We start from the raw sequence: 41,011 nt of genomic DNA on the forward strand, positions 1-41,011 counted from the left end.
TGCCGAACCGCCTGTTCAGGTGTCCTGACCGGCGCTGGACGTCCCGACGCCTCGGGTTGCCGGGCCCCGCCCGGCGGCCGCTCCCGGGTGGCATGTGGGAGAAGCGCCGCAAAGGGCCGAAGAACCGGCCCCCGCTGCGTTGCATGGCGTCTGCCGAGGCTATCGTGCTAGCCTCGTTTCCGATGGCCGGCGACGAAACCCGCGTCACCAAGATCTCAACGCTCAACGTGCATGCCCACCGCAGCACGGAGTGTTGTCTCGTGCAGATTCATGGCCCCGAGCTCGGCAAGAAGTACCTCATCGAGGATGCCGAACTCACCATCGGGCGGGATCAGCACAACCACATCGTCGTGGACCTGGACAACGTGTCCCGCCGCCACGCCCGGATTCTGGGGCGTGGGGGGAAGATGCTCGTTGAAGACCTGGGCTCCACCAACGGTACCTTCCTCAATGACCAGGAAGTGCTTCAGGCCTCTCCGCTGCGCAGCGGAGACCTGGTCAAGGTCGGAGGCTCCATCTTCAAGTTCCTCGATGGCGACAACATCGAGACCCAGTACCACGAGACCATCTACACGCTGACCATCGCGGACGGCCTCACCGGCATCAACAACAAGAGGTACTTCCTGGAGTACCTCGAGAAGGAGATGGGCCGGTCGACCCGCTATCAGCGCACCCTCACGCTGATGATGTTCGACATCGACCACTTCAAGCAGATCAACGACGTCCACGGCCACCTCGCCGGGGACTACGTGCTGCGGGAGTTGGCCCAGTCCATCAAGCGCCTGGTGCGCCGCGAGCAGTGCTTCGCCCGCTATGGCGGCGAGGAGTTCGCCGTCGTCCTCCCGGAGGACGGCCCGGACAAGGCGCGCCTGTTCGCGGAGAAGATTCGCCGGCTCATCGAGGGCAAGTCCTTCGTCTACGACGACAAGGAAATCCCCGTCACCATCTCCATTGGCGTGGCCGAGCAGACGTCGGACATGCTGGAGCCCACGCACTTCATCAAGGTGGCGGACGCCAACCTGTACAAGGCGAAGAAGTCGGGCCGTAACCGCGTGGTGGGCTAGACCGTGGCCGCCAGCGCAAGCGAAGCGGGTCCGTCCTTCCTCGCGCGATTGGTGCTCGTGCTCCTGGGCTGCGCCTTCCTCGGCGCGGCCTGGGTGTGGAGCCACCGCGCGGAGCCCTGGGCCGCGCGCCTCGTGGACAACGCCCTGCGCACGGTGGGTGTGTCGCAGCGCTAGGGGGGAGGTGACGCACCTGGCGCGGTGCGGCCGGGCGGCGTCGCCCGGGCGGCTCCGGTAGCGGCGCGACGCCGGGCTGCGGTGCGCTCCCCGCGGCCAGGCCAGGGGCGGGAGTCCGGTGCCCGGAAGCTCCCGCCGTGAGCTTCGCTCAGGTGTTCTCGCGCAGCTCCGCCAGCCGGCCCTTGGTGCCCGGCAGGCTCTGCGGCGGCATCTTCCCGTAGATGTGCTGCACCGTCTCGGAGAGCGTCTCCTGGATGTCGCGCGCGCGGAAGCCGAGCTCGGCCTCCGCCTTGGATGCGTCCAGCCAGAACCAGTGCTCGCCGATGTCGATTTCCTGCGGGTCCAGCGTCGGCGTGGTGCCGCGCACCTTGGCCCAGCGCTCCAGCAGCTTCCCGCCGAGCACGTTGACCTTGGAGGGGAGCTTCAGCTTCGGCGCGGGCACGCCGGACAGGCGCTCCAGCCGCTGGAAGAAGTCCTTCATGGACAGATTCACCCCCATGAGGTGACGGCCGTACACCTCGCCCCGGGTGAGCGCCTGGACGAAGGCGTCCGCCGCGTCGCGCGCGTCCACGAAGGAGATGCCGCCGCCCGGCATGGCCGGAATCTCGCGGTTGAGGAACTTCACCACCGTCCATGTGGAGGACAGCCGGTCATCCCCGGGCCCCATCAGCAGGCTGGGGTTGAGCACCACCAGGGGAATCTCGTGCTTGCGGCAGTACGCGAGCGCCAGCTTCTCCTCGTAGATTTTCGACAGGTAGTAGGGCCACTGGCCCACCACCGTAATCGGGTAGTCGGCGCTCTCGTCGCGGACGTGCGCCTCCTTCGACACCGCGATGGTGCCGGAGGTGGAGGCCAGCACCACGCGCTTCACGCCGGCCTCGCGCACGTCCCCCAGCAGCTCGCGCGTGCTGTCCACGTGCAGCTCGAACATCTTCCGCGCGTCCTTCGGCTGGAAGGAGACGAGCCCCGCCAGGTGGTAGACGGCGTCCACGCCCTCCAGCGCGCGGCGCACCGCGTCCCGGTTCTTCAAGTCACCGGGGACGTACTCCGTGCCCGCGTAGGGGGCGCCCGAAGGTTGCGAGCGGCCGATGAGCCGCACCTCGTGGCCCGCCGCCACCAGCCTGGGCACCAGGTGCGTGCCCAGAAAGCCCGTGCCTCCCGTCACCAGCAGCTTCACGAGTCCTTCCCTTCCGTGGACGTGGACGCGCGGGGACTGGCCCCGGCCGGAGGCAGGTCCACGCGCTCCAGGCTCAGCACCCGGCCGTCGCGCAGCGCCCGCATCGAGTCCTCGGCGATGCGGGTGACGTAACGGTAGCCCTCCGAGCGCGCCATGCCCTGCACCCGCGTGCGTAGGTCCGCGTGGCCCAGCGCCGGCCCGATGTTCACCCGCAGGGGCGTCTTCGTCTTGGGCAGCACGCTGCCCTTGGGCAGCGCGTCGAAGGCGCCGCCGATGTACAGCGGCAGCACGTCCATGTTGAAGGTGAGCGCCAGGTAGCCCAGCGTGGACTTGAACTCCATCAGCTCACCGGTGGTGGAGCGCGTGCCCTCCGGGAAGATGAGGACGTTGAAGCCCTGACGCAGCGCCTCGCCCGCCATCCGCAGCGACTCGCGCAGCGAGCCCTGCCGTTCAATGGGGACCAGGTTGGTGAAGTTCTCGAACCAGGCGCGCTTGAGCGGCGTGTTGAAGAAGTAGTCACGCGCCGCCAGGGACACCAGCCGCTCGCCCTGGTCACCCAGCGCCACGCGGACCAGGCCCGCGTCCAGGTGGCTGGAGTGGTTGGCGATGACGAGGAAGTTGCGGTTCTGCGGGATGAAGGACTTACCCGTCACCTTCACGTCGAACACGCCGCCGTAGAGCACCTTCTGCCCGAAGGACAGGAGCTGACGGCCCACGTCCGCCACCACGTCGGGCACCGGAATCTCCACCTCTTCCGCGCGCTCGTTCTCCTTGGAGATTTCCTTCGCGCGCGTCTCCACCGCGGGGCGCTTGCCGGAGGACGCCACCACCTTGCGCAGGTCCTCCACCGTCTGCACCTGCGTCAGGTCCTCCACCGCGGGCAGCGGCACGCCGGCGGCCTCCAGCGCGGAGGACAGCTCGGTGAGCATCAGCGAGTCGAAGCCGAGGTCCCCGCTGAGCAGCGCGTCCGGACGCACGTCGGACACCGGCCGGTGGCTGACGTCCGCGATGAGCGGGAAGAGCCAGTCCGCGATGCCACCCGTGGTGGGGTTGGCCGCCTTCTCGCGCGCCTTGCTGGCGCTGGCCGCCATGCGCTCCTGGCGCTTGAGCTCCTCCACCACCTGCTTGCGCTTCACGCTGCGCTTGGCGGTGCGGGGCAGCTCGCCGTCCCACAGGCGCAGCACCTTCACGCGCCGGTAGAAGGGCATGCCCGCGCTCACCTTGCGGAAGTGCTCCTCCAACTCGCGGCGCACTTCCTCGCGTGGGCGGTCCGCGTAGTCGGGCACGCACAGGCACGCCACCTTCTCACCGCCCGCGTCGTCGGGCAGGCCGACGATGGACAGCTCCTTGATGTGCGTGTGGTCCTGGTACAGCTCCTCCAGCTCGTCCGGGTAGATGTTCTTCCCGTTGTGGTCGATGATGACGTCCTTCGCGCGGCCCACCAGGTACAGGTGGCCCTCCGCGTCCAGACGTCCCAAGTCGCCCGTGTGGAGCCAGCCGTCCTTGAGCACCGCCTCGGTGGCCTCGCGGTCGCCGAAGTAGCCGGGCATGACGTTGGGGCCCTTGGCCAGCACTTCACCCAACCCGTCATTGTCCGGATTGAGGATGCGCAGCTCGATGCCGGGCAGCGCGCGGCCCACCGTACCGGGCTGGCGCTTGTTGCCGGGCTTCGTCACCGCCAGCACTGGCGCGGCCTCCGTCAGGCCGTAGCCCTCCGTGATGTTGAAGCCCAGCTCGTGGAAGGCCTTGTGCACGTCGTCCGGCAGCGCCGAGCCACCCGACACGATGACCTTGATGCGCCCGCCGAACTTGCGGTGCACCGGCCAGAACAGCAGCTTGCCCAGGTTGATGTTGTTGCGGTTGCGCAGCTCGCCGTGGGTGGCCATCAGCGCCTTGAGCGCCTGTTCGATGAACGGCGGGCGGCTGGCGAACTCCTGCGTAATCTTGCGGTGCAAGAGCTGCCACAGCGCCGGCACGCCCACCATGGCGGTGATGCGGCCCGTCTCGAACACCTCGCCCAGCCGGTCCGACGTCAGCTCGTCGATGTAGGTGATTTCCGCCCCGCGCCAGAACGGGGTGAGGAAGCCGGCGGCGAACTCGAAGGTGTGGTGCAGCGGCAGGACGGACAGCACGCCGTCGCCCACGCCGATGTCGAAGGTCCCCGCCAGCTTCGCCACCAGCGCGGCGAAGTTCCGGTGGGTGAGCATGACGCCCTTGGGCGTGCCCGTGGTGCCGGAGGTGAAGATGATGCTGGCCAGGTCATCCGCCGCGGCGGACCTGCGCACCGGCCCGATGCGGTCCGGGTGCGCCGGGTCGCCCGTCATCGCCTCCGCGAGGCTGGCCACGGTGACGCCGTCACCCAGCGCGGCGAAGAGGCCGGGGAAGTCCCGGGCCGCGTCCTCGGAGACGAGGCACGCGCGCGCGTCCGCCCGGCGGGCGATGTTGACGAGCTCCGCTTCGCTCAAGCCCGGGTCCACCGGAACGACGGTGGCGCCCGCGCGCAGGATGCCGAAGTAGCTGATGCCCCACTCCGGCCGGTTCTCCGACACCAGCAGCACGCGGTCACCGTGCTTGATGCCCGCGGCCAGCAGGAAGCTGCCCACGCGCGCGGCATAGCGGTGCACCTCGCCGTAGGTGAAGCGCTCCTCCTTCTCGCCCGCCACCATGCGGAAGGCCACGCGGTGCCGGTACGCGTGCACCGTGGCTTCCATCAGCTCCAGCAGGTCGCGGTGCGCGGGGATGACGGTGCGCTTCTCGCGCTCCGACTCCATGCCCGGGAACACCCACTTCTCCAGGCCGGGGAGGTGTGTCCCCAGGAAGTAGTCGCGCCAGTCGATGTGCTCCGGGTCCCAGGGCACCTTCAACCGGTCCGCGTGCGCCATGCGCGCATACACGGAGCGGGTGTTGTCGCAGCGGAAGACGTAGCGGTTCTCGTAGAGGAAGGGGAGGAACAGCTCCGTCAGGGCGATGATGCCCTGGGCGTTGTCGTCCACCTCGTCCAGCGACACCTTCGCCTTGTCCAGCATGGCCTGGACGGCCGGAGCGCCCCACGCGGGACGCACCTCGTCGATGGCCTTCTTCAGGAAGCGCGCGCCGCGCGACAGCATGGGCGCGCTGAACAGCTCGAACTCCTTCTTGCTGACCGGCTGCGGCTCGACGCGCGAGCGCAGCTTGTTCATCAGCGCGTTGCCGGACTCGCGGTTGCGGTAGTAGCGCCGCCGGTACAGGCCCACCAGCTCCACGGAGCGGCCGGCGTAGAAGGGATTCACATCGCCGGAGGCGAGCTGGTAGGTGCGCCGCTCCTCCACGTCCATGGCATGCGCGGTGATGCCGATGGTGGCGCCCGCCACCTGGTCCACCGGGATGATGTCCAGGATGGTGTTCTCGCCCGCGGGGATGCCGCCGGGGCCCTTGATGCCCGCGAAGGCCAGGGGCGCGGAGGTGGTGAAGCCCTCGTTCCAGCCGGGGAAGGGGAAGTGCCGCGCGCTCTCCACGATGGAGGGCCGGACGATGGAGTAGCGCAAGCCCGGCGTGGCCGCGAGCACCTGCTCGCCCAGGGACTTGGTGTACGTGTACGTGTTGGGCCAGCCCCAGTGGGCGGCGCGCTCCATGCCGGCGCGCACCAGCTCGCCGCTGAGCCACAGCTTGCGCTCACGGCCCACCGCCAGCCGCAGCGTCTTCTCGTCGTTGGGGTCGCGGCCTTCTTCCTCCAGCCGGTCCAACGCCTTCTTGCGGAAGGTGGACGTGAGGGCCCGGTCCTCGGCCTGCTCGCGCAGCCGCGCGACGATGCGCGCCGCGTCCTGCAGCTCCTGCTCCAGGCTGAAGTCGCGGCCGTCCATCTCCTCCCGCTTGGGGAAGTAGCCGCGAACCTCCTCGTCCTCGAAGACAAGCCCGCTGCGGTTGCCGGCCACGAAGGCCGTGGACATGTGAATCAGCGGGACGGACCAGCGCACCGCCAACGCCGCGGCGAACTTCAGGCCGTGGGTGTTGACGTTGAGGCCCACCTCCAGCGACGGGTTGAAGGACACCAGACCGGCGCAGTTGATGAACGCGTGCACCTTGCCGGTGAGCGCCTCCACCTGGGGCTCTTCCAGGCCCATCCACGGGTCGGTGATGTCGCCGTCCAGCACCTCCACCTTCTGGCGGATGAAGGCCAGCGCGCCTTCATCCCCCAGGCTGTCTCGCAGCGGCTGGAAGGGCTCACTGGTGGCGACCTTGTCGAAGAAGCGGCGCTCGGCGGACGCGGCGCTGCCCTTGCGGACCAGCACGTACACCTTGTCCAGGTCCTGCCCGTATCGGGTCAGGAGCATGGACAGCGTCACCTTGCCCACGAAGCCGGTGGCGCCCGCGAAGAGCAGGCGCTTGCCGGTGAAGGTCTGGGTGACGTTCAGCTCGGGAAGGGCGGCCATGGGCGTCCTCACTTCACATCCACCATCACCGTGGGCGCGATGCGCAGCAGGCTGATGGTGGCCGAGCGGCCCATGAACCCGCGGGCCTCTTCAATGGCCTCGGTGAGCGTGTCAGTGCGGTCCCAGCCCATCAGGGCGGGGACGTGGTTGTTCTCCGCGCCCGCGACAATGACCTTGCCTACGTGCTGGCGGCCATTCTCGCCCCAGTACCACATGTAGAAGGGGTGCACGCCGTGGTAGGCGTTGCCCTTGCGGTACAGGTGCACGTAGCTGGGGTTCTCCGCGAACTCGCGCTCGTACTTGTGCTCCAGCTTCATGGAGTCGCGCGTCTCCGGCAGCAGCCGGTGGAAGAACTCGATGTAGCTGGGGTGGTGCTCCGGGTCGAACTCGTCGTAGGCCGGGTGCAGGAGGATGAGCACGCCGCCCTTCTTCACCAGCGGCACGCCGCGGTTCAGGTTGTAGAAGTAGCCCAGCCCCATCACCTGCACCAGCAGCGGGTTGAGGATGGAGTTGACGCTGTACGGGGAGATGAACGGGATGGGGAAGATGACGATGTCGCTCTGCCCCTCCACCGGCACCACGTACTGCTTGTAGCTCGTCTCCAGCGTCTTCGCGTGCGTGGGCTCCGTGGCGCCGGCGTAGACGCCCGTGACGTCATAGGGCGCGGGGACGGAGTTGAGCACCTTGCGCGCCGCCGCGCGCGGCAGCTTGGACAGCGCGAAGCGCATGGCCTGGAACTTCAGCCGGTCCGCCTCCGTGTAGTCCTCTTCCTTCTTCGCCAGGAAGTCGGTGGGGCCGCCGAACATGCGGTTGTTCAGCGCCGTTTCGATGTGGAAGACCTTCAGGTGCTTGTCGATGTTGCGCCCGATGCGCTCGTTGCTCTTGTAGAGCGCGCTCGTCTTCGGCTCCATGTAGCTGTCGGAGGCGCGGATGGTCTTCGGGTTGTGGTGGTGGCGCAGCGACGCGTAGTTGGACACGCCGGTGCCCATGGACTTGTGCCCGCCGTTCATGGGCACGAAGTTCACATTCACGTAGACGATGAGGTCGCTCTCCGCCACGCGGCGGTTCACCGACACCTCTTCACCGTGGGACGTGCGCTCCAGCGCGACCATCCCGTCCGGGTCCTCGGCGTCGTGGTTGTAGTAGCGGTCCGGGTAGTAGGCGTCGAAGATCTTCTCGCCCACCATGCGCTTCATCTCGCCTTCCGTCATCCGGCGGTGCAGGGCGTTGGCGATGATGAGGTGCACGTCGTCCACGCCGCTGTCGGCGGCCAGCTCCAGGACGATTTCCAGGATGGTCTGCCGCACGTCCGGCGTGACCATGGGCGGCAGCGGCACGCTGATGTCGTCGATGACGCACGTCAGGCGCATGCCCGGCTTGAGGAGCGCGTGCAGCGGCTCCATGCCCTCCGGGTTGTTGATGGCGTAGCGGATGGCGGCCTTGACGTTGGGCACGCCGGCCAGGGGCGGGCGCGGGAAGATGACGCGCGTGCCGACCGGAAGGTCTTCCTGCAGGAAGTTCTCACCGTGGAACAGCACGCGCGGGGGGCTGCCCTTCTCGGTGATGACGACCTGGCTTTCCTCGTCGTACAGCTTCTGGAGCGTCTTGAACGGGCGCATGGCGTGGGGGCTCTTACTTGAGGTCGAGGATGGGCCAGTTGTAGGCGCGCGCGATGGAGCGCAGCCGCAGGTCCGGGTTCACCGCGGTGGGACGGCCCACCACCGCGAGCATCGCGTAGTCAGAGGCGCTGTCGGAGTAGCCGTGGCACTTGTCCAGCGACAGGCCTTCCTTGGTGCAGTAGGCGCGGATGGCGTTCGCCTTGTTCGCGCCTTCGATGATGGGCGGAATCACCTTGCCGGTCGCCTTGCCGCCCACGAACTGCATCTTGTTGGCGATCATGTCGTCGGCGCCCAGGTGGCGCGCCAGCGGGCGCATGGTGAAGTCCAGCGCGCCGGTAACGAGGACAATCTTGCAGCCGCTGCGGCGGGCCTGGTCGATGAGGTCCTGCGTCTGCTCGAAGAGGGCGGGCTGCAGCACGTCCTCGAACATGTCCTCGGCGATGGTGACCAAGCGGTCTTCGCTCAGGCCCGCGTAGTAGCGGTAGAAGAACTCGTTGAACGTCTTGCGGTCCACCGCGTCCATGACACCGAAGAGCGGCACGCTGAGGGCGGTGCTCAGGGTCCGCCCCGCGATGCCCAGGACGGAGCCGCGGTTCATCGCGTAGTACGCGTAGACGTGGACGACGTTCGTCTTCACGAGCGTCCCGTCGACATCGAAGAAGGCAGCTTTCGAGGACATGGGGCTGCGGGCTTCCTGACACTTCGAGGGGGGGGAGGTCAATGATGCCGGGAGTTTGGCGTGCCTCCCGGCGGCTCGGGGGGAGAAGGGGCTACAGCCAGCCCTGCTCCCGGTACCACTGCACGCTGCGACGGATGGAGTCCGCCAGGTCGCGCTGGGGGTGAAAGCCGAGCAGCCGCTCGGCCTTGGCCCCGGAGCACGTCCAGGCAGGCGCCAACAACTGCTTCGCCATCTTCCGGCTCAGGGGCAGCTTGCGGCCCGTCAACTGGGACACGCCGTCCGCCGCCGTGGCCATGGCCCGCAGCAGGGCGGGGGACACGCGCACGGTGCGGGGCGTCAGTCCCAGGGCCTGTGCGCCCAGGTCCTGCACCTTCTCCAAGGACAGGGGCTCTCCGGGGCCCGCGCAGAAGAAGGCCTCACCAATGGCCGCCGGGTGGGTGGCCTGCAACAAGAGGATGTCCACCACGTCCTCCACATCCACCATGGTCAACGGGCGAGGGCCGCCGGACAGCTCCAGCCGGATGCCGCGCTGAGCCATCTTGAAGAAGGGAAGGTTCTCCCGGTCCCCGGGCCCCAGGATGCGCGGCGGCCGGGACACCGTGACGGGCAGCCGGTCTCCATAGGAGAAGGCGATGCGCTCCGCCTCCGCCTTGCTCTCTCCATACCATTCGTGGGGATGGAAGGCGTCTTCCTCCACGTGCGGCCGGGTGGGCGTGGACGGACCGCAGGCGGCCAGCGAGCCCGTGAGCACCAGCCGGGGGCGGTGGCCCGCGGCCACCATGGCCTCGCACAGGTGGCGGGTGCCCTCCGCGTTGACGCGCATGAAGTCGTCGCGTGTCGCGCCGCGGCGAGCGCCCGCCAGGTGGAAGACGACGTCCTGGCCCGCCACCGCGGCTGAGAGCGTGGAGGGCACCGTCACGTCGCCCTCCACCCGCGTGTAGGTCAACCCCGCGAGCCCCGAGGTATCTCCTCCCGGGCGCAACAGGCATGTGACGCTGTCTCCCCGCGCGGCCAGGGCCTTGGCCAACCACATTCCCAGGAAGCCGCCTGCACCGGTGATGAGGGCTCTCATGTTGGGGTTTCATCCAAAAAAACACACCACGACCGCAAGGAGAATCCGGCGCCCGCTTCCGGGAGTGATCCACGCCGATAAGGGGTTCCCCGAGGGAAGATAGCGTTCCGGAGGCTGATTTTCGGGCTCCGGACGCGTTCCGAAGAGAAGGCGCGCGAGGGTGCCGAGCGCTCCGGAGGCTGATTCTCGGGCTCCAGCCGCGTTCGTAGAGGAGCGCTCAGAGGGAAAAACGCAGGAGAGGGCTGTTTTTCGGGCTTGGGCGTGCTACTTCTACGCCGCAACGGCTCTCGCTTCACATAAGCAAAGCCGTACAACGTCCCCTTCGGAGGGGAGGAGACTCAAGACGAATGGCCGCCAAGAAAGCTGCTGCGAAGAAGGCTCCCGCCGCGAAGAAGGCTCCCGCTGCGAAGAAGCGCACGCCGAACGCGTCGTTCATGAAGGAGATGACGCCGTCTGCCGCGCTCGCTGAGATCGTCGGCGCGAAGCCGCTGCCGCGCACCGAGGTTGTCAAGAAGCTCTGGGCCTACATCAAGAAGCAGGGCCTGCAGGACGCGAAGAACAAGCGGCAGATCAACGCCGACGACAAGCTCAAGCCCATCTTTGGTGGCAAGAAGAGCGTCACCATGTTCGAGATGACGGCGCTGGTGAACAAGCAGCTGAGCTGAGCATTGGCCGGGGCCTCCCGGTGGCCGTACTCGGGGCTCGCCGCGACAAGCGGCGGGCCCTTTGCATTTCCAGGGGTTGGCGTGTCGGCGCGGAGCGTTGGATAGAGGGCGGACGCGTTTCTGCGTGCTGGCGGTCGGCGGGCGGGCGGCCTACCTCTGCGCCACATGTTGCTCGACGCCTTGGAAGAAGAGGGGTCCGCCTCGAATGGGGCGGGTGGCGCCACGATGACGGCGGAGGCCCTGGCCGAAGGGCTCTACGCACGCGTCCAGGCGGAGCTGGATGCGCGTCCGCACACGCCCCTGTCCACGTACCGGGTGCAGTTCCACCAGGGCTTCACCTTCGAGGACGCGCGGCAGGTGGTGCCGTACCTGGCCCGCCTGGGGGTGAGTGACCTCTATGCCTCGCCCTATCTGAAGGCCACCCCCGGAAGCACGCACGGCTACGACTGCGTGGACCACCAACAGTTGAATCCCGAAGTCGGGACGCCCGAATCGCACGCGGCGCTCTGCGCGGCCCTGCGCGAGCAGGGCATGGGGCAGGTGCTGGACGTGGTGCCCAACCACATGGGCATCGAGCGGGACAACCGTCTGTGGTTCGACGTGCTGGAGAACGGCCCGTCCTCCGTCTACGCGAAGTTCTTCGACATCGACTGGTCGCCGGTGAAGGAGGAGCTGCGGGACAGGGTGTTGCTGCCGATTCTGGGGGACCAGTACGGCATCGTCCTGGAGCGAGGCGAGCTGAAGCTGTCCTTCCGCGACGGCGCCTTCTTCCTCCATTACTACGACCACCTGCTGCCGGTGGCGCCGCGTCAGTACTCCCGCATCCTCCGCCATGGCCTGGAGCGGCTGGAGTCGCGGCTGGGGGTGGAGCATCCGGGCATGCTGGAGTTCCTGTCCATCCTCACCGCCATCGACTACCTGCCCTCGCGCACGGAGGTGGAGCGGCCGAAGGTGGTGGAGCGCCACCGGGAGAAGGAGGTCATCAAGCGCCGGCTCGCCGCGGTGACGGCGGAGTTCCCGGAGATGCTGGCCTACATCGAGGACAACGTCCGCGTCTTCAATGGCGAGCCGGGCAACCCGCGCTCCTATGACCTGCTGGACTCGGTGCTGGCGGCGTGCAGCTACCGGCTGGCGCACTGGCGGGTGGCGGGCGAGGAAATCAATTACCGGCGCTTCTTCGACATCAACGGCCTGGCCGCGCTGCGCGAGGAGGACCCGGACGTCTTCCAGGAGGCGCACGCGCTCATCTTCCGCTGGCTGCGCGAGGGGCTCGTCACGGGGCTGCGCATCGACCACCCGGACGGCCTCTTCGACCCGACCGCCTACTTCCTGGACCTGCAGGAGGCGTACTTCGTGGAGCGGGCCCACGCGCTATTTCTCCAGACGCATGCGGAGGATGACACGCGCTGGCCGGCGGTGGAGTCCACGCTGCGCGAGCGCTGGCGCGCAGAGGTGACGCAGCAGCCGGACAGTCGGCTGCGCAAGGCGCTGTACGTGGTGGTGGAGAAGATTCAGGGCGGCCGCGAGCGCATGCCCGAATCCTGGGCCGTGCACGGCACCACGGGCTACCGCTACGCCAACGCGGTGAGCGGCGTGTTCGTCCAGCCGGACGCGGAGAAGGCGCTGACGGAGACGTACGAGCGCTTCGTGGGAGGGCAGGCGGACTTCGCCGAGCTCGTCTACCAGAAGAAGCTGCTCATCATGCGCGTGTCCATGGCCAGCGAAATCAACGTGCTGGCGCACGCGCTCAACGGCATCTCGGAGATGAACCGGCGCACGCGCGACTTCACGCTCAACTCGCTGCGGCGGGCGCTGGTGGAGTTCATCGCCCTGTTCCCCGTCTACCGCACCTACGTGGACGGCTGGCGCCCGGAGCTGGACGGGCGCGACGTGCAGTACATCGAGTGGACCATCCAGCGCGCCAAGGAGCGCAACGCCACCACCAACGCGTCCATCTTCGACTTCCTGCGCGACATCCTCCTGCGCCGCTACCCGGAGCACTCGGATGCGCGCGAGCGGGCGGAGATGCTGCGCTTCGCCATGAAGCTGCAACAGGTGACGGGACCTGTCATGGCCAAGGGCCTGGAGGACACCGTCTTCTACATCTACAACCGGCTGGTGAGCCTCAACGAGGTGGGCGGCGAGCCGGAGCGCTTCGGCGTCCACGCCAACACCTTCCACCTGCGCAACCAGGAGCGCGCGGAGCGGTGGCCGTCCAGCCAGCTCACCTCCAGCACCCATGACACCAAGCGCAGCGAGGACGTGCGCGCGCGCATCAACGTGCTGACGGAGGTGCCGGAGGAGTGGCGCAAGCGGGTGAAGAAGTGGGCCCGCCAGACGGAGAAGGCGGTGTCCCAGCTGCCGTCCGGTCCGGCGCCCACGGCCAATGACATGTACCTCTTCTTCCAGACGGTGGTGGGGGCGTGGCCCATGGGCGACGCCCACTCCGCGGAGGAGCTGGCGGACTTCCAGCGCCGGGTGCGCGAGTACATGGGCAAGGCCATCAAGGAGGCCAAGGTCCGCACCTCGTGGACCAACCCCGACAGCGCCTATGACGACGCGGTGGCGCGCTACGTGGACGCCTGCTTCGACTCGAAGGTGACGGGCTCCTTCCTGGTGGACGTGCGGGACTTCAAGCGCTCCATCGAGCGCGCGGGTCAGTACAACGCGCTGGGGCAGCTCGTGCTGAAGATGGCCTCGCCCGGCGTGGTGGACACCTACCAGGGCTGCGAGCTGTGGGACTTGTCGCTGGTGGATCCGGACAACCGGCGGCCGGTGGACTTCGCGCTGCGCGCGCGGTTGCTGGAGACGCTGGACGCCGAGGCGGAGAAGGACCGGGCCGCGCTGAGCGCACGGCTGGCGGCGAACCTCGATGACGGCCAGGTGAAGCTCTACGTCCTGACGGAGTCCCTGCGACTGCGCCAGCGGCAGGCGGCCCTCTTCCGGAAGGGCGGCTACCGGGCGCTCGAGCTGACCGGCGCCCGGGCGAAAGCGGCGGTGGCCTTCGCCCGCGAGCACGGCGACACGGTGTTGGTGGCCTGCGCGCCGCGTTACACCCTGTCCGCCCTGCAGTCCCCCGAAGGGCTGGCGGGCGCTTACGGCAGCACGTTCCTGGACCTTCCGGAGGCATATGCGGGCATGATGTTCCGCAATGTGTTCACCGGCCGTCAGGTGCGGCCCGAGCGTGGACCGGGTGGTGCGGTGTTGCCCCTGGGGCCGCTCCTGGCGGAGTTTCCGGTGATTCTGCTGGAGAGGAGCGCCGGATGAGGAGGGCCGAGGTGCTTCCAGGGAAGCCGTATCCCCTGGGCGCCACGTTCGATGGGCACGGTGTCAACTTCGCCGTTTTCAGCGAGCACGCGAAGAAGGTCGAGGTCTGTCTCTTCGACCCGGAGGACCCCGCGAAGGAGACGCGCCGCTTTCCCTTGCTGGAGACGACGCACCAGGTGTGGCACGGCTACGTGCCGGGCCTGGCCGCGGGCGCTCTCTACGGATTGCGCGTGCACGGGCCCTACGAGCCGAAGAAGGGGCTGCGCTTCAACCCCCACAAGCTGCTGGTGGACCCGTATGCCCGGGCCATCCACGGTCAGGTGGACTACCAAGCCCCCATCTACGCCTATACGCCGGGCACCAAGGAGGACGACCTCGCGTTCGACACGCGCGATGACGCGGCCGCCGTGCCCAAGGGCGTGGTGATGGGCGCGGACACCTTCGACTGGGAGGGAGATACCCCGCCTGGCGTGCCGTGGCACGACACGCTCATCTATGAAGTCCACGTGAAGGGCTTCACCAAGCTGCACCCGCGCGTCCCGGAGGCGCTGCGGGGCACCTACGCGGGGCTGGCGCACCCGGCCAGCATCGAGCACCTGAAGAAGGTGGGCGTCACCGCGGTGGAGCTGCTGCCCATCCAGCACATCGTCGACGAGCCCTTCCTCATCCAGCGTGAGAAGGTCAATTACTGGGGCTACAACACGCTGGGGTTCTTCGCGCCGGACGCGCGCTACAGCGGCTCGGGTTCGCTGGGCGGGCAGGTGGACGAGTTCAAGCGCATGGTGAAGCAGTTGCACCGCGCTGGCATCGAGGTGCTGCTCGACGTCGTCTACAACCACACCTGCGAAGGCAACCAGTTGGGCCCCACGCTGTCCTTCAAGGGCGTGGACAACGCGGCGTACTACCGGCTCACGGAGAAGGACCCGCGCTACTACCTGGACGTCACCGGGTGTGGGAACTCGTGGAACGCCACGCACCCGTACGCGCTGAAGCTCGTCGCCGACTCCCTGCGCTATTGGGTGGAGGAGATGCACGTGGACGGGTTCCGCTTCGACCTGGCCACCACGCTGGGAAGAGACAGGCACGGCTACGACACCCGCGCCGCCTTCTTCCAAATCATCCACCAGGACCCGGTGCTCAGCCGGGTGAAGCTCATCAGCGAGCCCTGGGATGTGGGCGACTTCGGCTACCAGGTGGGCAACTTCCCGGTGCTGTGGAGCGAGTGGAACGGCAAGTACCGCGACACCATCCGCCGCTACTGGAAGGGCGATGACCGGCAGGCGGCGGAGATTGGCTACCGCCTCACCGGCAGCTCGGACCTGTTCTCACTGTCCGGCCGCAAGCCCGCCGCGAGCGTGAACTTCGTCACCGCGCACGACGGCTTCACGCTGCACGACCTCGTCACGTACAACGACAAGCACAACGAGGCGAACGGTGAGGAGAACCGCGACGGCGCCAACGACAACCACTCCTGGAACTGCGGGGTGGAGGGCGAGACGACCGACGCCGACATCAACGCCCTGCGCGAACAGCAGAAGCGCAACTTCCTGGCCACGCTCTTCCTGTCCCAGGGCGTGCCCATGCTGGTGGCCGGCGACGAGATGGGCCGCACGCAGAAGGGCAACAACAACGCCTACTGCCAGGACAACGAGCTGTCGTGGGTGGACTGGGAGCTGAACGACACGCAGCGCGCGCTGCTGGACTTCACCTGCGCCCTGACCAAGTTGCGGCGTGAGCAGCCGGTGCTGCACAAGCGGCGCTTCTTCCGCGGCGCCCATATGTGGGACAGCGAGCTGAAGGACCTGGCGTGGTTCCGGCCCGACGGCCAGGAGATGCGCAAGGACGACTGGGAGAAGCCCTACGTGCGCTCCCTGGGATTCCTGCTGGGCGGTGACGCCATCACCGCGCCGGACGATGAAGGGAACCGGATTGTGGGGGACACCATCCTGGTGCTGATGAATGCCCACCACGAGCCCATCACCTTCAGGCTGCCCGCTGTCGAATGGGGCGCGGACTGGGAGTTGGTGGTGGACACGGCGTTGGCGGGGGAGTCGCCTCGCACGCATACGCCGGCGGGGGGCACCGTGCAGGTGGTGGGCCGCTCCCTGGCGGTGCTGCGCCGCCCGGCGACGGAGTAGCCCCCGCGGGGCCGGAAGGGGCCCGCTGGACGAAAGCAGGAGGTCCAGCGGGTTTCACGCGAGGGGTCGACGCCCAGTCAGCCCGCCGGTAGGGTGCGCCCCGTCATACCCTGCAACAGGATTGCTACGTGAACACGCAAGTCGCGCTCTGGGTGGGTTTCAACGTCTTCGTCCTCGCGATGCTCGCGCTGGACCTCGGGCTGTTCCATCGCAAGGACCATGCGGTGACGCCGAAGGAGGCGGGCCTCTGGACGCTGGTGTGGATTACCCTCAGCCTGATTTTCTGCGCGGGCATCTGGCACTACCAGGGGCCCACCGTGGGGCTCCAGTGGTTGACGGCGTACGTGGTGGAGTACGCGCTCTCCGTCGACAACCTCTTCGTCTTCCTGATGGTGTTCAGCTACTTCCGGGTGGCGCCCGAGCACCAGCACCGGGTGCTCTTCTGGGGCATCCTGGGCGCGTTCGTCATGCGCGCTGGCCTCATCATCGCCGGCACGGCGCTGGTGAAGCAGTTCCACTGGCTCATCTACCTGTTCGGCGCGTTCCTCGTCTTCACCGCGGTGAAGATGCTGGTGTCCAAGGACGAGGAGATGGACCCGGAGCAGAAGGGCATCGTGAAGTTCGCGCGCCGGGTGCTGCCGGTGGCCCGACTGGGTGAAGGCAGCCGCTTCATGGTGCAGGAGGACGGCCGCAGCAAGTTCACGCCGCTGTTCATCGTGCTGCTGGTGGTGGAAGCCACGGACCTGCTCTTCGCGCTGGACTCCATCCCCGCGGTGCTGGGCATCAGCCAGGACGCCTTCATCATCTACACGTCCAACGTGTGCGCCATCCTGGGCCTGCGCTCGCTGTTCTTCGTCGTGGCCAGCCTGATGGAGAAGTTCCACTTCCTGAAGGTGGGCCTGAGCGCGATTCTGGGCTTCGTGGGCGTGAAGATGCTCATCACCTTCTTCGACATCCACGTCCCCATCGGAATCTCCCTGGGCGTGATTGCCGGCGTGCTGGTGGCGGCCATCGTCGCCTCGCTGGTGTGGCCGAAGCAGCCGGAGCCGGGACAGGACCGGGAAAGCGCGAAGACGTAGGCAGGGCGCTGGGGCTTCCAACCCAGCGTTTTCCTTGCAAGTGGCCGCCGTTGCCGCCAAATCTGGGGGCATGTCCTCCAGCGCCATCACCGACGGCATCCGCATCACCGTGAAGCCCGCCTACTGGCCGGAGCGCAGCGCTCCGGAGTCCGGGCAGTTCGCCTTCATGTACACGGTGGAGATTGCCAACGAGGGCGACGCGCCGGCGCAGCTCAAGGCGCGCCATTGGGTCATCACCGACGCCACGGGCAAGGTGGAGGAGGTGAGGGGCGAGGGCGTGGTGGGCCGCCAGCCCCACCTGGGGCCCGGAGAGCGGTTCGAGTACACGAGTTGGGCCATGCTGCGCACGCCCTTCGGTACCATGCGCGGCACCTATGACATGGTGCGGCCGGACGGCACGCACTTCGAAGCGCGCATCGCCGAGTTCGCGCTCACCCTTCCCAACTCCCTGCACTGATGCCAACGCCCACTTCGAAGCGAGGGCTGCTGCTCGTCAACCTGGGGACGCCGGATGCTCCGCAGACGGGACCCGTGCGCCGCTACCTGCGCGAGTTCCTCAATGACCCGCGCGTCATCGACATCCACCCGCTGGGTCGCTGGGCGCTGCTCAACTTCATCATCCTCCCGACGCGTCCGGCGAAGAGCGCGGAGGCGTACCGAAAAATCTGGATGAAGGAGGGCTCGCCGCTGCTCGTGTACAGCCAGGCCCTGGCGGCCCAGGTGGCCGAGCGACTGGCGGGGGAGTACGAGGTGGTGCTGGCCATGCGGTATGGCTCGCCCTCCATTCCCGACGGCATCGCGGCGCTCAAGGCGCGCGGCGTGTCGGAGTTCACCGTGCTGCCGCTGTACCCGCAGGAGGCCGCGTCCTCCACCGCGTCCTCGCTGGCGCGCACCTACGAGGTGCTGGCCCAGTCGTGGGACGTGCCTTTCGTGCGCGCGGTGCCGGCCTTCTTCGAGCACCCAGGCTTCCTGGATGCCTTCACCGCCGTGGCGCGGCCGGTGATTGACGACGCGCGCGCCGACTACGTCCTCTTCAGCTTCCATGGCCTGCCGGAGCGGCACATGCGCAAGAGCGACCCCACGGGGACGCACTGCCTGTCCACCGCCTCATGCTGTGACGCCATGACGGACGCCAACCGCCACTGCTACCGCGCGCAGAGCTACGCGACGGCGCGGGGGCTGGCCCAGCGGCTGGGCCTGCCGGCGGATGGGTGGAGCGTGTCCTTCCAGTCCCGGTTGGGCCGCACGCCGTGGGTGAAGCCGTACACGGACGTGGTGTTGCCGGAGCTGGCGAAGAAGGGCGTGAAGCGCCTGGCGGTGATGTGCCCGGCCTTCGTGGCGGACTGCCTGGAGACGCTGGAGGAGATTGGCCTCCGCGCGCGGGAGCAGTTCCTGGAGGCGGGAGGGGAGTCGCTGACGCTGGTCCCCTCCCTCAACGCCCACCCGGCCTGGGTGGACGCCGTGGTACGCATGGTGCGCGAGTCGGACGGGCCGCCTACTGCTGTGGCTGGGCCGTCGGCGCCGGCGCGGGAGCCGATTCCACCGCGGTGAGGCGCAGCTTCAGGGCGCCGGTGGGCACCTGGAGCGCGGCGGCGGGGAAGCCGCCCTTCGTCACCGACGTGATGGTGCCTTCCCAGGAGCGCCACCGCCCGGCCTTCACCAGGAACTCGCCGCGGCCGGTGATGCTCACCTCGGCGCTGGCGCTGGATTCGGGCGTGGTCCGGGGCCGGGGGCGTCCCGCCTCGTCCGCCTCCGCGTCTTCCTCCGCGGCGCGCGCGGGCGAGGTGGCGGGCTCATCCTTCGCGCGGACCTTGCCGGCCAGCTTCTCGGAGATGTCGTACTCCAGCGTGGCCACCTGCTCGCCCCCGTCGGCGGGCGTCAGGCTGGCGAGCTTCACGCGGTTGCTCCGCTCGGGCTGGCCGGCCTGGAACTGGGGCCCCAGCGCCTCCATGAGAATCAGCTCGGTGCCGAGCGACCACGCGTCACCGGTGCCCACCGGATCTCTCGGGAGCTCCAGGACCAGGGTGGCGGTGTTGCGGGTGGCGCCCTGCAGGCCGTCGAGCACGAAGCCGCGCTCGCTCAGCGTGGCCGTGTCCGCGTCGACGTTGCTGCCCACGGGGACGACGCGGAGACGGTAGTCACCCGAGTCGGTCCGCTCCATGAAGTAGGTGACGGGCCCGGGCAGGGCCGCGGGGGCCGCGGCGACGGGGGCGGGCTTCTCCTTGCCCTTGCCCTTGGCGCTCTTGGGGGGCGCGGCTTCCTCGGTGCTGGCGGGCGCGCCGCCGGTGCGCTCGATGTCGAGCCGGTACGACGTGGGGGCGCCCTGGGCAAGCTTCCACCGGAGGACCACCTTCGAGGGGTCCACGGGGGGCTCCGCGGCAGCCGCGGGAGCGGCTTCCGCGGGAGGCGGAGCGTCCTTCATCCCCGGCGGGCGGGGAATGGGCTCCATCTTCCCACGGGGCTCTTCCTTGCAGGCGGTCAGTGACAGGGCGACGACCAGACCAAACACGCTTTGCTTCACGCGGGGACGCTCCTTGGCAGCCCTCGCGGGATATCGAAGCAGGCGAGGTCATTCAAGTACGTCACCCGGCCGCTTCGAGGATGAATGGGCGAGATACACGTCGACCTGCGTCTTGACGCGTCCGGCGAAGTCTGGGTCGAGCCGCTCCATGATGGCCCATTCGAGATCGAGGTCCCTGCGGAGGTTGGGCCTGGCGGAGCGCACCAGCACGGGCTCGGTGGAGAGCAGGACCGTGGGCATGATGTTCTGCTTCTCCTCGGGGGCCGTCATGGTCGTCGTCTCCGGTGTCGGCAGCGACTGCGTCCGGGCGGGCATGTTGGCGGCCATATGGTATGCGCGCACGGTGAACCGGCCGTCGGGACGCTTGTGCCCCTCGACGTAGACGCGGGACCAGTGGGTGAAGACGTCGTAGTTGCCGGAGACCTTCCACGGCGTGATGAGGAACATCGGGTCCGTGCTGGGTAGCAGGGCATAGCCGCGCTCACTCAGGATCGCCTCGGCGGCCTTCATGACCTGTCGTGCGGGCATGTCGTACACCACATAGCTGCTCGTGCGCTCCAGCAGCGTCTGGCGGTGGTTCGTGCAACCCACCAGTGCGAGCAGCGTGAGGATGCTCACGAACGCGGGGGGCATCGTCATCGGCGGGCCTCCGTAAGGGGACGCGGGACGTGTGTCGTAGGGTGACAACGCCACGGCCAGGGCGGCCATATCGGCAGGGACATACGGAAAGTGGAGCGGGGCCGTGCAGGGCAGCCAGCCGTCTTGCGCCCTCGCGTCACGGGTCTGCTTGCGTTTCGTGCGTGCTTTGCGAAGAAGCGGGGGCATGTCCGAGCCGCCAGAGAAGCCCGTGACTCCCTTGTTCGATACGCCCCGTGACGCGCTGGCGTGGCTGCGGGCGCAAGGGCTCGAGCACTTGTCGCGGCTGAGCCTGGCGGTGCTGATGCCACTGGTGGAAGCGGCCTGGCTGCCCCAGGCGCGTCCCGTGCTCGCCCGCCGAAGGCTCGTGGAGTTGCTGAGCACGGACTCGCTGGCGCGTTGGATGACGGAGGCGATGCCGTCTCCCCGGATGAAGGAGCTGCTGCCCACGCTCGCCTGGCGCTTCGTGGAGGCGGAGCGGCTGGGCGCGGAGGCGTCACGGGCTTCGCTCGAGGAGCGGCTCGCTCCGCCCGCCGAGCCCCGCACGCACCGCGTCCATGGCCTGCTGCTGGCGCTGCGTGCACGCGTTCCGGCGTCCGTCGCTCCCCGGCCGATGCACGCGCTGGTGCCGGACCTGATGCAGTATGACGCTCCGCTTCCGGGCTTCCGTCTCCGCGAGACGCGCATCTCCGAGCTGCCTGTGGGGGCGCAGGCGGGCTTCATCCTTCCCGAGGCCCGGCTGATTTTCGCTCCCACCGAGGTGACGGGGGACTGCTCCTGTGGCGCGACGTTCTGCGTCCACTTGCTGGCGGCCATCGACACGGCGTTGCTGTGGTTGCGCCAGCCCTGGTCCGAGTCCTTTGGAGAGGAGCTGGAGGAGCTGGTCCGTCCCGGTTGGGAGCGCGCGCTGCGGGCGCTGGAGCGGGCCGTTGACGACAGTCCCGGTGGGCCTGGAGGTGGCGAGGTCTCCTGGCGGCTGGACGTCATCAACGGCTACGGCGTGGAGCTCGCGGCCTACGTGCACAAGCGCAACAAGAAGGGCCAGCGCAGCACGGGCGCGAAGGTGAGCCGGCGCAAGCTGCTGCAGGACCATGGCTCGCAATTGTCGCCGGCGGACGCGCGCCTGGCGGCGCTGCTGCCGGAGTCGGAGGCCCCCGCGTCGCGTGCGCTGCTCTTTGAACTGGTGGGGCATCCCCGCATCCACCTGGATGAGAATCCGGACCTGCTGGTGCGCATCGAGCGCGTGAAGGTCGGGCTCGTCGCCGAGGACCGGGACGGCGTGGTCATCGTGAGCGCGGGGGTGGATGGCGCGATGCTGCCCACGGCGATGCTGGAGCGGGTGCGCAAGGCTCAGCCGGAGGAGGGGCTCTACATCTGGGATGACAGCCAGCGGGTGCTCACGGTGCTGGACGCGGGCCCCGAGGTCCGCGCGCTGGTGACGGCGCTGAACCGCCACGGCAATTCGTTTCCGCCGGAGAGCCACGTCGCGTTGCTGGACCAGTTGTCGAAGCTGTCCCTGCGCGTGCCGGTGGCGCTGCCTCGGAGCGTCTTGGGGGAGTCGGTGCCGCTGCGCTACGCCCCCGTGGTGCGCATGGAGGCGCATGCGAGCGGGGCGGTCCGGGTGGAGCTGCGCACGCGCCCGTTGCCGGACAGTCCCACGTTCATTCCGGGCGAGGGGGCGCGCGACGTCCACGTCCGGCGGGGGACGGGGGCCGTGCACGCGGTGCGTGACTTCGTTCAGGAGCGCGACGCGGCGGAGTTGCTTCAGGCCCGGTTGCCGCTCGACACGGCGGAGCCCGAGGAGCTGCCCTTCACCTTCCGCTTCACCAGCGCGCAGGGCGGCCTCGCGGTGCTCGCGGCCTGTGTGGAGCTGGCGCCGAAGCCGGAGCTGGAGTGGGTGGGGGCGCCGGTGCGGCTGTTCCACGCCGCCGCGCCTCCGGCGCTGAAGGTCATCCTGGAGCGGAAGCGGGATTGGTTTGGCGTGCTGGGTGGGCTCTCCGTGGAAGGCGAGCGGGTGGAGCTGGCGCGGCTTCTCGATGCGGCGCGGCGGAAGGAACGTTTCGTCCAAGTGGACTCGACGTCCTACGTGGAGATTGAAGGCGCGCTGCGGGAGCACCTGGAGCGGCTGGCGGACCATGCGCATGCCACGCGCCATGGCCTGGAGGTGGGGCCTTCCGCGGTGGAGACGCTCACGGCGCTCCAGGACGCGGGCGCCGAGGTGGAGGCGGACAAGACGTGGCAGTCGCTGGTGGAGCGCATCTTCGCGGCGAAGGAGCTGAAGCCGCGGGTCCCCACGGGACTGAAGACGGCGCTGCGGGATTACCAACTGGAGGGCTTCCGCTGGCTGACCCGGCTGGCTTCGTGGGGCGCGGGTGGGGTGCTCGCGGACGACATGGGCTTGGGCAAGACGGTGCAGGCGCTGACGGTGCTCCTGGACCGGAGCAAGCTGGGGCCCGCGCTGGTGCTGGCGCCGACGTCGGTGGCCTTCAACTGGATGGACGAGGCGAAGCGCTTCGCGCCGTCGCTGCGGATGACGCTGTTCTCGGACGCGGCGGACCGGGGCCGGACGTTGGAGAAACTGGGGCCCAAGGACGTGCTGGTGTTGAGCTATGGCCTGCTCACGCGGGATATCGAGCGGCTGTCGAAGCTGCGCTTCTCCACCATCATCTTCGATGAAGCGCAGACGTTGAAGAACGCGACGACGCACCGCTTCCGGGCGGCGCGCGCGCTCCAGGGGGACTTCAAGTTCGCGCTGTCGGGCACGCCGCTGGAGAACCACCTGGGCGAGCTGTGGAGTCTCTTCGCCGTCGTCTTCTCGGGGTTGCTCGGGAGCTGGGAGGCATTCCGTTCGCGCTTCGCCGCGCCGATTGAGCGGGGCGTGGACCCGACGGCCGCGCCCGCGCTGGCCCGGGTGCTCCAGCCCTTCCTGCTGCGCCGGACGAAGGCGCAGGTGGAGGCGCAACTTCCGCCGCGGACGGATATCCGGGTGCCCATTGTCCTCTCGTCGGAGGAGTGGGCGCTCTACGAGGACGCGCGGCTGGCAGCGCTCTCGGATTTGGAGACGCGCAAGCCGAAGATGAAGGAGCAGGAGCGGCGCATCGAGATTCTGGCGGCGCTCACGCGGCTGCGGCTCCTGGCTTCACATCCTCGGCTGTATGACGCCGGGTCGAAGCTGGAGTCGGCCAAGCTGGAGCGGTTCATGGAGTTGGTGCGGGAGCTCCGCGCGGAGGGGCATCGCGCGCTCGTATTCAGCCAGTTCACGTCCCACCTGGCGCTGGTGCGCGAGGTGCTGGACGCGGAGGGGATTGATTACGAGTACCTGGATGGGCAGACGCCCGCGGGGGCTCGGGCGGAGCGGGTCCGCGCGTTCCAGGAGGGGGACGTGCCGCTGTTCCTGATTTCGCTCAAGGCCGGTGGCTTCGGACTGAATCTCACGGCGGCGACCACGGTGATTCATCTGGACCCGTGGTGGAACCCCGCCGTGGAGGACCAGGCCTCCGACCGCGCGCACCGGATTGGGCAGGCGCGGCCGGTGACGGTGTACCGCCTGGTGACGCGGGGGACCATCGAGGAGCAGATGCTGTCGCTACACGAGCACAAGCGCGCGCTGGTGGCGGGGGTACTGGAAGGGAAGGACGCGGCGGGACGGCTGTCGACCCAGGAGTTGCTGGGGCTGTTGTCCCAGCGGCTGGCTCCGCCTGGGGAAGAGGAGGGGCCTCGGACTCGGCACTGATTTGAGTCCCGGCATACCCGAAGAATGGGGTCGCTTTGCGACGGAATGAAGTTGCCCCGGTTCGGCAGAGCGTTCCGGGTTTTCGCCATCATGCCGCAGCCCGGTACTTCTTTTCGAAGTTGGCGGGAGACTCGTAGTCGAGCGCCGAGTGCCGCCGGTGAGGGTTGTACCAGCCCTCGATGAATTCGAAGAGGGCCATCCGAGCCTCTGCCTGCGAGCGAAGACTGCGACGGCCCAGCAACTCGCATTCGAGCGTGGCGAAGAAACTCTCGCACATGGCGTTGTCGTAGGCATCCCCTACGCTCCCCATGGAGGGACGCACTCCGGCCTCCCTGCACCGCAGTCCGAAGGCCAGCGAGGTGTATTGCTCGGATTCAAGCGGTCGTCGCAACGCCGTTTGGTTGAAGTAAGTATAGATAAGAGTTGAGAGCCTCGGCAGGTGTTTTCCAGCCAAGCGTCTTGCGTGGCCGGCTGTTGAGGGCAAGGGCGACGGTGGCCAGCTCCGCACGAGAGTAACGGGACAGGTCCGTCCCTTTCGGGAAGTACTGACGGAGGAGTCCGTTGGTGTTCTCGTTCGTGCCTCGCTGCCATGGACTGTGTGGGGCACAGAAGTAGATGGCCAAGCCCGTGTCGGCGCGCAGGAGGGCATGCTGAGCCATCTCGGCCCCTTGGTCCCACGTGAGTGTCCGGCGCAGCCGCTCCGGCAACGTTGTGAGCGAGGAGGTGATGGCACCTCGGACCGCTTCGGAACCATGTCCTGCCAGAGCAGGGCCGTTTTTTGACGCGAGGCTGGCCGTGGGCGTCCATGCGTGGCAGATGCAGCAGCAGCGTAAACCGCGTGGTGCGCTCGACCCGCGTGCCTATGGCGGAGCTGCCCAGCCCCAAGATGAGATCACCTTCCCAGTGTCCAAGCACTCGGCGGTCCGTGACTTCGGGTGGACGCTGGCTGAGCCTGCATTCGGCGCCGACAAATGTCTTGCCGTGCGTACGGGTACGCGCCCTCGGCACACGCAGTGCCCGCCCAGTTCGCAGGCAGCTGACCAGTTCGCGTCGCAGTGCGCCGCGGTCTTGTACGTAGAGAGCCTGGTAGATGGCCTCGTGGGACACCCTCATCGACGCATCCTCGGGGAAGTCCACTCGAAGCCTGTTGCCAATCTGCTCTGGACTCCAGGCGGTCGCCCAACGTCGGTCTTTTCGTGGCCCGTGGCGCCGCCCCTTCCATCGCACTTCTGGGCCGGGCACTGCCGTCCCGTCAGTAGCGGTAAGTACCCCGGCCAGTCGCTCCTGCACGTACCTTCGCAGCTCGCCGTTCGCGGCTAGCTTCGCGACCTTTGGACGTCGCGCACGTCGGTCCGCATGCCACTGGGCGGTCGTAGCGCGATACTCCAGGGCACCGCCACGGGTTGCCGCATTACGACGCAACTCCCTCGAGATGGTCGCGGGTGAACGAAGGAGCCGGCGAGCTATCGCGCGAACCCCAACGTGCTGGGCGTGCAGAATCGCGACTTCTTCTTGCTCGGCAAACGACAGGTACCGCCCCGACAGCGGGGCCAGACTGCTCGACGGCATGCCTCCACTCTCTCGGAACCACCTGCATCCCACCACCGGAGATACACCGGCCACCCTTCCAGCATCTTCGCTCGAAAGTCCGCGGGCGATTGCTTCCCAGAATCGTTGTCGGTGCTCACGCCTTCCCACCGGCGGACGCCCAGGCGACGACATAGGCGGGCGTCCAGCACGGTCAGCCTGGCGACTCTTGTTGTTCCCCATCGCAACTCCTCAATATTGAGTGTTGCGACGACCCGTTGAATCCACCCACTTCTTCGGCACGGGGAAGGCAACGGGCTTCTTCTCTTCGGACGGGGGCGTCGTGGCCGCTACCCTATTCGCCGCCCTCAACCACTGCGACAACGTCGGCTGGGCCCCCCTACCTGACGGGCCAGTGTCGCGGCACTCACCGCATTCGGGCCCATCATCGCTTCACCATCTGCGTCTTGAATGCGTCTGTGTACGGCACCGCAACCGCCTGCGCTCGCCTCCGTTGGGTGGTCAGCTCGGCTGACGGGCCGCGCTGACCACCCGATGGGGGCAGATCAAGGTGGCGGGAGCAGGTCATGACGACCCCATCATCAGCGAATAGAGATGCGATGTACTTGCTTCCACGCGCAGGCGGATTTCCAATCGGCCTCGTACGCGGTAATGTCAGAGGGGCAAGGCTGCGTAGCTCTGAATGAATGAGAGGGAGCGTTTTGCGAATCCAGAAGGTTAGCATCCGGAATTTCCGACTACTGTCCAACGTCGAGCTCGCCCTTGAGCCGACGACAACAGTCATCGTTGGGCGTAACAATAGCGGGAAGACGTCTCTTGCTGAGGTAATAAAGAGGTTTTTGGCGGACGGAAACCCTTCCTTTCGCATCGAAGACTTTTCGAGCGCCTGCTACGATCAGTTCATCGAAGCACGGGAAGCAAAGCTAGAAGGGAAGGACGACGCAGTCGTACGCGAGTTGCTTCCTGTAATAGGTGTTCGGTTCTTGTTTGAGTATGATCTGTCGGATCCAAATCTCGGACCGATGAGTGATTTCGTTGTCGATCTTGATCAGGATTGTAATCAGGCTATTGCAGAGATTCAATATGCTTTGGCAGACGGGAAGATCGATGCGCTCTTAGAGGGCCAGTCGCTGCCTAAACTCAACGAGCAAACCAAGCCCGAGTTTCTCCGCGTGTTGAAGGAACGGATTCCGCAGTTGTTTACAGTCAAACTCTGGGCTGAAGATCCGAATGATAAAACAAATAGAAGAAATCTGCCAATTAGCGCCATTCGGGGGTTGCTTCGCAGCGGATTTATCAATGCCCAGCGCGGCCTTGATGACGTGACATCTAGGGATAATGATGTTCTTGCTGAAATTCTGGAGAGACTTTTCGCTACTGCGATGTCGCCTACTGCGGCGGCAGACGACAAGCTTCGAGCCGAATCGTTGCAGGAGGCCGTAAGGTCAATACAGAGTACGATGGAGAAGGAATTCAATACTAAGCTGGAGACGCTCTTCCCGGCGCTCGATTCCTTTGGCTATCCGGGGTTGAGTGGGCCAAGGTTAAAGACAGAAACAGTTCTTGACGTCAAGCGGCTCCTTTCAAATCACACGAAGGTTCGTTACTCAGGGCACGGCGGCGTGTCGTTTCCTGAGTCTTACAATGGGCTTGGTGCACGGAATCTTATTTTCATTCTCTTGGAATTGGTGCGCTTCTATAAGAGCTACAGTGCTGAGCCGGAAGCCCCTGGTATGCACTTGATCTTTATCGAAGAACCCGAAGCCCACCTGCATCCGCAGATGCAGGAGGTTTTCATTCGCCAGCTTAGTGAAATTTCTAAGCGACTGGGGTCCCAGGAGCAGGGCAGTTCACCTTGGCCAGTGCAATTCGTGGTGTCAACGCACTCTAGTCATATCGCAAATGAAGCCGGCTTCGAGGCAATTCGGTATTTTCTCGCATCCAGTAACGGGCAGCCTGATGGCGTTCGTTCTTGTGCGGTAAAAGATCTCAGCGTCGGCCTTGCTGGCGAACAGCATGAGGATCGCAATTTCCTGCATCAATACCTTACTCTTACTCGGTGCGATCTCTTCTTTGCTGATAAGGCAATATTGGTTGAGGGAGTTTCGGAGCGTCTTATACTGCCGGCAGTTATTAAGAAGCTAGAGGAGGTTGCTCCTGATATTCCGAAGCTCACGAGTCAGTACGTTACGATAATGGAAGTTGGTGGGGCGTATGCTCATCTTTTTTATGGGCTGCTTGACTTCTTGGAGGTAAGGCATGTTGTCATTACCGACCTTGACCCAGTGGCCAAGGTTGGTAGTGGAAAGCCCAAGGCGTGTGTCGTCCACTTGGGAACAAAGACTAGTAACGCCTGTATCAATCAATGGTTCAAGGATGAGCAGGCGACTCCTGCTCAACTTATCGCCAAAAGCGATGCCGAAAAGGTTAAAGGGCGGCGCCGAATTGCGTACCAAAAGCCAGAAGTCGAAAACGGTCCGTGTGGGCGTACGTTCGAAGATGCGTTCATCTTGGCGAATCCCAAGCTTTTCAAATTGGCGACTGTAACAAGTGCAGAACAGGAGGTAGAGGCACGCGAGATTGCGGCAGCAAAGACGAAGGCTAACTTTGCCCTGGAGTACGCGATAAAGGAACTTGTCTGGACTCCTCCTCGGTACATTGTCGAGGCGATGTGTTGGCTGGCTCAGGACGACAGTTCGGTTACTGAAGTAATTGACATAAACAAAACTTCGAATGTGGAGGGCGAGCAGCAAGCGCCCCTGGCTGGTGTTTCATGACTGGCGCGAACGATACGTTTAGTCCTGCTGAAGTTGCAAGTAATAGCGCTCTTTCGGAGGTCTATAGGTGCTTGGAGCAAGGCGAGAGCTTTGTCCTTGAGGCAGGGGCTGGTGCTGGTAAGACGTATACGCTGGTTAAAGCACTGCGCCACCTTATCTTGCGTGTGGGACATGTGTTTTCGCGAACGCGTCGAAAAATTGCGTGCATTACGTTTACACGGGTTGCTCGCGACGAGATTGTTGCGAGGACAGATAGGAGTCCGCTGGTTTTCTGCGAAACGACTCATGCGTTTGCTTGGGCTCTAATGGCCGGTTTTCAAAAACAAATGCGAAGTGCTCTCGAGGGCATGCCTGGTTGGGTTGAGTTGATTGCGGAGAGAGGGGCACTGGGAGAACGTCGAGTTGAGTACGATCTCGGGCACCGGAGTTTTGGTGACAGCACTGTTGGGCTGCATCACGATGATGTGCTTCGGTTGTTTGTCGCGCTGTTGGAATATGAGAAGTTCAGGCGCGTTCTTGTTTCTCAGTATCCGTATATTCTTATTGATGAATATCAGGACACTGATTCGAAGTTGATGGCGGCGATAAGTCGCCATTTCTTGGGTAGAAAGGAGGGGCCTGTTTTTGGTTTCTTTGGCGACCATTGGCAAAAAATCTACGGTGATGGTTGTGGTGCCATCCATCATCACGCGTTGAAGCGCATTGGGAAGGGAGCTAACTTTCGCTCAGTGCCGACGATCATTGACTGCCTGAATCGAATGAGGCCTGAACTCGTTCAGATGGCAAAAGATCCAGCAGAGATTGGTGAGGTTCGCGTATTCCACACCAATACTTGGACGGGACAACGTCGCAAGGGTGCTCATTGGGGAGGCGATTTGCCTGCGGACGAAGCACGCAGGGCATTTTCTGCGGTAAATAACGTGCTTCGCAATAATGGTTGGGACTTCTCGCCTTCTAAGACGAAAGTCTTGATGTTGACACATCGTATCTTGGCCCATGAGCAGGGATACGAGAGTCTTCCTGAGGTGTTTAGGTATAATGACTCTTTTGTTAAGAAGGAGAATAGGTATATTGAATTTCTCGTTGATGTTGTCGAGCCTGCGTACGAAGCATTCGAGTCGCGTCGCTATGGCGCGATGTTCGAAGCGTTGAATATGAAAATGCCCGGAGTCAAAAATCGAGACGATAAGAGTGGTTGGCAGCGCTCGATGAACTCGCTGGGACTCCTTAGGGGAAATGGCACGGTTGGTGACGTGATCGACCACTTGAGAGCAACCCGTCTTCCGCGATTGTCTGATTCAATCGAGCGTCGTGAGGCGGAGTTGGATAGGTTTGTCTCTCATGAGGATGAGGGTCTCTCTAAAGACTTGCTTGAGCTGCGTAGGCTTAGGAAGGTGAGGTATGCTGAAATCGTCAGCTTGGCTCAATACTTGAGGGGGTTTTCTCCATTTGAGACAAAGCATGGGGTGAAGGGGGCTGAGTTTGAGAATGTGGTTGTTGTGGTTGGGCGTGGATGGAATGCGTATAATTTTGTGAGGATGCTTGAATGCAGCATGAGTCCCGAGGGTATTTCAGAGGGGGATAGGCGAAGTTATGAGGCTAATAGAAATCTGTTCTATGTTGCGTGTTCTCGTCCCAGGAGGCGTTTGGCTGTTTTGTTTACGCAAGAGCTCTCGGATGCGGCTTTTCGGGCTCTTGGGAGATGGTTCGGATTTGATGCTATTCAGGCGGTTGAATTCTGATTTGGGGTGGTGTTTGGGTGTGGGGTTGGTGATGGGGAGGAGAATCGGCTGGCTGGGTTGTTTGACGGTGCGTGGTCGGGTTTGTCGGAGTCGTTCGTGGATGGTTCCCCGTTTCATTTAATGGGTGGCCGTTAAGCGCAAAATGAGGAGGTGAGGCGTGTGCGCGCAAGGGGATAGCTTTGGGGCGCACGTCGCGTAGGCATCAGCCGGAGCGTGCCCCACGTGCAGCCTCCCAGTGCAGACTCAGGCTGTCTGTTATTGGAGCTACCCGCGCGGAGCGGCGGCACGCGAAAGCCTGTCGCGGACAGCGATGCCCAGGCCGCTCTCAGCAGGGAGGCACGCCACCAGCATGTCGTGCCCCTGTGCATCCGCCTCGCGCAGCCGGGCGTACAGCACGCGAGCGGCACCCGCGGGCTCATCCGGCACATCGAAGCGCGGCACGTCGGGTGGCAACGCAAGGCTCGCAGGCCCCAGTACCCCCACGCGCAATCCCTGTCCGCGGAGTTCCTGGACGCGCGCTACCGCCTGCCCGGGCTCGGTCAGCACCACGCCGGCACGCGGCGCGTAGTGTGACTCCAGTGAGCCTGACACGCGCACCTTGGACGAAGTCCTCACCGGCACCTTGCGCCCCAGCACCCGCTCCACGTCCTCCGCGGCCAGACCTCCGGGCCGGAGAATCGCGGGCTCATTCGAGCTCAAGTCCACAATGGTCGACTCCACCCCCACCGTGCACGGGCCTCCATCCAGGACGAGGTCCACGTCTCCGCCCAGGTCCTCCCGCACGTGTTCCGCCGTGGTGGGGCTCACCTTCCCGAACCGGTTCGCGCTCGGCGCGGCCAGCCCTCCGCCCAGCTTCTGGAGCACCGCGAGCGCCACCGGGTGATTCGGCACGCGCAGAGCCACCGTGTCCTGCCCACCCGTGACGGCATCCGTGGCCCGCGCCGTGCGCGGCAGCACCAGCGTCAACGGCCCGGGCCAGAAGGCTTCGGCCAGCTTCCGTGCGGCCTCTGGGACCTCACGTGCCCACGTGTTCAGGTGCTCGACGCCTGGAATGTGGACGATGAGCGGGTGGGTGGCGGGGCGCCCCTTGATGGCGAAGACGCGGCGCACGGCCAATTCGTCCTCCGCGTTGGCGGACAGACCGTAGACGGTTTCCGTCGGCAGGGCGACGACACCACCGTGCCGCAGCAATTCCACCGCGCGTTCAAGGGACTCTGGAGCAATCATGCGCCGCCGCACTGTCGCCGCAGGAGGGAACATGGGCAAGTCGCACGTCTTCGATGCTCGCACTCGGATGCCCGTCACGGCCAAGGACCTCTTCGCCTGGCATGCCCGGGAAGGGGCGCTCGAACGCCTGACGCCCCCCTGGGAGCGGATGGAGGTCCTGGAGCGCACCGGCGATGGCATCCGCATCGGCGCCCGCGTCGTCGTCCGCATGCGCGTGGGCCCCATCCCCCAACGCCTGGTGGCCGAGCACACCGCCTACGTCGAAGACGCCATGTTCCAGGACACGCAGATGTCCGGCCCCTTCGCGAAGTGGGTCCACACCCACCGGATGTGGCCCGAGCCCACCACGGGCACGTCCATCCTGGATGACGAAGTGGAATACGTCCTCCCCGTAGGCCCCCTGGGCAGCCTCTTCGGCGGAGGCTTCGCCCGGCGCACCCTGGAGCGGATGTTCGCGTACCGCCACCGTGTCACGCTCGAGGACTTGAAGCGTCACGCCGCCTTCGCGGGGCAGGGGCCGCTCACCATCGCCGTCACTGGAGCCTCGGGGCTGGTGGGCTCGTCGCTGGTGCCCTTTCTCACCACGGGCGGCCACACGGTGAAGCGCATGGTGCGCGGCAAGGCGGACTCCTCGCGGAACGAGGTCGCCTGGGCGCCTGACAAGGGCGAGGTGGACACCGACGCACTCGAAGGCGTGGACGCCGTGGTGCACCTCGCGGGCGTCAACGTGGCCGGCCAGCGTTGGACCCCCGAGTACAAGGACGCCATCCTCAAGAGCCGCACCCAGGGCACTCGCACCCTGGCCGAAGCCCTGGCGCGGATGAAGCGCAAGCCGAAGGTGCTCGTCTCCGCGGGCGGCAGCAGCATCTACGGGGACCGCGGCGACGAAGTCCTCACCGAGGAGAGCAGCACGGACGGGAAGGGCTTTCTCTCCCAGGTATCACGCGAGTGGGAAGCCGCCGCCGCGCCCGCCGAGGCCGCCGGCATCCGCGTGGTGCACCTGCGCATCGGCCCCGTCCTGGACGCGCGCGAGGGCGCCCTGGCGAAGATGCTGCCAGCGTTCCTCGCGGGAGGCGGCGGGCCCATCGGCTCCGGGCAGCAGTGGATGAGCTGGGTGTCCCTGGAGGACGTGCTCGGGCTCATCCACTTCTCTGTCTTCACCGACGCCGCGCGCGGAGCCATCAACGCCGTGGCGCCGGGGGCGGTGCGGCAGGCGGACTTCGCTCGGATGCTGGGCAAGGTGTTGCGGCGTCCGGCCGTCTTCCCGGTCCCCGCGCCCGTGGTGCGAACCCTCTTCGGACAGATGGGGCAAGAGGCGCTGCTGGATGGCGCGCGAATCGTGCCTCAGGCAGCCCAGCGGCTGGGGTTCGCCTTCCTCCTTCCCGACCTGGAAAGCGCGCTGCGCTTCACATTGGGGCGCACGACGAAGGGCCCTGAATACCGCCATTCTTAGCGAGTCCGGCGCTTGACAATCCCCTCCGCTGCGCCAGAAGAAACGACGCATTCGAAGGGGAGAGGACTCCTGATGATTCAGGTCGAAGGGCTGACCAAATACTACGGTGAGCACGCGGCGATCCGGGACCTGGCCTTCACCATCAGCCAGGGAGAAGTCATTGGCTTCCTGGGCCTCAATGGCGCTGGAAAATCGACGACGCTGAAGGTCCTGGGGTGCGTGCTGCTGCCGACCTCGGGGCGTGTCGTCATCGACGGCCATGACGTGGTGAGCAATGCCCACGAGGTCCGCCAGCGCATCGGCTACCTGCCGGACGTGCCTCCGCTCTACGACGAGATGACGGTGGGGGAATACCTGGCCTACGTCGCGCAGCTTCGCGGCGTCACGTCCCGGGACACCGCCCGCCGCGTGGGCGAGGCCGAGGAGAAGACGGGCCTGCGTGACGTCCACGGCGAGCTCATCTCCACACTCAGTCACGGCTACCGCCAGCGCGTAGGCGTGGCGCAGGCGCTGGTGCACAAGCCCGCCCTGCTCATCCTCGACGAGCCCACCAGCGGGCTCGACCCCCGGCAGATTGTCGAGATGCGAGACGTCATCCGCGGGTTGAAGGGCGCGCACACGGTGCTCGTCTCCAGCCACATCCTCCCGGAAATCTCCCAGACGTGTGACCGGCTGCTCATCATCCACAGGGGGATGTTGGTGGCGCAGGGCACGGAGGAGGAGTTGGCGGCGAAGATGGGCGGCCGGGGCACCATCGAGCTGGAGGTGCGCGGCGACAAGGCGCGCGCGGTGGAGGTGCTCCAGCGCTTTGGCTCGGTGGAGGTGGACCGCGCGTCGGATGGTTTGGTGGCGCTGACGGTGCGGGCCTCGCCCGACCAGCGGCCCCAGGTGGCGCAGGCGGTGGTGGGCGCGGGCCTGGAGTTGTTGCGGCTGGACCAGGGAGCCGGTCAGCTCGAATCCATCTTCTTGCGGCTGACACACGGCCAGGAGGCGCGCGCGTGAAAGCGCTGCTCATCGCCCGCCGCGAGCTGTCCGCCTATCTGCGCACGCTCAGCGGCTACGTCATCATCGCGGTCATCCTCGCGTTGAATGGCTTGTTCTTCAACGCGTATGCCCTGGGCGGCGCCAGCAAGCGCTCCGCCGAGGTGCTGTCTCAGTTCTTCTATTACTCGAGCGGCTTCACCGTCGTCGCCTCGGTGTTCATCTCGATGCGCCTGCTGGCCGAGGAGCGTCAGACGGGCACGCTGTCGCTGCTGTACTCGTCACCGCTGCGCGACCGCGACATCGTCCTGGGCAAGTTCCTCGCGGGACTGGCCTTCCTCGCGTTGTACCTCCTGTGCACTGTCTACATGCCGCTGCTGGTGATGGTGAATGGCAAGGTGTCCTTCGGGCACGTGGCGGCGGGGTACTTCGGTCTGCTGCTGCTGGGCAGCGCGTCGCTGGCGGTGGGGACGTTCGGCTCGGCGCTGGCGCGCAACCAGTTGCTCGCTGCGATTACGTCCGCGGTGATGCTGGTGGCCCTCATCCTGTGCTGGCTCCTGGCGCGCATCACCGAGCAGCCGCTGGCGGATGTCTTCAGCGCGATGTCGCTGTGGAATCAGCACTTCCCGCCGTTCCAGGCGGGGCTCATCCACGTGCGTGACGTCGTCTACTACCTCGTGGTCACCTACGTGGCGCTGTTCGCGGCCACGCGGGTGCTCGAGGCGCGGAGGTGGCGATGAGCGCGCGTCCTTCGAGCGGGGGACTCCCCGTGACGCTGGCCTTCGTCTCGGGCCTGCTGGCGGTCTTCCTTGGTGAGCGGCTCTTCGGCATCGGCACGGGCCGCACCGTCCTGTCTGGCCTGGGCGTGGCGGTGGCGGTGGGCGCGCTGGGCTGGCGCTTCGCGCGCATGCGGTCGGCCAGCGCGGACCGGCGCGCCGTCGAGGCGTGGGTGTCGGGCCTGTACGGCGTGGGGCTCCTGGCCCTGGGGCTCTACTTCGTCCAATCGGACGTAGGCACCGGGCTCTTCGGCGGCCCCTTGTCCCAGAAGGCGCCTCGGCTGGCGGTGTCGCTGGCGGCGCTCTTCCCGGCGTTGCTCGCGTGCTGCTTGCTGCCGCTGGCGATGGTGGAGGTCGCCGCCGCGGCGATGACGCGCGCACCCGTGCTGGAGACGGGCCGTGTCCGCAGCGCGCTGTACTCCGGGCTGGGGCTGGCTTTCGTGCTCGTCTTCGCCTTCGCGTCCATGTTCGTCGCCACCCAGGCCGACGTCACGTGGGACCTGTCCTACTTCCGCACCGCGAAGCCCGGCGACGGCACGCGCAAGGTGATTCGCGGGCTCAATGAGCCGCTCCAGGTGACGCTCTTCTTCCCACCCGCGAACGAGGTGGGCGAAGCGGTGGGGCAGTACTTCCGCGACCTGTCGGTGGAGAGTCCGGGCCTGCTCAACGTGGTGCGGCTGGACCAGGCGGTGGAGCCGGCTCGGGCAAGGTCGCTGGGCGTCCACAACAACGGCACCATCGTCCTGGCGCGCGGCGACCGGAAGGAGCCGCTCACGGTGGGCCTGGAAGTCGAGCGGGCGCGCGGCCAACTCCAGCGGTTGGACCAGGAGGTCCAACGCCGCCTGCTGACGGTGGCCCGGCCTCGTCGGGTCGTCTACTTCACATCCGGCCACGGTGAGCGCGCCGAGTCGCGAGCGGTGCCGGGCGAGACGACCCGCCCGTCCGTGGAGAAGCTGAAGGAGTTGCTGCGCGCGCAGAACGTGGACGTGCGGCCGCTCGGTGTCTCCGAGGGCCTGGGCACCGAGGTGCCGCGTGACGCCTCCGTGGTGGTGGTGGCGGGCCCGACGCAGGCGTTCCTCCCCGAGGAGCTGAATGCCTTGCGCGAGTACTCCGCGCGCGGCGGCCGGCTGTGGCTGGCGCTGGAGCCGGAGGGACCGGACTTCCAGCCGCTGCTGGAGTCCCTGGGCCTGAAGTACCTCAAGACGCCGCTGGCCAATGACCAGGTGTACTTCCGAACGGCGCGGCAGCAGAGCGACCGCGGCAACCTGGGCACGGCGACATTCTCCTCGCATCCGTCCGTCACGTCGCTGTCGTCGTTGGCGGGACAGGCGCCGGTCGTCTTCCTGAGCGCGGGCGCCCTGGAGCAGATTCAGCCGTTGCCGGCAGGTCTGGCGCAGGACGTGTCAGTGCGAGCGCACGGCGCCACCTTCGCGGACGCCAATGGCAACTTCACATTGGACGCGGGTGAGATGCGGCGGCCCTGGCCCCTGGTCATCGCGGTGGAGAAGCCCGCGCCGGCCGGCCAGGAGGCGATGCGCGCCGTGGTGATGGCGGACGCGGACGCGGTGAGTGACTTGCTGATGGGCAACATGGGCAACGCGTACCTGGCGGTGGACACGCTGCGGTGGCTCACCGGTGAGGAGTCCATCTCCGGCGCAGTGTCCTCGGAGGAAGACATGCCCATCCAGCACACGCGGGAGCAGGACGTCCTCTGGTTCTACGCGACGGTGTTCCTGGGGCCGGCCCTGGTGCTGGCGGTGGGCTTCGTGACGACGCGCCGGCGGGGACGCCGCGCCCCGCGCCCCGCGGTGGCGGGAGGTGAGCGATGAAGGTTCGGGACCTGGCCCTCCAAGGGGCCCTGGCGGCGGCCGCGTTGATTGCGGCGTTCGTCGTCTGGCAGCGCGAGCCCTCCGCGGGCCCGGGGGAAGTCACGGTGGTGGATGTCCCGGCGCGCGCGCTGGACAGCATCCGCTACGAGGACGACTCCCGCTTCGTGGACGTGTTCCGCGATACCCGTGAGCGTGACCGGCTCTGGGTGCGTCTGGGCTACAAGGCCTCCAGGGCGGCCTCCGGCGGTGCGAATGCGGGCGCCACCGACGCGGGCGTGGCTCCGCAGGCGGCGGACGCGGGCGCTGCCACCGCGGCGGTGGGCACGGACGCGGGTACCGGCGCCGCCCCGGGACAGTCGCCCGTGGCCGCGCTCGAGGAACCGCCACCGCCGCGCGAGCTGCGCGCCAACGAGGTGGCGGACAAGCTATTCTCCCGCTTCGCGCCCATGCGCGCCATGCGGGCGCTGGGTGAGCTGGACGCGAAGAAGCTGGAGGAGGTCGGTCTGGCCACGTCTCCGCGCAAGCTGACGCTGACCGTGGCCGGCAAGGCGCGTGTGTTCGCCTTGGCGTCGCCTCCGGGCGGCTGGGGGACGCCGTATCTGCGCAGCGAGGAGGACGGCCGCGTGTACCTGCTGGGCCCGGCGATGCTGCCGGACCTGGAGAACGCGAACAGCCGTCTGGTGGACCGCCGGCTGCACACCTTCGACCTGGGTGACTTCGACGCGGTGACCATCAGCGCGGGTGGCGCCACCCGTGCCTTCCGGGCCACGGGCAAGGCGCCCGGCCCGGTCGTCCTGGCGCCGGAGGACGCACCGGAGCGGCCGGACGACTTCGCGCGCAACTGGCATGACCGCGTCTGGCGGATGATGCCGTTGGACCTGCTCGGCCGCGACGAGCCGCTTCCCGGGGGCGAGCCGCAGGAGTCCTTCCGCGTGGACTACCTGCGCGCGGGCCGGGCCGTTGGCCACGTCATGGTGGTGAAGAGCGAGGGGGGCTTCTACGCCCGGACCGAGCACACCACGGGCTGGGCCCGGCTCCACGCCGGGATGGACGCGCTGGTGGAAGAGGCGGCGCGGGTGACGGCGCCCGTGTCCACCGCTTCAGGGAAGTGATGCGTCCTCGTCACGCAGGCCCAGGTGCACGTCCACGAAGCTGTACGGCGCCCAGGGCCCGGTGAAGCGGAACGTGTACGTGTCCGAGCGCGCCGCCAGGGAGCGGACCTTCTCCTCGAAGGACTCCAACCGGGCCCGCTCGACGAGGAAGGCCGCGTTGAGCAGCATCCGCTCACCCACGGGGGGATGCTCTCGCATGGCGGAGGCTCGGGGGCGCAGGCCCTCCAGCAGCGCCCGCATGTCACGCCCGGCGCGGTCCTCCACGGCGGCCTCCAAGCGGCGTTCGTGCTCGGCCTCCGGCTCATCTTCGCGCCGGTGAAGCTGGGCGTCTTCCAGCACCAACCGCTGGGCGAGGTGCTCGCGGTGCCAGAGCACCTTCAGGCCCAGCTCCACCTTGCCCTCCAGCGCGTCCAGCACGCGGGACAGTTCGTCATGGGCCGTGCGCAGCACAGCGCGTACCTGGGCCTCGGACGCCATGACGGTGCCGAAGGCCACGGGGATCACGGTGTGCTCACGGAGCAGGGTTTCGGTGACGCGCTGGTGCCCCAGCAGGTGCGCTCGCGTCGGGTCCACCACGCGGCCTGGCGCTACGGACACCAGGGCCGTGAGGCCCGCCTCGCTCACAGCGTACACCTGCGCGGGAACAGCGCCCAATCCGATGCGCCCGACGTCCAGGGGCGCGGTGGCACGGACGATGCCGTAGAGATACCGGAGCCCGTCAGGCGTCCCCGTCTCCGACGTGGGGGGCGAAGGCCGTGCGGCCTGGGCCGTGCGGGTGTCGCCGTGAGCCGCCCCCTTCCGGGGCCGTGTCGTCCGGGACATGGTGCGCTTCACCTCGCCGATGCGCCTCCGTGGGTGGCGAGCACGCGGCGGACTTCATCCACCAGCGCGTCCGGCAGGCAGGGCTTGGTGACGAAGGAGTCGCAGCCCGCGCCCTTGGCTTCGTCGGACTGCCCCGTCATCGCATGGCCCGTGAGCGCCACCACGGGGATGGCGCACGTGCGGTCGTCGCCCTTCAGCCGCCGTGTCGCCTCCCAGCCGTCCATGATGGGCAGCGACAGGTCCATGAGGATGATGTCGGGCCGCAGCTCGAAGGCCTTGTCCAGCGCCTCCTGGCCGTTCTTGGCCTCGGCGACGCGGAAGCCCGAGAACTCCAGGTACTCGGCGTACATCTCCCGGGCATCTTGATAGTCGTCAACGACGAGCACGAGGGGCTTCGGGGTCTCAGATGGGTTCGTCATGCGCGCCTCGCGCGTCGGGGAAAGTGCAGGGTGAATGTCGAACCCTCGCCCTGGGTACTCTGGAGGGTGACGCGCCCCCCCAGCATGGCAGCCAGGCGACGGCAGATGGAGAGCCCCAGACCCGTGCCTCCATAGGCCCGGGTCGGAGAGCTGTCCACCTGCTGGAAGTCCTCGAAGATTTTTTCCTGGTTCGCTGGGGCGATGCCAATGCCCGTGTCCGTCACGGAGATGGTGAGCGTGGACGTAGCAGCCACGTACTCCGCCTGCACCTGCACTGAGCCTTCGTGCGTGAACTTCAACGCATTCGACAGGAGGTTGAGGACGATTTGTTTCACCTTCTGCCGGTCACTGTACACAGCCGGCACGCGCGGGCCGAGGTGGGCGCTCACCGTCAGCTTGCTGCGCGCGATGATGGGGTCCATCTCCGCCATGACCTCCTGGAGCAGTTCCGGGATGCCGAAGTCCGACAGGTTCAAGGGCATGCGGCCCGCTTCGATGCGGGTGATGTCCAGAATCTCGTTGATGACCTCCAACAGGTGTCTGCCGTTGGAGTCGATGCGCGTGAGGTTCCGCTTCTGCGCCGGGTTCAGTTCGCCGGACACGCCCTGCAGCAGCATGTTCGTGTAGCCGAGGATGGCGTTGAGCGGCGTGCGGAACTCGTGGGACATGTTGGCCAGGAACTGGGACTTGGCCGCGCTGGCCTGCTCCACCTGGATGGCCTGCCGGCGCAGCATCTCGTTCTGTTCGGCCAGCTCCGCGGTGGCGGCCTGCACGCGCGCCTCCAGGTGGACGGAACCTTCCTTCACCCGCTCCAGCAGCCGCGCCTTCTCCAGCGCCTCGCTGCGGTCGTGGAAGAGGGTGACGATGCCCGTCAGCTCACCGGAGTCGCCCAGGACCTTGCTGGCCACGGCCTCCATGGGGAGCGTGGCGCCCGTGGCCGGGTCCACCAGCCCGAGCTGTCCGCGCCAGCGGGGCCGGCCTTCCGCGTCCAGCAGGTTGGCGAGGAACGACGAGAAGCTCGCGTTGTTGGAGCGCAGCCGCCGCAGCGCCGCTTCCCCACTGTCGGGGTGCGTGGCGAAGAGCTTCTCCGCCGGGCCGTTCATCATCACCATGCCGCCCGCCGGGTCGGACAGGATGATGGGGTCCGGCACGGAGTCCAGCACGCGGTCCAGCCGGTGACGCTCGCTGCGGGCCTCCCTCTCCGTGTCGCGCAGGCGCCGGTAGCTCTCACCCAGCGCCTGGGTGGCGCGGCCCAGGTCCGTCACGTTGCGCAGCACGCTCACCAGGGACTCGCGGCCATCCGGCTCGAGTACGGGCGTGCTGACGACCTCGAAGAGCAGGTCGATTCCCTCCACCGGGTCCACCAGCGGGACTTCCCGTCGGCGCACGGTGGACGTGTCACCGCTGGCGAAGCTGGCCAGCGCGGAGGAGAACACCTGCCGGTTGAGCTCCGTCGCCCGGCGGCGGCCTTCGCTCGCGTTTGGCCCGGCCACCAACAGCACCTCCGCGCGGGTGTTGGCGATGTGGGGCCGTCCCTCCAGATCCGTCAGCAGCACGGGGTCCGCCACGGTGTCGATGATGCGGCGGAGCAGCTCGCCGCCCGCCACCTCGCGGCGCTCCGTGGGCAGCATGGCAGCCAGCCGGGGGCCGACGTGCGCGCTCACCCAGGCTGCGTCCGGCGTCAGCGTGGGGCCGTCCGCGGACAGCAGCAGCAGGCCCGCGGCGGGTGCTCCGGAGCGGCCCAGGGGCACCGCGATGCATCCCTCGGCCGGCAGCGGGGCCCGGGGGGCGGCGAAGAAGCGAGGCGCCCCCTGCGTCAGCGTCTCCGCCAGGGGATGGGAGGTCTCACCGGGCTGGAACGCCAGGGCGTCACGCTGGGCCTCGGAGAGGTTCCGGGCCGCGAGGCAGACCCACCTGTCCGTGCCGCTGCCGCGCGCGAGGCAGGCTGCGACGTCCGACGGCCGCTCGCGGGTGAGCCACGCCACCACGTGCTGCGCGCACAGACGTGGCTCGTCGCAGGCGAGCAGGTGCTCGGCCAGGGCGAGCCGAGCTTCGACGTCTGGCTCGGGGGTTGGGGTGGGCAGTGCGGCGG

The 41,011-nt window shown here is 67.0% G+C and carries 27 protein-coding genes and 2 pseudogenes; 16 read left to right on the forward strand and 13 right to left on the reverse strand.

The annotated features are described in order from the left end of the window. The first annotated feature begins 182 nt into the window (after nucleotides 1-182). Both FL344_RS12375 and FL344_RS38490 read left to right on the forward strand, forming a co-directional pair. Nucleotides 183-1,064 (forward strand): GGDEF domain-containing protein, encoded by an 882-nt coding sequence (locus tag FL344_RS12375; RefSeq protein WP_026113815.1) that lies wholly within the window; start codon nucleotides 183-185, stop codon nucleotides 1,062-1,064. A gap of 3 nt (nucleotides 1,065-1,067) precedes the next feature. Then, nucleotides 1,068-1,238 carry a hypothetical protein gene (locus tag FL344_RS38490; RefSeq protein ID WP_194858442.1) on the forward strand — a complete coding sequence of 57 codons (171 nt, stop codon included), beginning with the start codon at nucleotides 1,068-1,070 and terminating at the stop codon, nucleotides 1,236-1,238. A gap of 148 nt (nucleotides 1,239-1,386) precedes the next feature. Here FL344_RS38490 and FL344_RS12380 read toward each other — a convergent pair whose 3' ends face one another. The 5 genes from FL344_RS12380 to FL344_RS12400 all read right to left on the reverse strand — a co-directional run bounded on the left by FL344_RS12380 (nucleotide 1,387) and on the right by FL344_RS12400 (nucleotide 10,194). Next, nucleotides 1,387-2,415, reverse strand: a complete 1,029-nt coding sequence (locus tag FL344_RS12380; protein WP_141618659.1) for an NAD-dependent epimerase/dehydratase family protein — start codon at nucleotides 2,413-2,415, stop codon at nucleotides 1,387-1,389. Next, entirely contained in the window at nucleotides 2,412-6,824 is a 4,413-nt protein-coding gene (locus FL344_RS12385; protein ID WP_141618660.1) for an AMP-binding protein, read from the reverse strand. The genes FL344_RS12380 and FL344_RS12385 overlap by 4 nt, the downstream gene beginning before the upstream one ends. Nucleotides 6,825-6,832: 8 nt before the next feature. Then, entirely contained in the window at nucleotides 6,833-8,443 is a 1,611-nt protein-coding gene (locus FL344_RS12390) for a lactate racemase domain-containing protein (protein WP_011551640.1), read from the reverse strand. Between the two features lie 13 nt (nucleotides 8,444-8,456). Beyond that, the gene (locus tag FL344_RS12395) at nucleotides 8,457-9,122 is read right to left on the reverse strand and encodes an HAD family phosphatase (protein ID WP_011551641.1); all 666 of its coding nucleotides are present in this window, start codon (nucleotides 9,120-9,122) and stop codon (nucleotides 8,457-8,459) included. A 91-nt stretch (nucleotides 9,123-9,213) separates the two neighbouring features. Continuing rightward, nucleotides 9,214-10,194 (reverse strand): NAD(P)-dependent oxidoreductase, encoded by a 981-nt coding sequence (locus tag FL344_RS12400; RefSeq protein ID WP_141618661.1) that lies wholly within the window; start codon nucleotides 10,192-10,194, stop codon nucleotides 9,214-9,216. 347 nt (nucleotides 10,195-10,541) lie between these two features. On the opposite strand from FL344_RS12400, the gene FL344_RS12405 reads away from it, so the two are divergent. The 6 genes from FL344_RS12405 to hemH all read left to right on the forward strand — a co-directional run bounded on the left by FL344_RS12405 (nucleotide 10,542) and on the right by hemH (nucleotide 18,894). Continuing rightward, nucleotides 10,542-10,859 (forward strand): SWIB/MDM2 domain-containing protein, encoded by a 318-nt coding sequence (locus tag FL344_RS12405; protein ID WP_011551643.1) that lies wholly within the window; start codon nucleotides 10,542-10,544, stop codon nucleotides 10,857-10,859. Nucleotides 10,860-11,024: 165 nt separating this feature from the next. Further along, nucleotides 11,025-14,126, forward strand: a complete 3,102-nt coding sequence (gene treY, locus FL344_RS12410) for a malto-oligosyltrehalose synthase (RefSeq protein ID WP_141618662.1) — start codon at nucleotides 11,025-11,027, stop codon at nucleotides 14,124-14,126. Next, nucleotides 14,123-16,264 carry a glycogen debranching protein GlgX gene (gene glgX / locus FL344_RS12415; RefSeq protein ID WP_141618663.1) on the forward strand — a complete coding sequence of 714 codons (2,142 nt, stop codon included), beginning with the start codon at nucleotides 14,123-14,125 and terminating at the stop codon, nucleotides 16,262-16,264. The genes treY and glgX overlap by 4 nt, the downstream gene beginning before the upstream one ends. Before the next feature lie 128 nt (nucleotides 16,265-16,392). Further along, entirely contained in the window at nucleotides 16,393-17,343 is a 951-nt protein-coding gene (locus FL344_RS12420; protein WP_090484325.1) for a TerC family protein, read from the forward strand. A 70-nt stretch (nucleotides 17,344-17,413) separates the two neighbouring features. Continuing rightward, the gene (apaG, locus tag FL344_RS12425; RefSeq protein WP_011551647.1) at nucleotides 17,414-17,800 is read left to right on the forward strand and encodes a Co2+/Mg2+ efflux protein ApaG; all 387 of its coding nucleotides are present in this window, start codon (nucleotides 17,414-17,416) and stop codon (nucleotides 17,798-17,800) included. Then, entirely contained in the window at nucleotides 17,800-18,894 is a 1,095-nt protein-coding gene (hemH, locus tag FL344_RS12430) for a ferrochelatase (RefSeq protein WP_141618664.1), read from the forward strand. The genes apaG and hemH overlap by 1 nt, the downstream gene beginning before the upstream one ends. Here hemH and FL344_RS12435 read toward each other — a convergent pair. Both FL344_RS12435 and FL344_RS12440 read right to left on the reverse strand, forming a co-directional pair. Then, nucleotides 18,839-19,864, reverse strand: coding sequence for a hypothetical protein (locus FL344_RS12435; protein ID WP_141618665.1), 1,026 nt, complete (start codon nucleotides 19,862-19,864; stop codon nucleotides 18,839-18,841). The genes hemH and FL344_RS12435 overlap by 56 nt on opposite strands. A gap of 48 nt (nucleotides 19,865-19,912) precedes the next feature. Then, the gene (locus tag FL344_RS12440) at nucleotides 19,913-20,503 is read right to left on the reverse strand and encodes a hypothetical protein (RefSeq protein WP_228564976.1); all 591 of its coding nucleotides are present in this window, start codon (nucleotides 20,501-20,503) and stop codon (nucleotides 19,913-19,915) included. 184 nt (nucleotides 20,504-20,687) lie between these two features. Between FL344_RS12440 and FL344_RS12445 the strand changes: the two genes are divergently transcribed. Next, nucleotides 20,688-24,233, forward strand: a complete 3,546-nt coding sequence (locus FL344_RS12445; RefSeq protein ID WP_228564977.1) for a DEAD/DEAH box helicase — start codon at nucleotides 20,688-20,690, stop codon at nucleotides 24,231-24,233. Between the two features lie 88 nt (nucleotides 24,234-24,321). On the opposite strand, the pseudogene FL344_RS12450 reads toward FL344_RS12445, so the two are convergent. After that, nucleotides 24,322-24,600 (reverse strand): annotated as a pseudogene (locus FL344_RS12450) (transposase); the annotation flags it as partial. Between the two features lie 7 nt (nucleotides 24,601-24,607). Beyond that, nucleotides 24,608-26,003 (reverse strand): annotated as a pseudogene (locus tag FL344_RS12455) (IS30 family transposase). 479 nt (nucleotides 26,004-26,482) lie between these two features. On the opposite strand from FL344_RS12455, the gene FL344_RS12460 reads away from it, so the two are divergent. Together FL344_RS12460 and FL344_RS12465 are read left to right on the forward strand one after the other, a co-directional pair. Then, nucleotides 26,483-28,558, forward strand: coding sequence for an ATP-dependent endonuclease (locus FL344_RS12460; protein ID WP_141618668.1), 2,076 nt, complete (start codon nucleotides 26,483-26,485; stop codon nucleotides 28,556-28,558). Between the two features lie 71 nt (nucleotides 28,559-28,629). Next, nucleotides 28,630-30,300, forward strand: coding sequence for a UvrD-helicase domain-containing protein (locus FL344_RS12465; protein WP_228564978.1), 1,671 nt, complete (start codon nucleotides 28,630-28,632; stop codon nucleotides 30,298-30,300). A 264-nt stretch (nucleotides 30,301-30,564) separates the two neighbouring features. Here the strand turns inward: FL344_RS12465 and FL344_RS12470 are convergent, their stop codons facing one another. Beyond that, on the reverse strand, nucleotides 30,565-31,527 hold the full coding sequence (locus tag FL344_RS12470; protein WP_141618670.1) for an L-threonylcarbamoyladenylate synthase: 963 nt from the start codon (nucleotides 31,525-31,527) through the stop codon (nucleotides 30,565-30,567). Nucleotides 31,528-31,558: 31 nt separating this feature from the next. Between FL344_RS12470 and FL344_RS12475 the strand changes: the two genes are divergently transcribed. From FL344_RS12475 to FL344_RS12495, 5 genes are all read left to right on the forward strand, one after another. Then, nucleotides 31,559-32,980, forward strand: coding sequence for a TIGR01777 family oxidoreductase (locus FL344_RS12475; RefSeq protein ID WP_141618671.1), 1,422 nt, complete (start codon nucleotides 31,559-31,561; stop codon nucleotides 32,978-32,980). A 72-nt stretch (nucleotides 32,981-33,052) separates the two neighbouring features. Further along, nucleotides 33,053-33,982, forward strand: a complete 930-nt coding sequence (locus FL344_RS12480; RefSeq protein WP_141618672.1) for an ABC transporter ATP-binding protein — start codon at nucleotides 33,053-33,055, stop codon at nucleotides 33,980-33,982. Then, nucleotides 33,979-34,701 (forward strand): ABC transporter permease, encoded by a 723-nt coding sequence (locus FL344_RS12485; protein WP_011551659.1) that lies wholly within the window; start codon nucleotides 33,979-33,981, stop codon nucleotides 34,699-34,701. Before FL344_RS12480 ends, FL344_RS12485 begins: the two co-directional genes overlap by 4 nt. Next, entirely contained in the window at nucleotides 34,698-36,566 is a 1,869-nt protein-coding gene (locus FL344_RS12490) for a Gldg family protein (RefSeq protein ID WP_141618673.1), read from the forward strand. Before FL344_RS12485 ends, FL344_RS12490 begins: the two co-directional genes overlap by 4 nt. Further along, on the forward strand, nucleotides 36,563-37,678 hold the full coding sequence (locus tag FL344_RS12495; protein ID WP_141618674.1) for a hypothetical protein: 1,116 nt from the start codon (nucleotides 36,563-36,565) through the stop codon (nucleotides 37,676-37,678). The genes FL344_RS12490 and FL344_RS12495 overlap by 4 nt, the downstream gene beginning before the upstream one ends. Here the strand turns inward: FL344_RS12495 and FL344_RS12500 are convergent. Genes FL344_RS12500 through FL344_RS12510 form a run of 3 tightly spaced genes read right to left on the reverse strand, consistent with a single transcriptional unit; the run spans nucleotide 37,667 to nucleotide 41,003 of the window. Further along, nucleotides 37,667-38,500, reverse strand: a complete 834-nt coding sequence (locus FL344_RS12500) for a GvpL/GvpF family gas vesicle protein (RefSeq protein ID WP_194863088.1) — start codon at nucleotides 38,498-38,500, stop codon at nucleotides 37,667-37,669. The two genes, FL344_RS12495 and FL344_RS12500, sit on opposite strands and share 12 nt — an antisense overlap. An 8-nt stretch (nucleotides 38,501-38,508) precedes the next feature. After that, on the reverse strand, nucleotides 38,509-38,919 hold the full coding sequence (locus FL344_RS12505; RefSeq protein WP_141594298.1) for a response regulator: 411 nt from the start codon (nucleotides 38,917-38,919) through the stop codon (nucleotides 38,509-38,511). Then, on the reverse strand, nucleotides 38,916-41,003 hold the full coding sequence (locus FL344_RS12510; RefSeq protein ID WP_228564980.1) for an ATP-binding protein: 2,088 nt from the start codon (nucleotides 41,001-41,003) through the stop codon (nucleotides 38,916-38,918). The genes FL344_RS12505 and FL344_RS12510 overlap by 4 nt, the downstream gene beginning before the upstream one ends. Nucleotides 41,004-41,011 lie beyond the last annotated feature (8 nt).

This window comes from Myxococcus sp. AB036A (assembly GCF_006547355.1).
Classification (GTDB): domain Bacteria; phylum Myxococcota; class Myxococcia; order Myxococcales; family Myxococcaceae; genus Myxococcus; species Myxococcus virescens.

Bases quoted from the DNA above. Each gene is read 5' to 3' on its own strand.
- treY (WP_141618662.1), top strand. From the start codon at position 11,025: ATGTTGCTCGACGCCTTGGAAGAAGAGGGGTCCGCCTCGAATGGGGCG.
- FL344_RS12400 (WP_141618661.1), bottom strand. From the start codon at position 10,194: ATGAGAGCCCTCATCACCGGTGCAGGCGGCTTCCTGGGAATGTGGTTG.
- FL344_RS12480 (WP_141618672.1), top strand. From the start codon at position 33,053: ATGATTCAGGTCGAAGGGCTGACCAAATACTACGGTGAGCACGCGGCG.
- FL344_RS12375 (WP_026113815.1), top strand. From the start codon at position 183: ATGGCCGGCGACGAAACCCGCGTCACCAAGATCTCAACGCTCAACGTG.
- FL344_RS12500 (WP_194863088.1), bottom strand. From the start codon at position 38,500: ATGTCCCGGACGACACGGCCCCGGAAGGGGGCGGCTCACGGCGACACC.
- FL344_RS12470 (WP_141618670.1), bottom strand. From the start codon at position 31,527: ATGATTGCTCCAGAGTCCCTTGAACGCGCGGTGGAATTGCTGCGGCAC.
- apaG (WP_011551647.1), top strand. From the start codon at position 17,414: ATGTCCTCCAGCGCCATCACCGACGGCATCCGCATCACCGTGAAGCCC.
- FL344_RS12475 (WP_141618671.1), top strand. From the start codon at position 31,559: ATGGGCAAGTCGCACGTCTTCGATGCTCGCACTCGGATGCCCGTCACG.
- FL344_RS12490 (WP_141618673.1), top strand. From the start codon at position 34,698: ATGAGCGCGCGTCCTTCGAGCGGGGGACTCCCCGTGACGCTGGCCTTC.
- FL344_RS12395 (WP_011551641.1), bottom strand. From the start codon at position 9,122: ATGTCCTCGAAAGCTGCCTTCTTCGATGTCGACGGGACGCTCGTGAAG.
- glgX (WP_141618663.1), top strand. From the start codon at position 14,123: ATGAGGAGGGCCGAGGTGCTTCCAGGGAAGCCGTATCCCCTGGGCGCC.
- hemH (WP_141618664.1), top strand. From the start codon at position 17,800: ATGCCAACGCCCACTTCGAAGCGAGGGCTGCTGCTCGTCAACCTGGGG.
- FL344_RS12390 (WP_011551640.1), bottom strand. From the start codon at position 8,443: ATGCGCCCGTTCAAGACGCTCCAGAAGCTGTACGACGAGGAAAGCCAG.
- FL344_RS12385 (WP_141618660.1), bottom strand. From the start codon at position 6,824: ATGGCCGCCCTTCCCGAGCTGAACGTCACCCAGACCTTCACCGGCAAG.
- FL344_RS12445 (WP_228564977.1), top strand. From the start codon at position 20,688: ATGTCCGAGCCGCCAGAGAAGCCCGTGACTCCCTTGTTCGATACGCCC.
- FL344_RS12405 (WP_011551643.1), top strand. From the start codon at position 10,542: ATGGCCGCCAAGAAAGCTGCTGCGAAGAAGGCTCCCGCCGCGAAGAAG.
- FL344_RS12495 (WP_141618674.1), top strand. From the start codon at position 36,563: ATGAAGGTTCGGGACCTGGCCCTCCAAGGGGCCCTGGCGGCGGCCGCG.
- FL344_RS12505 (WP_141594298.1), bottom strand. From the start codon at position 38,919: ATGACGAACCCATCTGAGACCCCGAAGCCCCTCGTGCTCGTCGTTGAC.
- FL344_RS12440 (WP_228564976.1), bottom strand. From the start codon at position 20,503: ATGACGATGCCCCCCGCGTTCGTGAGCATCCTCACGCTGCTCGCACTG.